The organism is Streptomyces sp. CG 926 (assembly GCF_003148825.1).
Taxonomy (GTDB): Bacteria; Actinomycetota; Actinomycetes; order Streptomycetales; family Streptomycetaceae; genus Streptomyces.
On sequence record NZ_QGGZ01000026.1, the window covers coordinates 1 to 44981 of the forward strand.

Annotated in this window: 31 protein-coding genes and 2 pseudogenes; 27 read left to right on the forward strand and 6 right to left on the reverse strand. The window is 70.2% G+C overall.

Annotated features, from left to right (window positions below):
• The 4 genes from BCL76_RS37990 to BCL76_RS38005 form a co-directional block, all read left to right on the forward strand.
• Nucleotides 1-7935 (forward strand): non-ribosomal peptide synthetase (locus tag BCL76_RS37990; RefSeq protein WP_146228518.1); only part of this gene is annotated, 7935 nt, incomplete at its 5' end.
• Between the two features lie 172 nt (nt 7936-8107).
• A complete protein-coding gene (locus tag BCL76_RS37995) occupies nt 8108-8455 on the forward strand; it encodes a hypothetical protein (RefSeq protein ID WP_146228519.1) in 348 nt (115 codons plus the stop codon).
• A gap of 510 nt (nt 8456-8965) precedes the next feature.
• Nucleotides 8966-10807: an ABC transporter ATP-binding protein gene (locus tag BCL76_RS38000; protein ID WP_258310155.1), complete on the forward strand. Its 1842-nt coding sequence runs from the start codon at nt 8966-8968 to the stop codon at nt 10805-10807.
• Between the two features lie 323 nt (nt 10808-11130).
• Nucleotides 11131-11343, forward strand: coding sequence for an MbtH family protein (locus BCL76_RS38005; protein ID WP_109784066.1), 213 nt, complete (start codon nt 11131-11133; stop codon nt 11341-11343).
• A 95-nt stretch (nt 11344-11438) separates the two neighbouring features.
• On the opposite strand, the gene BCL76_RS38010 is transcribed toward BCL76_RS38005, so the two are convergent.
• Both BCL76_RS38010 and BCL76_RS38015 read right to left on the reverse strand, forming a co-directional pair.
• Nucleotides 11439-12500 carry a threonine ammonia-lyase gene (locus BCL76_RS38010; protein WP_181382899.1) on the reverse strand — a complete coding sequence of 354 codons (1062 nt, stop codon included), beginning with the start codon at nt 12498-12500 and terminating at the stop codon, nt 11439-11441.
• Between the two features lie 220 nt (nt 12501-12720).
• Nucleotides 12721-13722, reverse strand: coding sequence for a helix-turn-helix transcriptional regulator (locus BCL76_RS38015; protein WP_309136888.1), 1002 nt, complete (start codon nt 13720-13722; stop codon nt 12721-12723).
• Between the two features lie 312 nt (nt 13723-14034).
• On the opposite strand from BCL76_RS38015, the gene BCL76_RS38020 reads away from it, so the two are divergent.
• The 8 genes from BCL76_RS38020 (at nt 14035) to BCL76_RS38055 (ending at nt 20766) form a co-directional block, all read left to right on the forward strand.
• On the forward strand, nt 14035-14283 hold the full coding sequence (locus BCL76_RS38020) for a hypothetical protein (protein ID WP_109784068.1): 249 nt from the start codon (nt 14035-14037) through the stop codon (nt 14281-14283).
• Between the two features lie 170 nt (nt 14284-14453).
• Complete coding sequence (locus BCL76_RS38025) at nt 14454-14765, forward strand: hypothetical protein (RefSeq protein WP_109784069.1); 312 nt, start codon at nt 14454-14456, stop codon at nt 14763-14765.
• A 400-nt stretch (nt 14766-15165) separates the two neighbouring features.
• Entirely contained in the window at nt 15166-16221 is a 1056-nt protein-coding gene (locus BCL76_RS38030; RefSeq protein ID WP_109784070.1) for a ParB/RepB/Spo0J family partition protein, read from the forward strand.
• A 50-nt stretch (nt 16222-16271) separates the two neighbouring features.
• Nucleotides 16272-17360 carry a prephenate dehydrogenase gene (locus BCL76_RS38035; RefSeq protein WP_309136889.1) on the forward strand — a complete coding sequence of 363 codons (1089 nt, stop codon included), beginning with the start codon at nt 16272-16274 and terminating at the stop codon, nt 17358-17360.
• Between the two features lie 59 nt (nt 17361-17419).
• The gene (locus tag BCL76_RS38040) at nt 17420-18169 is read left to right on the forward strand and encodes a siderophore-interacting protein (protein ID WP_181382900.1); all 750 of its coding nucleotides are present in this window, start codon (nt 17420-17422) and stop codon (nt 18167-18169) included.
• A gap of 16 nt (nt 18170-18185) precedes the next feature.
• Entirely contained in the window at nt 18186-18461 is a 276-nt protein-coding gene (locus BCL76_RS38045) for an acyltransferase (RefSeq protein ID WP_109784071.1), read from the forward strand.
• Nucleotides 18458-19963, forward strand: coding sequence for a helix-turn-helix domain-containing protein (locus tag BCL76_RS38050; RefSeq protein ID WP_109784072.1), 1506 nt, complete (start codon nt 18458-18460; stop codon nt 19961-19963). Before BCL76_RS38045 ends, BCL76_RS38050 begins: the two co-directional genes overlap by 4 nt.
• A 233-nt stretch (nt 19964-20196) precedes the next feature.
• The gene (locus BCL76_RS38055; protein WP_109784073.1) at nt 20197-20766 is read left to right on the forward strand and encodes a transcriptional regulator; all 570 of its coding nucleotides are present in this window, start codon (nt 20197-20199) and stop codon (nt 20764-20766) included.
• A 797-nt stretch (nt 20767-21563) separates the two neighbouring features.
• Here the strand turns inward: BCL76_RS38055 and BCL76_RS38060 are convergent.
• On the reverse strand, nt 21564-22676 hold the full coding sequence (locus BCL76_RS38060) for a PucR family transcriptional regulator (protein ID WP_109784074.1): 1113 nt from the start codon (nt 22674-22676) through the stop codon (nt 21564-21566).
• 212 nt (nt 22677-22888) lie between these two features.
• Here BCL76_RS38060 and BCL76_RS40240 point away from each other — a divergent pair.
• From BCL76_RS40240 to BCL76_RS38090, 6 genes and pseudogenes are all read left to right on the forward strand, one after another.
• Nucleotides 22889-23363: pseudogene (locus BCL76_RS40240) on the forward strand (HNH endonuclease); the annotation flags it as partial.
• Nucleotides 23364-23466: 103 nt separating this feature from the next.
• Entirely contained in the window at nt 23467-24942 is a 1476-nt protein-coding gene (locus tag BCL76_RS38070) for an MFS transporter (RefSeq protein WP_109784075.1), read from the forward strand.
• 203 nt (nt 24943-25145) lie between these two features.
• Nucleotides 25146-26621: an APC family permease gene (locus BCL76_RS38075; protein ID WP_109784076.1), complete on the forward strand. Its 1476-nt coding sequence runs from the start codon at nt 25146-25148 to the stop codon at nt 26619-26621.
• Entirely contained in the window at nt 26618-27067 is a 450-nt protein-coding gene (locus BCL76_RS38080; RefSeq protein WP_109784077.1) for a hypothetical protein, read from the forward strand. The genes BCL76_RS38075 and BCL76_RS38080 overlap by 4 nt, the downstream gene beginning before the upstream one ends.
• On the forward strand, nt 27060-28433 hold the full coding sequence (locus tag BCL76_RS38085; RefSeq protein ID WP_258310157.1) for a dipeptidase: 1374 nt from the start codon (nt 27060-27062) through the stop codon (nt 28431-28433). The genes BCL76_RS38080 and BCL76_RS38085 overlap by 8 nt, the downstream gene beginning before the upstream one ends.
• Nucleotides 28434-29028: 595 nt before the next feature.
• A pseudogene (locus BCL76_RS38090) lies at nt 29029-30071 on the forward strand (PP2C family protein-serine/threonine phosphatase); the annotation flags it as partial.
• 90 nt (nt 30072-30161) lie between these two features.
• Here the strand turns inward: BCL76_RS38090 and BCL76_RS38095 are convergent.
• Nucleotides 30162-30338, reverse strand: coding sequence for a CsbD family protein (locus BCL76_RS38095; protein WP_109784093.1), 177 nt, complete (start codon nt 30336-30338; stop codon nt 30162-30164).
• A gap of 431 nt (nt 30339-30769) precedes the next feature.
• Between BCL76_RS38095 and BCL76_RS38100 the strand changes: the two genes are divergently transcribed.
• Nucleotides 30770-31075, forward strand: a complete 306-nt coding sequence (locus tag BCL76_RS38100; RefSeq protein WP_109784079.1) for a DUF6342 family protein — start codon at nt 30770-30772, stop codon at nt 31073-31075.
• Nucleotides 31076-31626: 551 nt separating this feature from the next.
• Complete coding sequence (locus BCL76_RS38105) at nt 31627-32175, forward strand: putative immunity protein (protein WP_109784080.1); 549 nt, start codon at nt 31627-31629, stop codon at nt 32173-32175.
• A 592-nt stretch (nt 32176-32767) separates the two neighbouring features.
• Here the strand turns inward: BCL76_RS38105 and BCL76_RS38115 are convergent.
• Entirely contained in the window at nt 32768-34132 is a 1365-nt protein-coding gene (locus BCL76_RS38115) for a glutamate decarboxylase (RefSeq protein ID WP_109784082.1), read from the reverse strand.
• A gap of 527 nt (nt 34133-34659) precedes the next feature.
• Between BCL76_RS38115 and BCL76_RS40440 the strand changes: the two genes are divergently transcribed.
• The 6 genes from BCL76_RS40440 to BCL76_RS38145 all read left to right on the forward strand — a co-directional run bounded on the left by BCL76_RS40440 (nt 34660) and on the right by BCL76_RS38145 (nt 42206).
• Nucleotides 34660-35925, forward strand: a complete 1266-nt coding sequence (locus BCL76_RS40440; protein WP_146228521.1) for an ATP-binding protein — start codon at nt 34660-34662, stop codon at nt 35923-35925.
• 135 nt (nt 35926-36060) lie between these two features.
• Entirely contained in the window at nt 36061-37674 is a 1614-nt protein-coding gene (locus BCL76_RS38125) for a Mu transposase C-terminal domain-containing protein (RefSeq protein WP_375138014.1), read from the forward strand.
• Nucleotides 37671-38435, forward strand: a complete 765-nt coding sequence (locus BCL76_RS38130) for an ATP-binding protein (protein ID WP_109784084.1) — start codon at nt 37671-37673, stop codon at nt 38433-38435. The genes BCL76_RS38125 and BCL76_RS38130 overlap by 4 nt, the downstream gene beginning before the upstream one ends.
• A 124-nt stretch (nt 38436-38559) precedes the next feature.
• Nucleotides 38560-39693 carry an ATP-binding protein gene (locus BCL76_RS38135; RefSeq protein WP_109784085.1) on the forward strand — a complete coding sequence of 378 codons (1134 nt, stop codon included), beginning with the start codon at nt 38560-38562 and terminating at the stop codon, nt 39691-39693.
• A 162-nt stretch (nt 39694-39855) separates the two neighbouring features.
• On the forward strand, nt 39856-41610 hold the full coding sequence (locus BCL76_RS38140; RefSeq protein ID WP_109784086.1) for a helix-turn-helix domain-containing protein: 1755 nt from the start codon (nt 39856-39858) through the stop codon (nt 41608-41610).
• Nucleotides 41610-42206 carry a hypothetical protein gene (locus BCL76_RS38145; protein WP_109784087.1) on the forward strand — a complete coding sequence of 199 codons (597 nt, stop codon included), beginning with the start codon at nt 41610-41612 and terminating at the stop codon, nt 42204-42206. The genes BCL76_RS38140 and BCL76_RS38145 overlap by 1 nt, the downstream gene beginning before the upstream one ends.
• Before the next feature lie 436 nt (nt 42207-42642).
• On the opposite strand, the gene BCL76_RS38150 is transcribed toward BCL76_RS38145, so the two are convergent.
• The gene (locus BCL76_RS38150) at nt 42643-42933 is read right to left on the reverse strand and encodes a hypothetical protein (RefSeq protein ID WP_109784088.1); all 291 of its coding nucleotides are present in this window, start codon (nt 42931-42933) and stop codon (nt 42643-42645) included.
• 210 nt (nt 42934-43143) lie between these two features.
• Between BCL76_RS38150 and BCL76_RS38725 the strand changes: the two genes are divergently transcribed.
• Nucleotides 43144-44352: a hypothetical protein gene (locus BCL76_RS38725; RefSeq protein WP_146228522.1), complete on the forward strand. Its 1209-nt coding sequence runs from the start codon at nt 43144-43146 to the stop codon at nt 44350-44352.
• Nucleotides 44353-44981 lie beyond the last annotated feature (629 nt).

Consider the following 44981-nt stretch of genomic DNA (forward strand, 5'->3'; position numbering starts at 1 on the left):
GTGGCCGACCCGTTCTCGTCGGAAGGCGGTCGTCTCTACCGCACGGGTGACGTGGTCCGCTGGAACGCCGACGGTCAGATCGAGTACCTCGGTCGCGCCGACGAGCAGGTCAAGATCCGGGGCTTCCGCATCGAACTCGGAGAGGTCCAGGCCGTCCTGGCCGGTCACCCGCTGGTCGCCCAGGCCGTGGTCGTGGCCCGCGAGGACGTGCCGGGGGACAAGCGCCTGGTCGCCTACGTGGTGCCGGCCGAGGACGGGGTGGCCGATGAACTGCCGCGGATCCTGACCGCTCTGGCCGGCAATCGCCTCCCCTCGTACATGGTCCCGTCGGCGATCGTGGTCCTCGACGCGCTGCCGCTGAACGTCAACGGCAAGCTCGACCGCAAGGCCCTCCCGGCTCCCGCGTTCGCGACGGGGACCGCCGGCCGTGGCCCGGCCACGCTCCGCGAGGAGCTCCTGTGCGGAGTGTTCGCCCAGGTCCTCGGACTGCCCGAGGTCGGTGTGGACGACGACTTCTTCGCCCTCGGCGGCCACTCCCTCCTCGCCGTCCGCCTGATCAGCCGGGTCCGTACCGTCCTCGGCGTCGAGGTTCCGCTCCGCGCCCTGTTCGACACCCCGACGGTGGCCGGCCTCGCGGCCGGCCTGACGGACGCCGGACAGGCCAGGCTCGCCCTGACCGCCGGCAACCGCCCGGAGCGGGTGCCGCTCTCCTTCGCCCAGCAGCGCCTGTGGTTCATCAGCCAGCTGGAGGGCCCCAGCGCCACCTACAACAGCCCGATCGCCCTGCGCCTGTCGGGCGATGCCGACCACCAGGTGCTGAACGCGGCCCTGCGGGACGTGATCGGCCGCCACGAGGTCCTGCGGACCGTCTTCGGCGTCGCGGACGGTCAGCCGTACCAGCGGGTCCTCGCGCTCGACGAGCTCGACTGGGAGCTGGACGTCGTCGAGGTCGGCCGGGCCGATCTGGAGGACGCGGTCACCGGAGCCGCACGGTACGCCTTCGACCTCTCCGTCGAGGTGCCGATCCGCGCCACCCTCTTCGAGGCCGGTGCGGGCGAGCGCGTCCTCGTCGTCCTCGTGCACCACATCGCCAGTGACGGCTGGTCGCGGGCGCCGCTGGCCCGGGACTTCTCCGCCGCCTACGCGGCACGAAGCGCCGGTCAGGCGCCGGAGTGGACGCCGCTGCCGGTGCAGTACGCGGACTATGCGCTGTGGCAGCGCGAACTGCTCGGCGACGAGAACGACCCGGACAGCGTCATCGCCCGGCAGCTCGCGTACTGGCGCGAGACGCTGGCCGGCTCCCCCGAGGAGCTGGAGCTGCCCTTCGACCGCTCCCGCCCGGCTCTCGCCTCCCACCTGGGCCACAGCGTCCCCCTCGACGTTCCCGCCGAGGTGCACGTACGCCTGGCGGAGCTCGCCCGATCCGAGGGCGTGACCGTGTTCATGGTGCTGCAGGCGGCCCTGGCCATCCTGCTCTCCAAGCTGGGCGCGGGCACGGACATCCCGATCGGCTCGGCCCACGCCGGCCGTGGCGACGAGGCCCTGGACGACCTGATCGGCTGCTTCGTCAACACCCAGGTGCTGCGCGCGGACCTGTCGGGCGACCCCGCCTTCACCGAACTGCTGGCCCGGGTGCGGGAGACGGGCCTGTCCGGCTTCGCCCACCAGGACGTGCCGTTCGAGCGGCTGGTGGAGGAGCTGGCCCCGGCCCGTTCCATGGCCCGCCACCCCCTCTTCCAGGTCGTCCTGACCAAGCAGAACACCGTCAGCGCCGGCCTGGACTCCTCGGCCACGCCCGTCGTCTGGACCGGCGGCATGTCGACCGGTACCAGGGCGGCGAAGTTCGACCTGGACGTGATGGTCGGCGAGACGTACGACGCCGAGGGCGCCCCGGCCGGGCTGCGCGGCTCGGTCACCGTCGCCGCCGACCTGTTCGACCCGGAGTGGGCCGACCGGATCGCCGGTGCCTGGGTGCGCGTACTCGACCTCCTCGGCGACAGCCCGCAGACCCGCCTCAGCGGCGTCCCGGTGCTCGACGAGGTGTCCCGGCACCGGGTCCTGACCGTCTGGAACGACACGGCGATCGAGGGCCGACCGGCCCTGGTCCACGAGCGGTTCGAGCGGTCGGTGGACCGCATGCCCGACGCGAAGGCGATCGTCTCCGGCGGTACGTCGATCTCGTACACGGAGCTGGACGCGAGGGCCGACCGCATCGCGCACTACCTCATCGGCCAGGGCATCGACGCCGAAGCGGTCGTGGGCCTGTGTCTGCCGCGGGGCGCCGACATGATCGCCGCGATCCTCGGTGTCTGGAAGGCCGGGGCGGCCTATCTGCCGATCGATCCGGCGCAGCCGACGGACCGGATCGCGTACATGCTCCGCGACAGTCGCGCGGCGCTGGCGCTGACGACGGAGGAGATCCTCGACGAACTGCCCGCGGGCCGTTCGCGTCTCGTGGCCCTCGACGACACGTTCGTCGAGATGCAGCTCGCCGCCGCCCCGACCGGCCGCCCTGGACGTTCTGTCGACCCGCGGTCGCTGGCGTACGTGATCTACACCTCGGGTTCGACCGGTCGTCCCAAGGGCGTCGCCGTCACGCACGGCGGCCTGGCGAACTACACCGCCTCCGTCCCCGACCGCCTCGGCTTCGCAGGCGAGGGCGCACGCTACGCACTGCTCCAGGCGCAGGCCACCGACCTCGGTAACACCGTCGTCTTCGCCAGCCTCACCACCGGCGGCGAACTCCACATCCTGGAGGAGAGTGCGGTCACCGACCCGGGACTGGTCGCTGCCTACCTCGCCGAGCACGACATCGACCACTTCAAGATCGTCCCCTCACACCTGGCCGCTCTGACGGCCTCCGGCATCGAGCCCGTACTGCCGAGGCGCTCCCTCGTCCTCGGCGGCGAGTCCACCCCGCCCGCCCTGGCCACCGCACTCCTCACCGCCGCAGCGGGCGAACGGGCGGCGATCCACAACCACTACGGCCCCACCGAGACCACCATCGGCATCGCGACCACACGGCTCACCGCCGAGGCGATCACCGACGGAACCGTCCCGGTCGGCACTCCCATCGCCAACACCCGCTTCTACGTCCTCGACGCGAACCTCCGCCCGGTCGTCCCCGGTGTCGCCGGTGAGCTGTACGTCTCCGGCGCCGGCCTCGCCCGCGGATACGTCGGCCGGGAGGCTCTCACCGCCGAGCGGTTCGTCGCCAACCCGTACGAGCAGGGCGAGCGGATGTACCGCACGGGTGACCGTGCGAAGTGGACGGCGGACGGCCAGATCGTCTTCCTCGGCCGGGCCGACGACCAGGTCAAGATCCGCGGCTACCGCATCGAACCCGGCGAGGTCCAGGGCGTCCTGACCGGCCACCCCCTGGTCGACCAGGCGGCCGTCGTCGCCCGCGAGGACAACGCCGGTGACCGCAGGCTCGTCGCCTACGTCGTCGCCGACGACCTGGAGCCGCAGGAGAAGATCCAACTCGCCACTGCGCTGAAGGAGTTCGCGGCGCAGCGGCTGCCGGAGCACATGGTCCCGTCGGCGGTCGTCGTCCTGGACGCGCTGCCTCTGACCGGCAACGGCAAGCTCGACCGCAAGGCCCTGCCCGCACCCGACTACTCCTCGTCGCTCGCCTCGGGCGGTCGACGGGCGGCAACGCTTCAGGAGGAGATCCTCTGCCTGGCCTTCGCGGAAGTCCTCGGACTTCCCGAAGTCGGCGTCGACGACGACTTCTTCGAGCTCGGCGGCCACTCCCTCCTCGCCGTCCGCCTCGTCAGCCGCATCCGTTCCGTCCTCGGCGTCGAGGTCGAGATCCGGGCGCTGTTCGAGGCCCCGACCGTCGCGGGTCTCGCCGAGCGCCTGACCGGCGCCCGTACCGCACGCGTCGCACTGACCGCGAGGGAGCGCCCCGAGCGGCTTCCGCTCTCGTACGGGCAGCGCCGCCTGTGGATCATCAACCAGATGGACGGGCCGAGCCCGACGTACAACATCCCGGTGGCCACCCGGCTCGCCGGGGCGGTGGACGCCGGGGCGATGGGCGCGGCCTTCCGGGACGTGCTCGCGCGTCACGAGGTGCTGCGCACGGTCTTCGAGGTCGCGGACGGTGAGCCGTACCAGCGGATCGTCGCCGTCGACGACCTCGACTGGGAACTGACCGTCGCCGACGTCACCCCGGAGGACCTGCCCGGCGCCGTCGCCGGCGCGAAGGCGCACACCTTCGACCTGTCGTCCGAGGTTCCGGTCCGTGCCTGGCTGTTCAGGGCCGGCCCCGAGGAGCACGTCCTCGTCGTCGTGGTCCACCACATCGCGGGTGACGGCTGGTCATGGGCGCCTCTGGCCCGCGACGTGGCGACGGCGTACGAGGCGCGCCGCAGCGGGCGCGCCCCGCAGTGGCAGCCGTTGCCGGTCCAGTACGCCGACTTCGCGCTGTGGCAGCGCGAGGTCCTCGGCGACAGCCAGGACCCGCAGAGCCTGATCTCGCAGCAGGTCGCCTACTGGCGGAAGACGCTGGCGGGGGTGCCGGAGGAGCTGGAGCTGCCGTTCGACCGGACGCGGCCGCCGGTCGCCTCGCACCGGGGCCACCGGGTGCCGCTGGAGATCCCGGCGGACGTCCACGCCGGTCTCGCCGCGCTCGCGCGGGCCGAGGGCGTCACGATGTTCATGGTGCTGCACGGTGCTCTGTCCGTGCTGCTGTCCCGGATCGGCGCGGGCACGGACGTCCCGATCGGTTCGGCGATCGCCGGCCGTACGGACGAGGCCCTGGACGACCTGGTCGGCTACTTCGTGAACACGTTCGTACTGCGCACCGACCTGTCGGGGGACCCGACGTTCCGTGAGGTGCTGGGACGGGTGCGGGAGTCCGGTCTGGGCGCGTTCGCGCACCCGGACGTGCCGTTCGAGCGGCTGGTGGAGGAGCTGGCCCCGGCCCGTTCCATGGCCCGCCACCCGCTGTTCCAGGTGATGCTGCTCCTGCAGAACAACGAGCGCGCGATTCTCGACCTGGAGGGCGTCGACGCCCGCCGCGGGGCCCCCGCCCCCTCCCCGACCCCCACGACCCCCACCGCGGACGGCTCCATCGACGGCGGTGCGACCGCCGACGCGGTCGTGAAGTTCGACCTCGACGTGAGCGTCGCCGAGCTCCACGACGCCGATGGCGCGCCGGCCGGTATGCGCGGCTCGCTCGTCGCCGCCGCCGATCTGTTCGACCCGGAGTCGGTCCTGCGGATCACGGAGCGACTGGGCAGGGTCCTGGCGGCGCTGGCGGCCGATCCCGGGATCCGTCTCGGCGAGGTGGACGTCCTGGACGAGGCCGAGCGGACGCGGATGCTCGTCGACTGGAACGCGACCGGCGCCGAGGTGCCGGACGCGACCGTCGTCGAACTGTTCGAGGCGCAGGTGGCCCGTACCCCGGACGCGATCGCCCTGGTCCACGGCGACGAGGAGCTGACGTACGCGGAGCTCGACGCCCGCGCCAACCGGCTCGCGCGTCTTCTGGCGGGCCGGGGCACCGGCCCGGAGACGGTCGTGGCGGCGGTCTTCGAACGCACCGTCGACCTGGTGGTGGCTCTGCTGGGCGTGATCAAGGCGGGAGCGGCGTACCTGCCGATCGACCCGGCCTACCCGGCCGACCGCATCGCGTACGTCATCGACGACTCCCGCGCCGTGTGCGTGCTGACCTCCGAGGACCTGGACGCCCGTCCGGCCGCCCCGGAACACCGGCCGCGCGTCCCCGTGATCGTGCTGGACGGCCCCGAGGTCGCCGGCCGGCTCGCGGGCCTGGCGGACGGGCCGCTCGCCGACGACGACCGTACGGCGGCACTGCACCCCGCACACCCGATGTGGGTCATCTACACCTCAGGTTCGACGGGCCGTCCGAAGGGCGTTCTGGTCGAGCACCGGGCGATCGTGAACTTCCTCGGCGCGATGCAGGACCGGTTCGCGCTCGCCGCGGACGACCGGCTCCTCGCGGTCAGTACGCACGGCTGCGACATGGCGGGCTTCGAGTTCTACCTGCCGCTCCTCAACGGCGCGCGGATGGTGCTGGCCTCGCAGGAGCAGGTCCTCGACCCGTGGGCGCTGCGTTCCCTGATCCGTACGACCGGCGCGACCGTCGTGCACGCGACGCCGAGTCTGTGGCGCGGGCTGATCGCGGACGCGGACGACCCGGTCGACTGGACCGGCGTGCGGGCCATGATCGGCGCGGAGGCGCTCCCGGCGGACCTGGCACGCACGATCCTGGACAGGACACCGACCCTGACCAACCTCTACGGCCCGACCGAGACGACCGTCTGGTCGACCGCGAAGGAGCTGTCCGGGCGGGACGCCGACGCCACCTCGATCGGCGGCCCGATCGGCAACACCCAGGTGTACGTGCTCGACGCGGGGCTCGTCCCCGTGCCGCCGGGTGTGGCGGGCGAGCTGTACATCGGCGGTCACAGCGTCGCCCGGGGCTACCTGGGCCGTCCGGGCCTGACCGCGGGCCGGTTCGTCGCGAGCCCGTTCGGCGGGGCCGGCGAGCGGCTGTACCGCACGGGTGACGTGGTGCGCTGGACCCCCGAAGGGGACCTGCGGTACGTGGGCCGGGCCGACGACCAGGTGAAGATCCGCGGGTTCCGCGTCGAACTCGGGGAGATCGAGGCGCTGCTGGCCTCGCACCCGGCCGTGGGCCAGGCCGTCGCCCTGGTCCGTGAGGACACCCCGGGGGACCAGCGCCTGGTGGCGTACGTGGTCCCGAACGCCGCCGCCGCGCCGGACGGCGAGGAGGACGGCGAGGCGGCCGAGAGGCTGGGCCGCGAGGTCCGGGCGCTCGCGCAGGACCGGCTGCCCGGCTACATGGTGCCGTCCGCGGTGGTGGCCATCGGCCGGCTGCCGCTCATGCCGAACGGCAAGCTGGACCGCAAGGCCCTGCCGGTGCCCGAGGCGACGGCGGGGGAGGAGACCGCGAACTGGGCGGTGACCTCCTTCGAGGACGGCATGTGCGAGGCGTTCGCCGAGGTCCTCGGGCTTCCCGAGGTCGGTGTCGACGACGACTTCTTCGCCCTCGGCGGCCACTCGCTGCTCGCGGTGCGGCTGGTCGAGGCGCTGCGCGAACGCGGTGTGTCGATCGCCGTGCGTGACCTGTTCGCCGCGCCGAGCGTGGCGGGGCTGATGAAGGGGATGAGCCTGTCCTCGATCCGCGACGCGCTCGGTGTGCTGCTGCCGATCAGGGAACAGGGCGAGCAGCCCCCGTTCTTCCTCGTCCACCCCGCCGGCGGCCTGAGCTGGTGCTACATGCCGATGGCGCGCCACGTCGAGGCCGACATCCCGCTGTACGGGCTGCAGGCACGCGGTCTGGACGGCACGAGCGAGCCGGCGCGGTCCATCACGGAGATGGCGGCGGACTACGTCGAGCAGATCCGCTCGGTGCGGCCGAGCGGGCCCTACCGGCTGCTCGGCTGGTCCTACGGCGGCGCGGTCGCCCACGAGATGGCCGTGCAGCTGCGGGCGGCGGGCCAGGAGATCTCGGCCCTGGTGATCCTCGACCAGTACCCGTGGAGCCGCGGCGAGGACGGCGAGGCCGTCGACGCCGTGGAGGAGACCGAGGTCGACCTCGAAGCGAAGGTCGACCGGCTCATCGAGGTCGTCCGCAGGGAGGCCGGCGGCGCTCTGGGCGCGGCGACGGAGGAGGAGTACCGGACCTTCGCCCGCATCCTGCAGAACCACCGCACGATCCGGACCGGGCACGAACACGGCCGGTTCGACGGGGACGCCCTGCTGATCGTGGCCGAACAGAGCATGCCGCCCGGCGAGATGCCCGCCGAGCGCTGGAGGCCCTACATCACGGGCGAGATCACGCAGGGCCAGGTCGCCTGCACGCACTACGAGATGGCCAGGCCCGAGACGCTGGCGGAGATCTGGAAGACGGTCTCGGCCTGGCTGGCCTCCCGCCCGTGACGTGTCAGGGCCCCCACCGGGGGCCCTGACCCAGGGGCCCTGACCCAGGGGCCCTGACCAGGGCCCCCGGGTCAGGCGTATCCACGACCGGGCGAAATAACCCGCAAAGAGTCGCAATGACCAGCAATGCCCTGCATTAGCCGGACATCCCACCAGAAAGAGATCCGAATCCATGTCTATCGTGAATCCCGCCTCGGCCGTGTCCGCTCCCGAGCCCATGGGCGGTTCCCGGACCCGGACGGCCCCCGACGGCACCGGCACACCGCAGGCGTCCGCCCCCGCCGTGCCCACCGCCCCCGTGCACCCGGCCGCCCGCGCTCTTCCCCTGGACAACCCGGGGGTCGACGTCATCGCGGTCGCCGAGCTGCGGCGCCAGGCGATGCTCGACGCCCTCGACCCGGGCCCGCGCCCGGCGTCCGCGGCCCGTGCGGGCCGGCGCGGTTTCCTCTCGCGCCTGAAGGGCTTCTACGCCCAGGAACTGATCCACGACACCGCGCGCGACGCGCGCGAGACCGGCTGACGGTCGGCCGTGCCCGAGGCCGCCCGAACCCGGGCGGCCGACCTCGACAAGGGCGAAACGCAGGGCCCTTGGCGGCAGAAAGTGATGACCCCGACATGCCGATCACGACGGCCACAGGAATTCTCCTGGCCTTCGAGCCGGACTACGAGCAGATCTCCGACATCAGGGGCGGCCCCGAACAGCCGAAACGCACCCCCGCCCGGCAGGCGGCGGCCGGCGGCGCGGAGGGTCCCCACCGCCTCTCCCCGCGGCCGGCGTGGCCTCAACGCCTCGTGGCGGGCCGGTGCCGGTGGAGAACGTCGCACCACCACCTCACGTGGCCCGCCCCGGCCACCTCCGCCGCGTTCTGCGGCGCGCACCCACCCGACCGAACGACCACCGGACTGAAAGGTCTCTTTCACCCACAGGCAAGGAGTGTCCTCTATGGCTCTCATAGGTGGCCCGAATCTCAATTCCGGAAACGCTTTTGGCGGGAAGGAAAAGACCCGCCAGAAGATAGACCCGGGTACGTTGCGGCGTATCCTCCCGTACCTGGTCCGCTACCGCGGCCAGCTCGCGGTACTGATTCTCGCGAGTGTGACGTGCGGCGCGATCACCGCCGCGAGTCCGCTCATGCTCAAGCTGATGATCGACGACGGGATCCTTCCCAAGCGGTTCGGAGTCGTCCTGATGCTGGCGTTCGGCATCGTGCTGCTCGCCCTGCTGGAGTCGTTCGTCCTGTACGTCGAGGCGCGCTGCTCGGGCAAGATCGGCGAGGGCCTGGTCTACGACCTGCGGACGGAAGTCTTCGAGCACGTGCAGCGTCAGCCGCTCGCGTTCTTCTCGCGGGTGCAGACGGGCGCGTTGGTCAGCCGGCTGAACACCGACATCGTGGGCACACGGCAGGCGATCACGTCGCTGCTGACGCAGGCGGTGTCGGGACTGCTGACGCTGGTCATCGTCATCAGCACGATGATCTACCTGTCGTGGGAGATCACACTGGTCGCGCTGGCGATGGTGCCGGCGTTCCTCTTCCCGGCCCGCATCATCGGGCGGAAACTGCAGAAGATCACGCGGGAGAGGATGACGCTCGACGGCGAGATGGGCTCGATGATGAACGAGCGCTTCAACGTATCGGGCGCGGAACTCGCGAAGCTGTACGGGCGGCCGGAGTCCGAGGCGGCGCTCTTCGAGGCGAAGGCCGGGCGGGTGCGCGACATCACCGCGCTCAACGTGGTCCACGGCCGGATGTTCTTCATCGTGGTCACGGTGCTGACCTCGCTCACGACAGCGATCGTGTACGGGTTCGGCGGCAACCTCGTGATCAGCGGCGCGCTGCAGATCGGCACCCTGGTGGCGATGGTGACGCTGCTGTTCCGGATGTACGGACCGATCAACCAGCTGTCGAACCTCCAGATCCAGGTCCTCACGGTGCTCGTCAGCTTCGACCGCATCTTCGAGGTCCTGGACCTGAAGCCGCTGGTCGACCAGAAGCCGGACGCGCACGTCCTGCCCGGCAGCGGGGTGTCGGCCGACGCCCGGCACATCGGCGCGGAGATCGTGTTCGATCACGTGTCGTTCCGCTACCCGAGCGCCGAGGAGGTCTCCCTCGCCTCCCTGGAGCCGATCGCGCTCCAGGACCAGGACCGGGGGGACAGTGCGTGGATCCTCAAGGAGCTCAGCTTCACCGCCCCGGCGGGGAAGCTGACGGCCCTGGTCGGCCCGTCCGGTGCCGGTAAGACCACGATCACCCAGCTCGTCCCCCGGCTGTACGAGGCGACGACGGGAACGGTCCGGGTGGGGGGTCACGACGTCCGCGACGTCACGCTGCAGTCGCTGAGCGAGACGGTCGGCGTGGTGAGCCAGGAGACCCACATGTTCCACGACACGATCCGCGCGAACCTCCTCTACGCCCGCCCCGAAGCCACCGAGGAGGAACTGGTCGAGGCGTGCGAAGCCGCCCTGATCTGGGACTCCGTCGCACGGCTGCCGGCCGGCCTGGACACGGTGGTCGGCGACCGCGGATACCGCCTCTCCGGCGGTGAACGGCAGCGGATCGCACTGGCCCGCCTGCTGCTGAAGTCGCCCCCGATCGTGGTCCTCGACGAGGCGACCGCGCATCTCGACTCCGAGTCGGAGGCGGCGATCCAAAGGGCCCTGAAGACGGCGCTGGCCGGCCGGACCTCCCTGGTGATCGCGCACCGGTTGTCCACGATCCGTGAGGCGGACCAGATCCTGGTCGTCGACGCCGGCCGGATCCGTGAACGCGGCACGCACGAGGAGCTGTTGGCCAAGGGCGGGGCCTACGCGACGTTGTACCAGACGCAGTTCGCGGAGGGGGTGACCGATATGAACGGCAAGCGCTCCGCGTGACGGGAGGGCTCGGATGACCAGAGCTCTCCTGTCTACCCGCAATCCGCCATTCGCTCAAGGAGCACAGGGGCGCGTCCAACCGCCGCACGGAAGCGGTTGGACGCCCCCCGGCGCGCGGCGGAACACCCTTTCCGGTGTATCACCGCGCACAACTCGACCGCTGTTGTTGCCGCGCCTTCCGCCAGGCCATAGTGGATCGCCGCGGACCGCACTGATCTGCGACAGGGGAATACTCGATCACGCATGCTCGGAAATTCTCTTATTGATTCCCCGGATCGGTGGCCGGCGTGATCAGAATTGCTCGCCCGAGAGAGGAAAATGTGGTGACGAACCCGTTCGAAGACCCCGATGCCCAGTATCAGGTGCTGGTGAACGAGGAGGGGCAGCACTCCCTTTGGCCCGTCTTCGTCGACGTACCGGACGGCTGGACCTCGGTCTACGGCGTGGCCGGCCGCGAGGACTGCCTCGCCTACATAGAGAAGTCCTGGACCGACATGCGTCCCAAGAGCCTGATCGAGGCCATGGCGGGCAAGTAACCCCGCACCACGCTCCACCCCCTCGGCCCGGAACGCGACCATCGCGCTCCGGGCCGAGGCACGCCCGCACCCACCGCACGGGCAGGCCCGCCGTGTCAGGCGGAAAGAGCTCCGGCGTCCGTGCCCCCGGCAGGGCGCCGCCCGGCGGGAGCCGCGTGCGCGAGAAGCCGCGCGACGAGGGCGGGCTCCACGTTCCCGCCGGTGAGGAGCACCCCGATGTCGGTCCCGGCGCCGGCTTCGCGGGCGTGGACGAGAGCGGCCGCCAGAGCGGTCGCGGCGGCGGGTTCGACGAGGAGCCGGGCCAGCCACAGCGCGGTCTGCAAGGCGTCGGTGATGGCGCTCTCACCGACGGTCAGGACGCGGGTGACGTCCGGCCGCGCCAAGGCGTAGGGAAGGTCGCCGATGCGGTCGGGGCGCAGTCCGTCGGCGACCGTGTGCCGGGCGGGCACGGTCACGGGGCCGCCGGCGCGCTGCGCCGCGGTGAACGCCGGGACGTTCTCGGGTTCCGCACCCATGACCCGCGTGCCGCATCCGGCGGCGGCGAGGCAGGCCCCCGCGAGTGCGCTGCCCCCTCCCACGGGGACCACGACGCTGTCCAGCCGCACCCCTTGCGCGGCGGTCTGCGACAGCAGCTCGGCGGTCGCGGTTCCCTGACCTGCGACCACCCGCGGGTCGTTGTAGGGGTCGACGACGTCGTACCCGTGCCGCTCCCGCAGCTCCGCGACGACAGCGATCCGTTCGGCCAGTGCCGTCCCGGCGAAGGTGACGTGGCCACCGGCTTCCCGGATACGGCGGACCTTGGTGCCAGGAGCGTCGTCGGGCAGGACGATGAGGGCGGGCAACGCATGGGCCCGCGCGGCCAGGGCGACGGCGATGGCGTGGTTGCCGGTGCTCTGCGCGACGACACCCCGACTGCCCGCCGCGGCCAGGTGCTCGACGGCCAACAGCGCGCCGCGCACCTTGAACGAGCCGCCGTGCTGAAGATTCTCGGCTTTGAGCCACAGCCGCGCACCGCACGCGGCGTCGAGCTGCTCGGAACGGACGACCGGAGTGCGCAGGACCTTTCCGGCCAGCCGGACCAGGGCGTCGTCCACGTCGGCCCGCCCGAGCTCCGCCACGGCGGTGCCGGCCGAAGTGCCTTTCCCGTACTCAGGCATGGGTGTCCCTCCAAGGAAAGTCAGGGGAATGCGACGCATCCGCGCAGGGCGGCACACACCTGGCCGGCGGCCGGTACCGCGGCGAAAAGGGGAGGGGGCTGCTCGTGTGCGGGGTGCGTCGCGACGTCAGGGCGTCAACGTACTGCGGGCACCGGGAAACACGCACGTGTCCGCGTCCACGCGCGATGACGCGCCACCGCCGCTCGTCACGCCGCGCCGGTCACTGGGACTGCGGGGGGAGATATCCGTCCTGGACGGCATGGACACCGGCCTGGAAGCGGCTGCGGGCGTTGAGGTGCGTGAGGAGGCCGGTGGCCAGGCGGCGGGCGGTGCGGGGCGAGACACCGAGCTTCTTGGCGATGGATTCGTCGGTGGCGCCCTTGGCCAGCAGCTGCAGCGCGGTGATCTGCTGGGGCGTGAGTTCGCCGGGCTGCTGTCTGGTGGGTTCGCCGAACGGCTGGGCGTTGCGCCATTCGTTCTCGAAGAGCGCGCACAGGGAGGAGACCAGCCCCGGCAGGGTGATGGCGATGGCCCCGATGCCGGTGTCGTCGCTGTCGTTGGCGATGATCGCGACGCGACGGTCACAGATGATCATCCGGTTCGGCAGCGACGGCGCGGTACGCACGTACGCGCCGTGCTTTGTCAGCCATTCTGCGTGTTCAACGCTGCCCTGGTCGCGCCGAATGCTGTCCAGGTATACCGTGCGCATGTTGATTCCGCGTTCCAGCAGCCGCTTGTTGAGCGGTCGCGATGCCCGCATGTTGGCTTCTGTCTGGGCGCCGCCGGGGGCGAAAGTGAGAAATTCCTCTTCGACCTGATTATTCAGGGCGGCGAGATAGTCTCGAATGGAATCGACACCCCGGAGGTACTGCACCGATTCATCCGGATGGGAGGACTGCCCGTGCGTGAACTCGGCGATGAGACGAGCGGCGGCGGAGCGGGAAGCTTCGACCCGTTGCTGCAGGGCGGCCAGTTCGGCCTGCTGACGGGCGAGGAGGATTTCCATGCCGAGCTGCGGGCTCACGGCGTAGACCTGGCACGGGCTGCTCGAGGAGGCCCTCACCAGGGCGAGCTCGCTGAGCTTGTCCAGAGCGTGCTGGATCTCCCCCTCCGGCAAGTTGAGTCGTTCGCCGAGTTCGGCCAGAGAGGCGTCCGGGTGCGTGAGCATGCCCCGGTAGACCACCTCGGCGGCGGCTTCGAGCCCGAGATCCGTCAACAGCACGCGAGCGTCCCCTCTCCGTCGCGGTCCCGAGCGGTGCGAGCCCCGACCGCCGACTTCCCGGTCGAGGACAGGCGTTCGAGACGGTTTCTCGCAAGACTATCCCGGCGGGGGAGCGTCCGGCGGACGGAATTTCCGCGCCCGGAGCGCCGGCCGACTTCCGCCGGAACAGGGACCGCCGACCATCTGGACCCCGCCTTACGTGGACGGCTTGTCGCCCACGCCGTCTGCTGAGGCTGAGCTGTGTTTCTTGTGCATGTCCGGCTTCGGACCCACCCTTCGGGTGACCTCCTTCCTGAAAGCGTCGCCGCCCTCATGGCTGCCGCCGATCCCACCGCGACCGCGGGCTACGGGGGCGTCGGCCGTGTCGAACACGTCAGCCTCCACCCCAGGGCCGAGTCCGGCCCGGTGATCGGCGTCTACGTCCACGCACGGGACCCGGCAGCGGCGGAATGGGTCGCCGTGGACGCCTGGCACCGCGCCGTTGCACGCGAACCCGCCTTGAACGCATGGGAGCTGACGTCGGCAGAACTGCCTCTGATGCGCCCTGACCACGAGGTGTGACCCGGCCGCTCACCGCCCGGGAGGAAAGGGAACAAGGGCTTCCTCCTGCACGGACTTTGGACTGAATGCGCCAAGGCCGGTTTGCCCACCCCTATTGCTCTTCTGCTCCTGCGGGGCGCGGACAAGACTCGTTCCTGTCGCCGCCAGTCCTGAGCAGAACAGGAAAACCGATGATCCGTCAGCTCCTCCTCACCGCCGCCGCCGCCGGAACCCTCGCCCTGGGCGTCCAGAGCGCCTGGGCCTCCGACACCACGCCGACCAGCCTGGTGGCGCAGGTGATCCCGGCCGCCGCCGCCGAGGACGACTCCGGCTGGCAGGGCCCGACCCCCGCGCCCACCGCCCACCTCGGCACGACGGGCACCGACGACTCCGGCTGGCAGACGCCCCCCCCCCCCCCCGCCGGCGCCGACGACTCCGGCTGGCAGAACCCCACCCCCAACCCGAGCGTCACGACCAACGGCGACGACTCGGGCTGGCAGTAGACAGCAAAAACACCCCCGCACCGCCCCGCCCCACCCCGGCGCCACCACACCGCCGGCCCTCACCGCCCCGACCGATCACCGCGCCCCACCGCACCGATCGATCCCCGCGCCCCCACCGCGCCGCCCGAGTCCGGCCCCGCCACCACGCCCACGGCGCGCACCTCACCCCAAGGCCCCGCGACCGAGCTCACGGACCCCACCCGGCCCGCCCGAGCCCGCCCCGCCACCGTACCGACGGTGCTGCACCCGCGGCCGCGCCTGCGGACCCCGGCAGCCACGCCGCTGACGCCGACGCCGACGCCGACGCCGACGCCGCGCCCGTCGACCGCGCCCCCACGGCGCCCGCCACACCCCACCGCCGCCCCGCCATGCCCAGTTCACCTCCTCAGGAGTCGTCGCAGTGACTGCCGAACCGATCGAAAGGCCGCCGACGCACAGCGGTTCCGACTACTTGCTCGCACTGCGTGACAAAGGCCTGAACGAAGCCCCCGTCGAACTCGTCCGCATCCAGGAGCTGTACGTCTCCTCGTCGCCGCGGGCCGACGGCGTCGACCAGGAGTACGCCCGCACACTCGCCGACACGGAGTCCGAGCTCCCCCCGATCCTCGTGCACCGCCCCACGATGCGCGTCGTCGACGGCCTGCACCGCCTCGCGGCAGCCCGCTCCCGCGGACAGGACCTCATCCACGTCCGCTACTTCGACGGCGACTCCACCGACGCGGACCTCCTCGCGATCGCCCTCAACGTCTCCCACGGACGCCCCCTGTGCCTCGAGGACCGCGTCGGAGCCGCGGAGAGGATCTTCGCCTCCCACCCCGAGTGGTCCGACCGCGCGGTGGCGGCCGTCGCGGGCCTGTCCGCCCGGAAGATCGCCGAAATCCGCCGCAACTCCTCCGGGACCTTCCTCAACGGCGCCCGCCGGATCGGACTCGACGGACGCGCCCGCCCGGTCGACTCCACCTACGGCAGGGAACTCGCCAGCCGCCTCATCAAGGAGAACCCCACCGCCTCCTTGCGCACGATCGCCCGACAAGCAGGCATCTCACCCGCGACCGTCGCCGACGTACGCGGCAGGGTCATGCGCGGCGAGGACCCGGTCCCGGCCCGCCAACGCGGCCACCTCAAGGCCGCCCCGACGGCCCACCCGGCCGCACACCGCCCTCCCACGACCCCACCCCCCGCCAAGACCCGCTCGGCAGCCGAACTGGGCACCCTGTTCGACACCCTGCGCCGCGACCCGTCCCTGCGGTTCAACGAGGTGGGCCGGCACACGCTCCGGATGCTCGAGGCAGCCGCCCTGGTGGCCCGCGACCGGCAGCGCATCGTCGAGAGCGTCCCGGCCCACTGCAAGGTCCAGATGTCGGAGCTGGTCCAAGGCTACGCAGAGATCTGGGAACTCTTCGCGCACGACCTGAAGACCCGTTCCGAGACCCAGACCGGCACCGAGAGCGCCTGACCACGGCCCGCTCCGGCGTTCCACCGAGCAGATGAGGATGAGGCACCAGGATGCTGCGCACCGTCGCTGTGATCGGCGCGGGACTGATCGGCACGTCGATCGCCCGGTCCCTGTCGGCCGGAGGCGCCACGGTCTATCTCACCGACCGGGAACCGATGGCGGCCCTGACCGCCGCGGCCCTCGGCGCCGGGCTCGCCACCCCGCCCCCCGGCCCGGTCGACCTCGCCGTCCTGGCCGTGCCGCCCGCCGACATCGCCCCCACCCTGAAGGACGCCCAACTACGAGGCCTGGCCAGGGCGTACACCGATGTCGGCAGCGTGAAGGCACAAGCTTTCCGAGCGATCGAACGCCTGGGCTGCGACACCCGGACCTACCTCGGCGGCCACCCCATGGCGGGCGGCGAACGCTCCGGCCCGCTCGCGGCACGCCCGGACCTCTTCGAAGGCAGGGTGTGGGCCCTGGTGCCCACCACCGACACCTCCCAGAACACCTGGGACACCGTACGCGCCCTGGTGGACCTGTGCGGCGGAGTACCGCTCGTCATGGACCCGGACGGGCACGACCGGGCCGTCGCCCTCGTCTCCCACGCCCCACACCTGGTCGCCAGCCTGATGGCGGCCCGCCTGGAGCACGCCGCCGACCGCGAAGTGAGCATGGCAGGCCAGGGACTGCGTGACGTGACACGCATCGCCGCCGGCGACCCCGCGCTGTGGCTCGACATCCTGTCCGCCAACGCAGGCACGGTCGCCGACATCCTGGACGACCTGGCCGACGACCTCGACCGCACGATCCTCGCGCTCCGAGGCCTCACCGACAGCGACAAGCCCGCCGACGCGGAAGCCGCCGAGGCCCTCACCGCCCTCCTCACCCGCGGCTGCGCCGGCCACAGCCGCATCCCGCACAAACGCGACGCCCCCCAGGGAAGCTACGTCACCGTCTCCGTCCTCGTCGGAGACCAGCCGGGCGAGCTGGCCCGCGTCTTCACCGACGTCGGAGCAGCGGGCGTCAACATCGAGGACGTCTTCATCGACCATGCCCCCGGCCAGGTCACGGGCCTGGTCGAACTGCTGGTGACCGCCGACGCCGCGCCACGCCTCACCCGGGCACTGCGCATGCCGAGCACGATCCTGACCCGCTGACACCGGAGAACCCCGTGCCTTCCCCACCCCCACGATCCGCGTCACCACCGCTCGCGCCGGTGCGGTCCGCCCGCGTGGCCCAGGTGCGGCAGCTGACCCCCCGCAGGCGACGCGTGGTCCTGCGCACCGACACCCCTGAGGACGTCCGCACCGGCCCGTACGCCGACACCGACGCGTACGTCCGCCTGCTCCTCGCCCCGGGGAGCGTCACCTATCCCGAGCCTTTCGACCTCGACCACGTCAAAGCGACACTGCCCGGCGAGTCCTGGCCCCGCATGCGTTCCTACACGATCCGCCACAAGAACCCGCGCACCGCCGAGATCACTCTCGACTTCGCCCTGCACGACCGGGGCGGCCCGGCCACCGGCTGGGTCCGCCGGGTCCGGCCCGGCGACACGGTCTTCTACCTCCAGCCCCGCGGAACCTACCGCCCCGTCGCCGGCGCGGCCCACCATCTCCTCGTGGGAGACGACACCTCCCTGTCCGCCGTCGCCGCCGCCGCGGAACACCTGCCGCAAGGCGTGGGAGCCACAGTCCTGCTCGAAGTGGACAGCGCCCACGAGGAGCAGCTGATCGACGCCCCCGAGAGAGCCGACATCATCTGGCTCCACCGAGGCGCCCACCGCGCGGGCACACTCCTCACCGACGCCGTCCGCCACCTCCACCTGCCCACAGCGGGCCTGCACGCCTTCGTCCACGGCGAGGCCCACGCGGTACGGGAGATACGCGGCCATCTCCTGCACGACCGCGGTGTTCCCCGCGACCGGATCTCCGCCTCCGGCTACTGGCGCCACACCCCCCACCCTTGATGCATAGGGTGACGACATGGAGACCGGACCGGAAGAGTCACTGCGGCAGACGGTTGCCGCACCCCTGCGCGCGACGGGCGAACCGCAACGCGTCCTCGCCTCCGTTCTCGGACCGACCCAGGCCCAGGTCTCCCGCCGCCGGAGCGCCGCGACCTCTCGGAGCCTGCACGACGCCGACATCCTGGCCGACCGCCACGGCCTGCCGGCACCGGAGCTCCTCGCCGGCCCCACCCGCGCCTGCGAAGCACTCTCCCGCACCCGAAACGCCGGCGAACCGGGAGCGCACCGGTGAGCGACTTCGAGGCGATCGACTCCCTCCTGGCGGCAGTCCGCCCCCAAGCCCCCCTTCCGACACCGGACCGGCGCCGAGAACTGCGCGAGCTGGCGCACCTGTCGAAGGCGCACATGGCGCGCGCCCTGGGAGTCAGCGCCGGCACGCTGGCCGCATGGGAGAACGGCCGCGAACCCACGGGGGAGACAAGGGAGAAATACGCCTACCTCCTGAAGGGCCTGGCAGCCAAACTCCCCCCCGCCGACCCCACCCCCGCCGAACCGACGCCCCCCACCCCCACCATCTCCGCCGACGCCGACGCCGACGCCGACGCCGACGCCGACGCCGACGCCGACGCCGACGCCGACGCCGACGACGTCGAACACCTCACCACCCCCGAACCGTGCGTTCTGTGCGGACACGCGGCCCCCACCCGGGTGGCGGGCTACGCACAACATCTGGACCCCACCCACTGCCACCCCACCACGCCGGCCCCCCAACTCCCCACCCCGGCCCACAGACCGGCCCACAAGCCAACCCGCCGAGCCCCCCAACACCCCACCGGCGCCCCCACCGACCTGATCCACCAAGCGGTCCACGCCGCCCTCACCGAACACCAGGGCGACACACACGCGGCCTCCGCCGCACTCCTCAAGCGCGCGATCCCCGACGCCATGCGGCTCTTGGACGAAACACGCAAGGGAGCCCGCTACGACGTGATCGCCCACCCCTGGATCCCGGACATCCTCAAGAAGCAGACCTCCCGCGGCTCGGACCAGATCTGGGAAGCACGCCCGAAGTGGACCCGCCCCGAGCTCCCGGCCGGCCTGCACCACGTCACCGCGCTCGACATCAACGGCGCATACCTCTCCGCCCTCAAAACCCACCTCCCGCTCGGCCGGCTCGAACACTCCACCGACCCCACCCACGACCGCCACCGCGCGGGCGTCCACCTCATCACCCCGCCCACCTGGGAACACGGGACGGTCCTCCCCAACCCCCTGGGCCAACGAGACGAACCCGGCCCCCTCTGGGTCACGGAACCCACCCTCCGCCTCCTGCTCCGCCTCTCCGGCCCCCGCTACGGCCTGTGCGAGCCCCCCCGGATCCACGAGTCCTACACCTCGGGCGCCACGGAAAACCTCCTGGAAAAGTTCCGCATCGCCCTCAAGGACGCCCGCGACACCGCGATCGCCCGAGGCGACGACATCACCCTGGAGTACGTGAAAGCGATGTACTCGAAGTTCGTGTCGACGATGGGGGAGTCGAACTACAACAGGGAGCTGTACCGACCGGACTGGATGCACATCATCCGCTCCCAGGCCTTCTCCAACCTCTGGCTCAAAGCCCTCAAAGCCCGGAACGAGGGCCTCACCCCGATCCGCGTGATGGGCACCGACGAACTCCACGTCATCGGCGACTGGCGACGCGTCTTCCCCGAAGGCCGAGGCGTCACGGAAGTCAAGACCAAAGACACCTACACCACCGGAACCGACACCACCGCCCCGGAACAGGACGACTGACGAGGAAAGCCCCCGCCGAAACAGAACTGCCGAAACAGACCCGCCCTACCCCTGCCAGGGAAACCCTGACAACAGACAGACTCCGCTCGAACGCCTCCGTCCCGACCGAAATGTCGACCGAAGAACACGCTTGACATCACCCCAGCTGAACTCCCCAAGCAACGCTAAAATCAACAGAGTTGCGCTACCCTGAGGTCAGGAAATGAAACCGGCAAACGGAAGGCCCGCATGAAATGCCGGAAAAGACACACGATTTCGGCCGCTACGGGGCTCAAGGCATCAAAGGCAGCGCAGCAGTTGCACGGCAACTCGACAACCTCGCCGATCACATTTCCACCCCCGTCACCGCACGCCGCGGTCTCCTGGCGCGCCTCAACTACCTGACCAGGTCGAACCGCGCCCGCCAGGCCGCCCGCGCAGCAGGCCTCACCGTCACCGACCGCACCGTCAAGGCATGGCTCACCGGCAAACGCCGCCCCTCCCGCGCCGGCCTGGAACAGATCGAGACCGCCTACCGCACGGTACGCCGCCAGAACGTGGCCCGTTACCTGCTGCGCCGGCTGAACGACGGGGGAGGGACCCGGGTGGAGATTCACCCGTTCGACCAGTCCCGAGTCGACGGGCGCTTCCAGCGGGTACTGGAGTACCGCAGCCTCAACATCCGTCAATGGGACACCATCATCCGGGCCTGGTCCGCAAAGGACACGGGCGCCCTGGACAACGCATGGGCGGACGCCATCGTGGACCTCGGATCGCAATGGGGACAGTACGAATACGTATCCGCCGTAGGGTTTGCCGCATAAGAAGTGACGGGCAATCACATGCGGTGCCCAATTCCAGATTCAGCACCGCTCAAGCGCCGCCTTCACCGCAGCCGTTGACTTCCACCGGGTCGCGCCCCGTCGCCCTCAGCGACAAGCAGCCGTCCCTGGGCTCCTGAACGCGGTTCACGGCAAGGCCGCACGGCAGCCCTGCGCGGCGACCACACCACCGTCCGCCGGCTCCTCGCCGGAGGCCGCCGCGTCCTCGACCACGCCGGTTCGCACGAGCAGACCTCCGACCACGCCGTCCCCTTCTGGCGCGTCAAACGTCTTCACCTCCCTGCTCGCCGCAGCCGCGGAGCCCCCCCCCGCGACCTTGCCGCGGTTCGCGACGCACCTGGAGATGCGCCGCGGCCTGAGGTCGGCCGGCTCCGGCGGCACGGTGGCCGGCGTCGCCCAAATGGGGCCACAGGCCATGCAGGTTGCGACCGCCGGGGCTGCCGGGCATCGAAGCCGCGCCCCGGAGCAGCCCGCCCGGCGAGCAAGGCCGAGACCCCTACTGCTGAACTCGCCGCGGCGGCGACGTCCGCTCGGCCCGGAGTCCGGGGAGGAGCCGGTCGCGGCCCCGGCACACCTGCGGTGTGCGGGGGCCGCGCCGTGCCTACCCAGCTGGGCATCGGTGTTGTCGGGCAGGTGCTCCGTGCTCCGCACTACTCATCCGGCGAGGCGGGTCCCCTCTTGCCGGTACCTGCCGCACTTGGATTGCGTAGGGCCCGGGTCGGTGCATCGGGAACCGGTACACCCCATCTTGTGCCGGATCGGGCGTTTGCCGTCCGGGCTCATAGGCCGTTGACCCGGGCCATCCGCGCGGCGTCCTGGGGCTGCTGGATCTCAGCTGCGACCGCGCGGGTCCTGCGGGGTACCCGGGATTGCTGCTGCCGGACCTGCGCCATGAGGCGCCTGGTGCGCAGGGCCATCTCCAGCTCGAAGCGGGTGCAGGGGTCGCGCAGATCGGGACCGAAGAGCTTTTCCAGCTGCCGCATGCGGTATCGGACGGTCTGGGGATGCACGCTGAGGGCCTTGGCGGCCTCGGGTGCGCCGCCGCCCTCCAGCCAGGCGAGCAAGGTCTCTTCGAGTCGCTCGCTCTGGCGGGGTGTGAGGTCGGCGAGTGGACGCAGTCGGCGTGCGGCCAGTGCGTGGGCCAGGTGTTCGTCCTGGAGCAGCATCAGCGCGGAAAGGTGGTCGTCGACGAACACGGCGCGCGCGTCCGGGGCGGACGGGGCGGGGATGAGGTTGAGCAGACGCACGGCCCAGCGCTGGGAGGAAGCGGTGTCGCGGGGTGGGACCGGGTGCCCGACGGCGGCGGACCGGCCACGGAGGGCTTTCGCCAGTTCGGTGCGGGCTTCCGGATCGGGGGTGGGTAGCAGCAGGCAGGGCTGCCCGCAGACCATGCCGGCCAGGGCGCCGTCCATGCGGGCCGCCAGCTGCTGGGCCTCGCCCGGTGAGGTCAGGGCGACGGCCCGGACGAAGTCCGGTAGCGGCCAGCTGGCTGCTCCGGCCAGTTCTGCCAAGGCTTGCCCGGACAGGTGGCTGTCGGACGTGAGTGCGGTGAAGAGCTCTCGGCGAGCTCGTTCGGGCCTCGCCTCGGACCTCTGGGAGGGGATCGCGCCGAGGGACGGCAACGGCCCGGCGTGCGCGTCCCGTCCTCGGGGGCTTCCCTCGCCCTGCCCGGCAGCCGGGGGTTCATGGTTGCCCAGGGCGGTGAGGAGGGCTGGTTCCACGTGCTGGTTGACGACTTCGTCGTCGATGTCCGCGACGTGAGCGGAGATACCGGGGATGCTGTCGCGTAGTTCCTTCGCGATCCCCGCAGCCAGCGCGGGTAGTTCTCTTCGCAGGAGCTGGGGCCATTCGCCGCGCGGTCGGGTCCGGATGTGGTTCAGAAGTTCAGACATAGTTACCTCGCTCCCATGGTGCGTGCCCTGTCCCGGCATGGGGAGTTGAGCGCTTCGTACTCCCTTCAGGAGAACGTCCGTTAACCACGGACCCGCGACATTGCCTGACCTTTACCTTCAGGGAGGTGTGGCGCGGGCAAGGCGTGCAACTGTGTGCCGCCCTGAAGGGCCCTGGCCGACCTCCGATACCTGGGCGCCGGGGCCGACCCCGCGACGGGAACGACGCTGCGGTGACGCGCCAGGAGGTGCTCCTGGCCGAGGCGGTCGTGCATCCGGAGAGCGGGCCGGGCTGCACCCTGACCGGCGGGACCTGGTGGTCGTACTACGACGAGCGGGAGGTCGCGCCGGCCCGTGCGCTGGACATCGACTACATGGTGCCCCTGGCCCGAGGCCTGGGACTCGGGGGCGTCGGCGTGGACGGCGGCGCGGTGGGAGGCGCACGCGAACGACAGGGCCGGCCCGCCTCGCTGGTGGCGGTGACGGCGCGTTCGAACCGGTCCAAGGCGGACCAGGACCCGGCGGAGTGGCTTCCCCCCGGCGCCGGACGCGCTGCGCCGGTACGGCGCCGAATGGACCGCGACGAAACTCCGCTGGGGTCTCGCGGTCGACGAGGCGGAGCAGGACCGGCTGTGGGACATCGCAGCCGGCTGCGGCGACACCGACGTCGAGTTCACCCCCGTTCCGTAGATCTGGCGTAGAGGCAGGGCCGACACCACGTCGAGCTGTCCGGGCTGCGGGGTGACGTGGCGCGTGTGAACCTGCCTGTGTGGATCTTCGGCAAGGTGGTGCGGTGCCCGGTGACGCGGGCCGGCCGGCGTCGGCCGCTGTACTGATCGCGACCTGCGTCTCGGCGCTTGTGGTCAACGCGAACACGTCGGCGGTGAGCATTCTGCTTCCGGCGATCAGCGCGGATACCGGCATGTCGTTGGACGCTCTGCAGTGGGCCATCACCGGCTACTCGCTGGTGGGTGCGGCGGTGATCGTCACGTCGGGGGCTCTGGGAGATGTGTTCGGACGGCGGCTGGTCTTCCTGGGCGGCCTGGCGCTGTTCGTCGCCTCGTGCGCGCTGATCGCACTGTCCGGCGGCGGCGCGGGGGTCATCGCGGGCCGGGCGATCCAGGGCGCGGCCGGAGCGACGATCCTGGCGTGCGGGATGAGCCTGCTGTCCGTGTCGACCTCGGGGGCAGGACAGGTACGGGCCGTGACCCTGTGGGGTGGCGCGTCGGCGGTGGGAGCCGCGGCCGGGCCGCTGGTCGGCGGCGTGCTGGTGGACGGCACAGGATGGCAGGGCCTGTTCTGGATCGACGCGGCGATCGCGCTCGCCTGCGTGCCGGTCACCCTGAGGGGCGTCACCGAGTCCCGCGACCCCGATCGCAGCCGTTCGATCGACTTCGCCGGGACCGTGCTGATCGCCACCGTGCTCGCCCCGGCGCTCCTCGCGCTCAGCGAGGGCGCGGAATGGGGCTGGACGTCGGCCGCGGTACTGGGATGCTTCGCGCTGGCACTCGTGGCGGGCGTGGCGTTCGTCGCGGTGGAGCGCCGGGTGGAAGCACCGCTCGTGGATCTGCGGCTGCTGAAGGACCGTGTGCTGATCGGCGCGACCGTCGCGATTCTGCTGAGCGCCGGCGTGATCAACGGTCTGATGTACCTGGTCAGCCTCTACTTCCAGAACCCCGCCACGCTCGGGCTCACCCCGTTGGAGGCGGGCCTGGCCACGCTGCCCGCGACGGTGGGCCTGATCATGGTCACCCCGCTCGTGCCCCGGACCGTCCAGCGGCTGGGCATCGGACCGGTGATCGCCCTCGGCTTCGCCGCGGCGACGGGCGGCTGCGTCCTGCTGGTGTTCGTGCAGGGCGACTGGCGATACGCGGCGTTCGTCCTGCCCCTCGTGCTCCTGGCCGTGGGCCTTGGACTCGTCAACGGTCCGGCGAGCTCGGCGTCCACCTCTTCGGTGTCCGCAGACGACGTCGGGGCGGCGTCCGGCATCTCGAACATGGCGCGATACATCGGGGCGGCAGCCTTCACCGCGGCGGTGGCGACGGTCAACGCGACGGTCGGGCAATCGCGGAGCTCTGCCGGGGACACGGCCGCGGACGCGCTGGCCGCGGGCCTGTCCGGCGCGTGCCTGCTGCTCGCGATCGCCTCCGGGGCGGGCATGTTGCTGTCCGTCCTGGCCGTGCGCGCCCGCCGTCGCCGGGCCGGCCCCGCAGCCTACGGCGCGGCCGCGGCCTCGCACGCCCTCACCGTCCCCGCCGACAGCCGGTGACCGGCTGCCGCCGTCGGAGGTGCTCCCGCCCGGCCCGGGCGGGGGACAGGAACCGATGCGCGCCCCGGCACGCACGCACGCACGCTCCTCCCCGGACAGCCAGCACGCACGCACGCTCCTCCCCGGACAGCCGCACCCGGGTCGCCCTCCGCGCGGAGGCGGGCGAGTCTGACGGGATCGGCCCTGTCGACCCGGAGGCCCCCTTGAGCGCTGCGGATACTCCCGTTCCGGACGATCTCCCGAGCCGAGCGACGACGACGGCGGCGGCCGCCAGATCCGGCACCCCCACCCTCACGTGGGTGACCCTCGCGATGATGACGACCGCCTCCGTCGCCAGCCTCCGCGCCGCCCCCACCATGGCCGTGTACGGCCTGGCCTGCGTGTTCCTCTACATCGTGCCCGCGATCGTGTTCCTCCTGCCGACGTCGCTGGTCTCGGCGGAACTCGCGTCGGGCTGGTCGGGCGGCGTCTACCGCTGGGTGAGCGAGGGACTGTCGAAGCCTCTCGGATTCCTCGCCGTGTGGTGCCAGTTCGCGATGACGATCTTCTACTACCCCAGCCTGCTGGCGTTCGTCGCGAGCACGCTCGCGTACGTCATCGACCCGGCCCTGGCCTCCAACGGCGTCTACACGGCCATCGTGATCGTCGTCCTCTACTGGACGGGCGTCTGGGTGTCCTCCCAGGGCACCAAAGCCCTGTCCGGGCTCGCCTCCTGGGGCCTGATCATCGGCACCCTGATCCCCGGCACGCTGCTGGTGATCCTCGGCATCGTCTTCCTCGGCCAGGGCAACCCGTCCGCCGCGCCCATGAGCACCTCGAACATCTTCCCCGTCTGGACCGGCCTGGCCAGCCTGGTGCTCATCGTCAACAACTTCCTGAGCTACTCGGGCATGGAGATGAACGCCGTCCACGTCTCGTCGCTGAAGGACCCGCCACGCGAATTCCCCAAGACGATGTTCCTCGCGATGGGAATGGTGCTGCTGATCTTCATCCTGCCCGCCCTCGCCATCAGCTGGGTGGTCCCGGCCGACCAGCTGTCGCTGACCGCAGGCGTCATGCAGGCCTTCGACGCGTTCTTCTCCTACTTCCACATCGGCTGGCTGACCCCCGTCGCCGCCGTCGCCCTCGTCGCCGCCGCCCTGGGCGGGATGCTCACCTGGCTGGCCGGCCCCTCCAAGGGCCTGCTGCTCATCTCGCGCCAGGAGGGCTACCTCCCGCCCTTCCTCCAGCAGCTCAACAGCCACGGCGTCCAGCAGAACATCCTCGTCACCCAAGGCATCGTCACCACGGCGATCGCGCTGATGTACGCGCTGATCCCCAACGTCTCGAGCGTCTACTGGATCTTCTCGGTGATCACCACCCAGGTGTACCTGATCATGTACCTGCTGATGTTCCTGGCGGCCATGCGGCTACGCAGGACCAAGCCCGACCACCCGCGCGGCTACCGCGCCCCGGCCCTGAACCTGATCTGCGTCGTCGGCTTCCTCGCCTCCGCCGCCGCCATGATCATCGGGTTCGTACCGTCCTCACAGTTCGGCGGCGGCAGCGTCTGGACCTACGTCGCCATCGTCGGCGGTGGCCTGCTGCTCCTCGGGGTGGTCATCCCCTGGCTGTGCCTGCGCCTGCGCAAGCCCAGCTGGCGCAATCCGGCCGCGGAGTCGACGGGAGACGTCGCATGAGCCCCACCGCCTTCGCCTCCCGGCACAAGTGGATCTACATCGGCGCGATCGTCCTGCTCGTCGGCTTCGTCGTGGTCGGACTGATCCAGTACAAGGCCGTACGGTCCACCAACCGGTCCCTGGACAAGGCCGACCAGCTCGCGGACGAGCTCGTCGCCGCAGGATTCACCCGACCCGATCCCAGCACCCTGGCCCGCGCGCTCGGCCAGGACGGGGGCATCGTCTGCGAGGACCCCGCCTCCGCCCTCAAGACGGCCCTGTGGAAGATCAACATGTCCAACGGGGCCACCGGCCCCGGCCAGCGCCCGGTCATCGCCGACCGACAGGCCGTTCAGGCCGAAGCCCTCGTGCTGAAGGTCTACTGCCCCGACACCCTGCACCGCATCCAGGACGAACTCGAGGACCTGAAGACCGACCGGACGGTGAGGCGAGGCGACGATGACTGAGCCCGCCCGCGACATGCCGGACGCCGACGCCCTCGCCGCGCGCATCGACGCGCTGATGCCCCGCGCCAAAGCCGACCTCGCCGAACTGGTCGCCATCCGCTCGGTGGCCGACCCCCGACAGTTCCCTCCCGAGGAATGCGCACGGGCCGCCCGCTGGGTGGCCGACGCCTTCACCGAGGCCGGACTGCTCGACGTACGCCTCGCGGAGACCCCCGACGGAAGCCACGCCGTCCTCGGCCACCGACCCGGGCCGCAAGGCTCACCCACGGTGCTGCTGTACTGCCACTACGACGTACAACCCCCACTCGACCAAGCCGCATGGAACTCCCCGCCGTTCACGCTCACCGAACGCGACGGACGCTGGTACGGACGCGGCACCGCCGACTGCAAGGGCAACATCGTCATGCACCTCACCGCGCTGCGGGCCCTCGGCGACGCGCTGCCCGTGGGGCTGAAGTTCGTCGCCGAGGGGTCCGAGGAACAGGGCACCGGCGGGCTGGAGGAGTACGTCACCGCGCACCCCGGTGACATCTGCGCCGACACGCTCCTCATCTGCGACACCGGCAACGCCGCAGTCGGCCGGCCCACCGCCACCACCGCACTGCGCGGCCTCGCCAACGTCGTCGTCACCGTCACCACCCTCCGCGGCGACCTGCACTCAGGCATGTTCGGCGGTCCCGCCCCCGACGCCCTGGCCGCCCTCATCCAGATCCTGTCCACCCTGCGCGACCCGGACGGCGGCACCCGCATCGACGGCCTGGACTGCACCGGCACCTGGACCGGAGCGCCGTACGAGGAGGAGCAGTTCCGTGCCGACGCCTCCGTCCTGGACGGGGTCCGCCTCACCGGCTCGGGCACGGTGGCGGACCGGCTCTGGGCACGCCCGGCCGTGACCGTGCTCGGCATCGACTGCCCGCCCGTGGTCGGTTCTGCCGCCGCCGTGCCCGCTTCGGCCCGGGCCCGGGTCAGCCTGCGGGTTCCGCCGGAGACGGATTCCGGCGCCGCACTGGCGGCCCTCACCGCACACCTCACGGCCGCCACGCCCTGGGGCGCCCGAGTCTCGGTCGAGAAAGAAGGCACCGGGTCGCCGTTCCGTGCGGCCACCGACGGACCGGCGTACCGGGCCATGGGGCGAGCCATGGAGCAGGCCTACGGCCGCCCGATGGAGTTCCTGGGCCAGGGCGGGTCCATCCCCCTGTGCAACGTACTCGCCGCAACCTGCCCGGACGCGGAGATCATCCTCATGGGCGTCGAGGAGCCCCGCTGCCTCATCCACGCCCCCGACGAGAGCGTCGACCCGACCGAGATCCGCAACATGGCCCTCACCGAGGCACTCTTCCTCCTCGGCTACGCCGCAAAACGCTGACCCGGGACGGACCCGAACCACAACGAGCCCCACCACGCACGTCGTCGGGATTCCACGGACAGGCACCACGGCGTCCTCGGGGAGGCCGCCCGGAAGACCGCCGCCGACGCGGACCGGCCGCGGACCTTCACCGACCACCTGGAACGCGGAGGTGCCACCCTCACGGAACTGCAGGACCTCACGGACGCCTGGATCCTCTACGCCACGGACCCGAACCCCCTGACGCAGTGGCCGCGCCGCGCGGACGAGCGGTCCGCCATGTCGGACACGAGGGAGCGGAATTCCCGGGACGGCGTCCGGGAGACCGGGGGACTCGGTACGCCTGCTCCGGCCGGCCGGCTGGTTGCGGGGCGTCCGACCCGGACGGCGAGCAACGCCCCGGAAGCCACCTGGTCCGAGGCAGGACGCCGCGACCGCGGAGCTCCCCGCAGGGCTGCCGCGCAGCCGGAGATACAGGGGCGGCTGCTGGTGGGCGATGCTGTCGTGAGGACGGGTGCCCTCGGCATGTCGATCGCCGAGGCAGACCTGGGCTGCCGTGGTTCTGATTGTGTCGGCAGGGCGGGAAGGAGCGTCCGTAACCCTTCGGGAGGCTGGTGTGGCAGGCGAGCGGATCGGACTGGCGCAGGTGCCGGCGGCTGCGGAGGCCGCGGCGCCCGTGGCCGGTTCGAGGCCCGCTACGTGTCGTTCCTGTTCGTCGATGTCGTCGGCCGGCGCCTGCTGCGCGTCCACGACACGGCCGACCGGCAGCAGGAGGACCGCGCGGAGCGGATCCCCTTGGCCGGCAGCGGCATCTACGACGACGTCCTGCGCCACCAGCGCCTGGTACTGGCGCCGGACGGCGGCCAGGGGCAGAGGGTGCCGGCGCCCGTCACCAACCGCGGCGACACCATCGGTGTCCTCCGAGGAGGTGCTGGCGCAGGTGCAGGAAGCGGCGCATGCGCTGGCGTACGTCATCGTCACCGACCGGCGCTTCACCGACCTCTACCACTGGGCCAACCGCACCACCGGGGTGAGCCTGTCCGCGGAGATCCAGCGCCGGCTCCTGCCCGCGGCCTCCGCCTGCGAAGCACCCCAGTTCACCATCGCCGGCGCCCTGGTCCCTGCCTCCGACATCGCTCGCGACACCTACGACTTCAGCCTCGACCAGGACACACTCCACCTGTCGATCACCGACGCGATGGGCCACGACGTCAGCGCCTCGCCGATGGCCACCCTCCTGGCCAACGCCTCCCGGGGCGCCCGCCGTGCCGGAGAAGACCTCGCCGAACAGGCCCGCCAACTCCACCAGGCCCTCCTCGACCACGGCCGGCACAGCCTCGCCACCGGCCAGCTCCTGCGCATCGCCCTCGACGGCACCGGGGCTCAGCTCGTCAACGCCGGCCACCCCTGGCCGCTGCGGCTGCGCGACGGCGCCGTGAGCGAACTGAGCCTGGAGGTGGACCTACCCTTCGGCGTCGCCCAGCAGTGCGCCTTCGACTCGGTGACCGGATCCTGCTCCACACGGACGGGATGCAGGAACGCGACGCCGAAACCGTCGACCTGCCAGGCCTCCTGCGCAAGACCGCCGAGGAACACCCCCGCAAGGTGGTACGCGCCCTGGTCGGCGCCGTCACCGACGCCTACGAGTGTCGCCCGCCAGCTTCGGGCACAGGGCCGGGCCCCGACCCGGGGGAGAGGGTCGGGGCCCGGCGGGCGCCGCAGCTCAAGAGGCTGTGCGCGGGGTGCGGTTCAGTGGCGGCGGAGGGTGTCCTTGGCGTCTTCCTTGGCCTGGCGGGCGTTGCCCTTGGCCTGGTCGGCGTGCCCGTCGGCGGTCATCCGCTGGTTGCCGGCCATGCGGCCCATGGCCTCCTTGGCCTTGCCCTTGGCCTGTTCGACCTGTGCCTTGGTCTTCTCGGTGCCCGACATGGGGACCTCCTCGTGTAGTACCGGGTTGGTCGTGACCACTCGCCTGCTCACGATCCCGAGACCCAAACCCCGCATCGGCCCGCCGATGTCGGATCCCACCCGTCGGCTTCGGCAGGCGGCTCATCGGCGCCCTTCGGGGTGCGCCGGATCCGGCGCGGCGAAGTCACGCCACAGGAGCCGACTTGATGCAGGTCGTGAGCCGGTTCTGCCGCTGCTCGGCGTTCGGGTGGGGCCGGGCTTATCGCCTCGGCGAGCGGCTCTCCGAGCCGGCCTCACTCTCCTGAAGGAATCCGGCCACTGGAACGGGAAGCAGCGACGATTTCCAAAACGTCCCTTTCCGTACACCTTCCCTCCCTGCGCTCCTCTATCGGACCGGGACATCCCGGCATGTCACCGACCGCGGGCACGCCCCGCCGGACCCAGGGGGAACCATGCCTGAACTCGATCTCGGACTCGCGACGGATTGGAAAGAGGGGGAGCCGAACGGCAAGGTCAAGCTGACGCAGACCCAGACCTACCCGACCAGCGGGCACAAGAACGTCGCGGTCATCTCCCCGAACAGCGTGGAGATCGTGATGAACTCCAACTTCTCCAGCACCCAGGAGATGGACAAGGTCTACTTCGTCACCCACCACGGCAGCACGAAGAAGATCGTCGGCATCCTCGACTCCAACGGCGACCTTCGGATCGCAGGCAGGGTGATCACCGACCAGAAGAACCTCACCTGGGACTCGTGAGCCCCCTCGGGGAGCTCGTAGCCAGGCGGCGAGGCCGCGTCGCCGCTTGAGCCTCCCACCCCCACAGCACGAGGGCCCGTACGACCTGACCGGTCGGGCGGGCCCTCGTCGTTGCTGACGGCATGGTGCTTCCAGTCCCCGCAGACCGCATCGGTACGGCAACGAGCAAGCCGCACGGTGTTCGACTCGGTGGTGTGCATGTGGGCCGGGTGATGCCTCCGTCATGCCCTCCTCCTCCCACATGGCGCGAGCCGCCCTGATGCGGACGGCGTAGACGTACGCGGCCGAGCAAGGCTGAGCGGGAGTCGGCTCAGGTTCTCGGGGTGCTCACGCCGGTTGTGGGAAGCAGCCTGCGGAGCAGATCATCTGGCGGAGCGGTCGATTCGCCGGTCCTGTTCGCTGTGGCCGGATGGCCTTCCAGCATCCGATGCATGCTGGACCCGCGCTGGTTCAGCAGTTCGGCGATCCGGTCTGCTCGGTGTCCAGTCGGCCGGCGCCCAGGAGCAGCCCTTGCGGCCTACCTGTCCAGCGCAATCGCGGAAGATGGGACCATGACGGGGGACACGAGCGAGATCGTTCTGAGTAAGCAGGACCTTCGTGAGGTCGCTGCGTTCGCTGCGGCGTGTGCGGAGGTGGTGCTTGAGATATTCGAGGCCGATCAGCCGGACGACCCGCGTCCTCGAGAAGCCATCGGTGCCGCGTGGGAGTTCGCTCGGGGTGGCGAACGCGGGAAATCTCTGCGCGACACAGCGTCAGCGGCCCTCAAAGCGGCGAAGAGTGCAGACACCGCGGCTGCCCGAGAGGCAGCGTGGGCAGCGATGTCTGCGGCAGGCTCCGCCTACCTGCATCCGCTGGCCAAGGCCACCCAGGTCAAGCACATTCTCGGAGCCGGCGCTTATGCAGCCAGAGCAGCCGAACTCGTCGCCGGCGACGATCGGAGCGTCGGTGTCAAATACCTTGAGCAGGCGGTGCTGAGCGCGACACCAGTCGTCGTTGACGTGCTCAAACGCTTTCCGACGGCGCCAAGTGGCGGCGGACGGGTTGGCGAGTTGATCCGCATGCTGGACTTCGACCTTCGTTCCCTCACCATCGCCGAGTGACCTTCAGCGTCCGGACGGCGCGGCCTCACACCCGCCAGTCCTTGAGGTGGGCGAAGCCGTGCTCGTCAGGACGAGCAGGACGAGCAGGGCGCGCAGGACGAGCAGGAGGCGCTTCCCCCGGAGTACCGCATGGCGATCGAAGACAAGAAGACCTTGCTCACCGGCGGCGCCGATTTCGAGGCCGACCCCTACCCCATGGACGGCCGTACCGAGGAGCCCCTGCCACGTCCGACGAGGTCATCGCCGACCGCGCCACGTGGACGCCGGCGTACGGCTCCGAGCCGCTCCCCGCGGCCCCGGTGTGGACGTCGCCGCCCGACGGCGGCGGTGTCCCGTCCAAGCCCTTCCAACTGTGCTGGACCAGCGACGTGGGCGCGGCCGCCGGCTCGGCCTTCACGGGTACCGGATCCGCGGCTCTGGACGGGTTCGGCATCACCGGGTACCCGCTCCACATCACCGAACGGGACACGCCCACGGCGGAGCCGTCACTGACGCGGGGCCCGCTGCTGAACGCGATGAACCCGATCATTGACGGCTTCAATGCCCCCTCAGGCGAAGCCCCGGCCCCCGCCTGGACTTCCGGCACAGTGCATCAGTAGCCGGTGCCGCGCTTGATCTGGGTCCGCTCGATGCTGTGGGCCGCTCCCTTGTCGTCCAGCGTGCGACATGCGTCGGCGATGTCCTGGGTCAGGCGGTCGACCTGTTCGCGGCTCAGGTTCTCCTTGACCAGGGCGCGCAGGATCTTCACCCGTTCCGCGTTGGGCGGGAGGGTGTATGCCGGCACCATCCAGCCCCGCTCGGCCGAGAGCTGCCAGGCGATGTCGGACTCGTCGTAGGCGTGCTTGCCGGCGAGACGGAAAGCGACCAGCGGCAACTGTTCAAGGTCGCTCCCGATCACTTCGAAGCGGCCGCTGCTGCGCAGATTGTCCGCCAGTGCGCGGGCGTTCTCCTGCATCGTCTTCATGACGTAGGTGTAGCCCTGGCGGCCGAGCCGCACGAAGTTGTAGTACTGCGCGAGCACCATCGACGCACCGGTGGAGAAGTTCAGCGTGAACGTCGCGTCGGTCTTGCCGAGGTAGTTCTCGTAGAAGACGAGGTCCTTGGCGAGGTCGGCCTCTTCGCGGAAGACCAGCCATCCGATGCCGGGGTAGACCAGTCCGTATTTGTGTCCCGAGACGTTGATCGAACGGACCTGCTCGAGCCGGAAGTCCCATTTCGAGTCCGGGTAGAGGAAGGGCCAGACGAATGCGCCGCTGGCGCCATCGACATGGATCGGAATGTCGAGGTCCCGCTTTTTACGAACGTCCTGCAGGAGCTTGTCGATCCCGACGACATCGTCCTTGTGGCCGGTGAATGTGGTGCCGAGGACGGCGACGACGCCGATCGTGTTCTCGTCGAGGTGGGGCTCCACATCCTCCGGGCCGATCGTGTACTTGTCCTCGGCAAGCGGCACGATCCGTGGCTCGACGTCGAAGTAGCGGCAGAACTTCTCCCATACGACGTGGACGTCACCGCCGAAAACCAGGTTGGGCCGGTCGGTCGAAAGGCCGGCTGCCTGGCGGCGCTCCCGCCACTTCCACTTCAACGACAGCGCGCCGAGCATGATCGCCTCGGATGACCCCTGAGTCCGGCATCCGGTCGTCCTGCCGGGTGCGTGGAAGAGGTCCGCGAGCATGCGCACGCAGCGCTGCTCGATCTCGGCGGAAATGGGGTACTCCGCATGGTCGATGAAATTGCGGTGAAGGTTCTCGGCGATCAGTCGTTGGGCCTCGGGCTCCATCCACGTGGTGACGAACGTGGCGAGGTTGCGTTGCGGGTCGCCCTCCATGGCGAGATCCACATCCACGAGCCTCATCGCGTCCGTCGCGGTCATCCCTTCCTCCGGGAAGGTTTCCGAGGGAGCGGGCACCGTCAGGAAACGGTTGCCGAACAGAGCCGAGTCGTCGCGCTTGGTCATGCCTTGATTCAACAGCGCCGGAGCGTGGCGCGGCCGAGGGACACACCGCGCCGTCGGCACGGCCGGCGACACCGCGCGGTTCCGGTCGGCGGGCTGCGGATCGAGTCAGGGCCCGGGTAGCCCGTGCCGATAGGGCGTGTGCGGGTGAGAGTGAGGCCCGGAGCGCTCTAGGGGGCAGCAGTCCCCCGGGCCGCTCTGTGAGTGGTCGGTGTGGTGGCAGCCGGCAGGTGTCAGTGGGCGTGGTCGTGTCTAGCGGTCTTGCTGGCTGTCTGGTTCGGAGAGGAGTTCGATCAGGGACAGGGCTTCATCGGCTGGCTGTTGAGCCAGCATGCCTGCTTCCAGCAGCGAGAACCGTTGGAACGAACGTATGGATCAGCATTGCCTGGTCCGCGCAGCTGCTTGGTGATCTTGGCTGTCATGTGGTGACCAGGCTGCTGCCGCGGGCTGCATAGCAGCAGGACGGCTGGCTGTCATGGTGTTGCCCATTCCTGTGTGTGCGACGTCAGCTGTCGGGTGTGCTGGCGGGTATGGGTAAGGAGTTGCGGCTGGCGCGGGGTGTGGTGGTCCGTCGTCTGTTGGCGGTGGACCAGGGACCGGGGTCGGTGTCGTCGCTGCACGTGCGGGTGATGGCGGAGGCCGCGGGTGTGACGGTGCGGACGGTGTGGCGGTGGTTGTCCGAGGCGCGTGAGGGCCGGCTGGAGCCGGTGCCGAGGCAGGACAGGTTCACGCTGGATGACGGGTTGTGGGCGGTCCTGGCGGAGGCGGGCGGGAATGTCGCGGCGTTGCACCGGCGGATGACGGCCGAGGGTGCGTCCGCGGCCGTGGGTGTGCCGTCGTTGGGCACGTTGCACCGGGCGGTGCAGCGGGATCTACGGGCAGGGCGGGTACTGGGGGTGGCGAGGCCATCCCGGAACCGGGTGGAGGTAAGCCGGTATGACCGGGTCCTGGCTGACCTGAAACTGCAGCGGGCGGGTGAGGGCCTGCCGGTGGTCGACACGGATCCGATGGCCCTGCCAGGGGATGGGGACGGTGCGCAGAAGGCGGTGCCTCCGCGGGGTGGGGTGCGGTTGTTCGTGCCGGGGGCGCGGGTGGTGTCGACGGCCGTGGTGGCTGCGGTGGTGGAGTCGGTCGGGCACACGGTTGCGGCGCGGGGGATCGGTTGCTGGTTCGGGGATCCGGGGGTGGGTAAGACGGTGGCGGTGCAGCAGGCGCTGCATCTGCTGCCCTCGAGGGTGCCGGTGTGGCGGGCGGTGGTCGCGGTGAAGCCGGGCCTGCCGCAGATGCGCGCGTCGTTGCTGGAAGCCCTGGGCCTGCCGGCGGTTTCTCTCTCGCACCGGGCGCAGCCGGCGGACCGCGCCCTCGGGGAGGCGCTGTGCCGTCCCGGGGTGTTGCTCCTCGATGATGCGCAGCGTCTGTCTCCCGCTCTGCTGGACTACCTGCGGTTGCTGTGGGACGAGCCGAGGACGGCGGCGTCGCTGGTGCTGTGCGGGGCGGGAGCGGAACGGATGATCGCGCGGGCCCCGGCCATGCGCTCCAGGGTCCTGACCTGGCACCAGGTTCCCGGAATGGAACCGGAACAGCTCACGAAGACGCTGGCCATGTTCCATGCCGTGTGGGAGGACACGGATCCGGCAGATGTGGGGTGGGCGGATGCCACAGTCGCGCGAGGCAACTTCCGTACCTGGGCGAAGATCACCTCTCACCTCTACGCCCTGTCCAAGCGTGAGAACGCCACACGAGTAGACCGCCTCCTGATCGAGCAGGCCTGTGCCCGGCTGGGCCCCTACCCGTGACATCGCCCGGCACCCGAGGAGAAGGAAGCCCGAGGCAGAGCGACAGGCGGGACACCCATGAGTACTTCACACGCACCGCAAGACCCGACTCCGCCACTCACCGCCCCGGTACTGGCAGGCCCTGGACTTGCCGCGTTGCGTGGGCCGGCGGTCGAGCAGCTGCTCCGGCTGCGGGCCCAGCGGCGGCTCTCGCGCGGGCATGTGCGTCTGGCGGGGGAGTGCCTGGGGGTGTCGGAGAGGACGGTATGGCGGTGGCTCGCACAGGCCGAAGCAGGTCCCGCAACGGCACCCACCGAGGGCACCAGGCCGGGGGACCGGTTCGAGGTCACCGCCGACATACGGGTTCTGCTCGCGTACTGGCGCGGGAACGCCTCCGCAGTGCACCGCCAGCTCGCGGCCCGCGCCCGGCAGACGACCGGTCAACCCTCCACCCACCTCCCGGGAGGGGCACCAGCCGACGCGGTACCGGTCCTCGACCCGCTGCCGTCGCTGTCGACGTTCCTGCGCGCGGTACGCCGCGACCTGACCGCCGGTGAACGCGCGGCCCTCGCACGCGGCCCGGAAGCAGCCCGCGCGCACGACGTGTTCGTACGCCGGCCCCGCCTGTGGCGGAACCACACCTGGGAGACCGACCACGTCCAGGCCCCCCTCCTCGTCGACGCGGACGGAGACCTGGTGCGCCCTTGGGTGACCTGGTTCATCGACACCGCCACCACAACGATCACCGGCACCGCTGTCACACCCGGCTACCCCTCCCGGGCCTCGATCCTGGCCGCCCTGCGCGCCGCGGTCCTGCGCACCGCCCCCTACGGCCCGGCAGGCGGGGTACCGGAACACGTCCGTGTCGACCGCGGCAAGGACTTCCTGTCCAAGACAGTCCTCGGCGCGCTCGGAGCCCTGGGCACCCGCGTCGAGGACCTGCCCGCCTACAGCCCTCACCTCAAGGGCACCGTGGAAAACCTCAACCGCTGCGCCGACCGCATGCTCTTCGCCGCCCTGCCCGGCTACACCCTCACCCCCACGCCCCGACGCACCAGGAAGAAGGCCGACCAGGACGCACCACCCCTGCACCTGGCCTTCGAGGAATTCACCACCGAGGTCCTGGACTGGGCGCGCTGGTGGAACACCGAGCACCGCCCCGCCTCCCTGGCAGGCCGGACACCCATCGAGGCTTGGAACGCTGACCCCACACCACTCTCCGAGGTCGCCGAGAGCGCCCTGTGGGGGCTGATGCTCGAGGACGACGGCCGGGTGCGGAAGCTGACCAGCCACGGCGTGCGCTGGCGCGGCCGGAACTACATCGCGGCATGGATGGCCGGCCAAGCCGGCCGAAGCATCCGCATCCGCCACATGCCCCACCACAACCACGAGATCGAGGTCTGCGACCCCGCCGGACGACACCTCGGCACCGCCCACCTCTCCGACGCCGCCACACCCGAACAACTCGACGCACTGCGCCGCACCCGCACCACGCGCGCCCGCCGCCTGCGCGACGACGCAAAGAAGGCCGAAGCCCTGCGCCGCCAGCGCTACGCCCCCGCCACCAGCCCCACGGCACCGCAGCGTCTGGGCGCCGTGACAGCAGCCGAGGCCGACCAGGAACTCGACGCAGCCGCCCACAGCGACATGGCCACCCTGGCCCTCCCGGACCTCATCCCGCCCGCACCGCCACCCGCGGACTGGAACACCCCGGCCTCCCTGCGCCCCTCCATCGCCCAACACCCCCGTAACGGAGAGACGAAGCGATGACCAGCCAGCTCCCGCCCCGGGAGACCGACCACTACACCCAGCTCCCCGACGCCACGATCGTCACAACACGGGCACTGCTGACCGCACGCGAGAACATCACCGACACCATCGACGCCCGGGCGATGATGTGCCTCCACGGCCCGGCCGGCGTCGGCAAGACCCTCGCTGCCAACGTCTGCCTGCGCGACCTCGAACGCACCCGCGGCGAGGAAGTCTGCCGGATCACCTTCCGCGCCCGCCCCACCGCCCGCTCCGTACGCCACGAACTCTTCGGCACACTCGGCCTGCCAGGAGAGCCCCCACGCCACCCGTCCGAGTTCGACCGCCTGCTTCTGGACTCACTCGCAGCCCAACCACGCACGCTGGTCGTGGACGAGGCCCAGTGGCTCAACCGAGAAACGTTCGAATACTTCCGGTTCCTCTGGGACCACCCCTATACCCAGATCGCGATCATCTTCGCCGGCGGAGAGGGCGCTCACAGCGTGCTGCGCAAGGAGCCGATGCTGTCCTCCCGAATCTTCATCTGGCAGCACGTCACCAAGCTGACCGTGCAAGAAGTCCAGCAGGTTATTCCGCTCTACCACCCCGTCTGGGCCCACACCGCGCCCCTCGACATCGCCTACGCAGACCGCCACGCAGCGCATGGCAACTTCCGTAACTGGGCACGGCTCACCGCCCACGCCATCACCGCACTCGAACGCACGGGCCGCGACCACCCCGACCAGGAAGTGCTCCGCTGGGCCTTCAGCCGCCTCGGGTGACCGCTGACATGACGAAAAACGTCCCACGGCTCCATCGTCCACCGCGGGCTGGCGTGCTCCGTTCGAAAGTTCCCGCCCCGGCCGCTTCCGGCGGCCGGCTTCGTCACGCAGTGAGGAATGACGGATGGCGCAGGTGATCCGGGACGGCATGCTGTCCCATGCGGTGCTGGTCGAGCGCCTCCTCGCGATTGACGAGGCGGGCCGGCTGCTGGGGCCGCACCGGTACGCCGCGGCGCGCCTTGCCCGGGTGCCGGTGAGCACGGTGACGCGCTGGCTGTGGCAGGCCCGCGACGAACCCCCGTCCCGGACCGCTCCAGCCCGCGCGGGATGGTTGTTGAAGGCCCCCGCCTGGGACGAGACGACGTGGGCCCGGATGGATGCCCTGCTGGCAGCCGAACACGACCTGACCCGCGGCCGGAAGCCGGGTCCCCGCCCGACCGCCGACCTGTCCACACCCCTGTACCGGGCCCGCCGTTGCCCCTGCGAGGGCGACCACCCCTTCCGAGCCGGCCCCGACTGTGCCGCAGCGGGCGTGGACACGCTGATCCCTGAAGCGGACGTGGCGGTCACCGAAGCCCTAAAAGAGACCGCCTCGGCCCTGCGGCACGTCGTGGCCGCCAGCGGCGTGATGAACATCGACGGCGCCCCGGGGGCCGGCAAGACCGTCGCCCTGCAGTACGCCCTCTCCCTCCTGCCACCCGGCCCGAACGTGTGCCGGGTCCCGATCCCCGTGGGCGCCTCGGTCTCCCAGCTGCGCCACGCGATCGCCGAAGCACTCACACTCAATGTCCGACTCGACAACCGCTACAACACCACCGACCAGGCCCTGGCCACCGCGCTGCGCAGCCCGCACGTGCTGGTGTGCGACGACGTTCAGCGGCTGTCGCCGCCCGCCCTGGAGTACCTGTGCCGCCTGGCAGCCGACCCTGGCGCGCCCACCACCCTCGTCCTGGCCGGAACGGGAAGCACCCGAGCCCTCCAGCGGATACCGGAGCTCGCCTCCCGCATCCTGACCCGCCAGCACATCCCGCCGCTCACCCCCGCCCAGGCCCAGGCCGTTCTTCCCGTCTTCCACCCGCTCTGGCGCAAGGTGCCGCCACAGAACATCGCCCGGGCCGACGAACGCTGCACACGGGGCAACTTCCGCGCCTTCGCCCAGATCACCGCCCACGTCATCGACGCCGTCCTCACCGATCCCCTCGCACACTCCGGCAGCGCCCTGGTCGAGGCGGCATGCCGCCGACTCGGGGGCATCTGAGCCGCCTGGAACGCCACGGAGCTCCGCGGCCCGCGCCCGCAGTGCGGAAGCAGCGTTCCCCTCGGTGCCGGGGCGGAGCGACCATGATCATCACCGCCCGAGCCAGCGAACCAATACGCATCCACAATGCGTTTTCCGCATCAGCTGGTCTAGGGTTGCATCATGGTGATGGGTACGGAAGAACTCTTGAGGCTCACGGTCGCCGCGCTGATGACGCGTACCGGTGAGCGTCAGAATGTCGTCGCCGAGGCCCTCGGCCTCTCCCAGGCGCAGGTCTCGCGTAAACAGGCCGGCCGCCAGCACTGGTCGCTCGAAGACGTCGACGGCCTGGCCGCCCACTTCGGCCTGCACGTCCTGGACCTCCTCGCCGGTCCCACCCACGCGGTCGGTGTCCTGCACGGCTCGATCCCCGCCCTGCGTCCCTTCGACGTCGCCGCCCCGCCCCTGGCCGCGCAACTGCCGCTCCCCGCCGTCCAGCTCCCCGCCCAGCCCCCGCACACGGCCACCCCGCAGTCGCCCGCGCCGGAAGCGGCCGTGCCCGCGGTGGCGTGCGTGCTGTGCGGGCAGCCGACCAGCGACGAACTCGAAGGGTTCCCGCAGCACCTGTCCGCCGAGGAGTGCGCGGCCGCCGTCGCCGCCGCGACCCCGACACCACTCGCGCCGGCTTCTGTGCCGCAGCAGCTCCCCGCCGAAGCCTCAACTCTCGCGCCCGCGCCGGAAGCAGCGAAGGAGCGGCCGGAGGGCCAGCCCGGAGCTGTTCCCGACGATCCGGCCCCGGCCGCGCCGCTCCCGGCCGCGCCGCTCCCGGCCGCGCCGCTCCCGGCGGAGCCGGCCGTGCAGCAGGTCCAGCCCGAGCCGTCTCCCGCTGCGCCGGCAGGCCCGGCCCCGGAGCCCCAAGCCGAGCCCTCAGCGGCCCCCGTCGAGCCGGCGGTCACGTCCGCCGGGCCGCGAGCACCGCGGGCGTACGCGTCCGGGTCGCTGGTGGACCAGATCACCGGCCGGGTGCACGAAGCGCTGCAGGAGTGCGACGGGGACCTGGAGGCCGCTCAGGCCGCGCTGTTGAAGTCCGCGATCCCGGACGTCATGACGTTTTTCAAAGCGTCGCGGGTCGGCGGCCGGTACGAGCATTCGGAGTTCCCGCCGACCGCCGATGTCCTGCGCAAGCGCTCCCAGAAAGGCGCGGACGAGATCTGGGAGGGCCGTCCGAAGTGGCGGAATGCCAGCGTCTTCAAGGCCGCCAAGGCGGGCGCCGAGTTCGAGGTGACCGCCCTCGACATGAACGCCGCCTACTTGAGTGCGTTCAAGGCGTGGTTGCCGATCGGTCAGCTCCGCGAGGACACCAGCGGTGTCCACGACCGGAAGAAGGCCGGCGTCCACCTCATCACCCCCGCCGAGTGGGAGCACACCGACCTGCCCAACCCGCTGGGCAACCGGATGGAGCCGGGCGAGTTGTGGGTGTCCGAATCCACCCTCCGTCTCCTCCTCGACTGCGCGCGCGAGAACCTCGCCGACGCACCCACAATCCACCGATCACTCGTCTCCGGCGGCACCGAAGTCCTCTTGGAAAAACTCCGCCGGGCCTTGGCCGAGGTCCGAAAGACTGCTCTTGCCGAGGGTGACGAACTGACCGTCAACTACGTGAAATCCATGTACTCCAAGCTGGTTTCCACCCTGGGTGAGTCCACCGCTAATCGCGACATGCGACGCCCGGACTGGATGCACATCATGCGCGCGAAAGCCTTCGCGAACCTCTGGATGAAGGCCAACAAAATCCACAAGGCCGGACTGCAGGTCGTTGAAATCTCCGGCACGGACGAACTCCACGTCATCGGGGACTGGCGGCAGGTGTTCGCCGAGGGCCGGGACCTGAACCAGGTCAAGGAGAAGAACATCTACACGCTCGGGGGTAGGCGCTGATGGCCGGTTCCGAGGACCTGTGGTCCCGCTGGGGCGAATGGCAGCGCCACGACGCCCGGGGCATGAAGGGCGGCCAGGCGCTGATCCTGGAACTCAACCGGATCGTGCACGCCTCCGGCATCGTCTCGCCCGTCACCACCCACCGCGGCCTGGCCGCCCGCCTGCGCTACCTCGACAGCCCCGCCGGCCGCCAAGCTCTCGCCGAACAGGGCGTCACCGCCCGCACGGTGCGCTCCTGGATGCGCGGGAAGGCCACGCCGTCCCCGGCGTCCAGGGAGCGGATCGACGCGGCGTACTGGTGGCGGCGGCGGGAGAACCTGATCCGGTCCGGCTGGCTGGTGCGTCACCTCGACAACGACGGCCGCGGCCGTCGTATGGAGATCTACCCCGTCGACCAGAGCCACGTCGACGCCAAGTACAGCCGCCCCCTGAGCGATCGGTCCATCACCGTTCGGTACATCTGGTCGGACCTGGTGGACGCCTGGGCGGCCCGTAACGAGGCGATGGTGGACGAGATCTGGGACGACGTCATCACCGACCTCGACTCCGACTACGCGGCTTACGCGTACGTCTCTGCCGTAGGTATCGGCGCCTGACCCCCCGCCCGAACATGGCTGTGTCCCCGGCCGGCAGGCCGCGGACACAGCCATGTTCAGGCACCCTTCGGCCACCTCGGGGCCGCCACAGAAGACACCTGGCCAAGAAGGGAAATCCTTATGGGTGAACGTGATGAATTCACAGCTGCGGTGCAGAGATGGGTGGATCGTGACGAGGCCAACGACCCATGGATCGACCCGCTGGAGACCGACAAGCTGATGAAGAGGGCGCTAGCCTCCTACAAGCCCGAGCCCCCACCGCCTTCTCCGAGCTCGGAAGGCCCGACTCCACAGCAGCAATGGAAGTGGCTCCAAGATTTCCTTGCCAAGACCTCCAGAAGAGGGAAGAGAGACGATGACCTATAGACGGGAAGGGACGCCGACGAACCGCTGCGCGGCGCCCACTCCCATAGGGCATCTATATGGAGACTGCGCGTCAGCTTTGTTTCGAGTCCCCTGAATCATCGTCGGTGACTTCGTTGACCTCGGTAAGCTCCCCCGCCGGCCCGGGGACAGCCGGAGAGGTCTGGTTCAACGCGTTGGGCCGGCTGCCCTCGCGCTGCGATGCACTGAACTTCTCGAACAGCACGCTTACACCGAGAGCAACGGTGATGACGGCCGAGGGGCTGACGCCCAGGACGACAAGGACGATGCCGGTCGCCAGAGCAGCCAGGTAGGCGATCAGAGCCTCTCGGCAGCGACCAGGAGAGCCCTTAAGGTGGTTCATGGTGCCTCCTCGCGGGGTGCTGAGGGCCTGCCGGATGGTTGCGATGCCGAGCCCGGCAGGCCCTCCTGAGTCAGCCCCTTCAGGTGAAAGGGCTGCTGATACGACCCTGCTGTGCTGGAATGACCTGCAGCAAACGGCATCCGGACAACTCCGGAGAACGGCTCCGCGGCGCCTCGTAGGTGTCCGAGGCAGCGGGTGGGGGCGGGGCGCGTGGATGAAGCCCGGAAGACCGGCAGGCGGTGGGGGCCGACTCGAGGTGCCTCGGCCGAGCTCAACGATTTGGCGATCTTGCTCCGGGGTTGGCTCGATGTCTCTGGTGTCAGGATCAGCGGCTTGCGGCGCCGGCTGACTCCCGAACACTTTCACGACCTCGAGAAAGTGCCGTCTTCGTCAACCATCTCCGAATGGCTCAGTGGCGTAGCTCTGAGATGGGACTTCGTAGAAGCCGTTATCGACGTCTGCTCCGAAAGTGCCGAAATCGCCGTATCCAGACGAGACGAGGCACGCGTCATCTGGAACGCCTCTGAGAAGAGTAGGCGAGATCGTCAAAAGACCAGCCCGAGGCCGGAAGTCGTCCGACCTCTTTCCCAGGACCAGTTGCTCAGCTGGCTTGCGAAAGTCCCGGCTGTCCAGCCTGCGGAACAGGCCTCCGAAGTCTCGACCCGATCGTCTGTTCAGCGAATCTCGGAGCTTGTATCAGAGGAAACCGTCCCGGGTCTTGTCGAAGGATTGCTGGATAACCTGCATCCTCGAACATGGGAAATTCTCGTAAAGGAGCTGCGGAAACAAGGGAAAGATTTGCATGCAGCGCAGCTGATGCAGGATTTGGGTAGCCGTGGTGACCCACACAAAATTATCCCGGTCGTAGAGTCTCTTCGCACCGATGGTCATTTCGGTGACGACCGCATTGTCCTCGATTCGATTGCCAAGAACCGCACCGCGCGAGAATTGCTGATTATTATTGAGGCTTTTCGTAGAGACAGGCAAGATCTGTCGGCATACGTTGTCACCGAGAGAATTGGGGTGGTCCGGAACTCGTTATCGGCGGTTGAAATTATCCTTGACTTCAAGGAGAGGAAAGAGACGGAGACGCTGGCAGGAATTCTTAGAGGCGCGGGCAAGTGGCGTGATGGGGATGGACTTGCTGAGCTGATCAACCGGCTCAGAGCTACAGGCGTCGGCGAATGTGCAGACCTGATACTGATGGCGGCAGGGTCGGAGAGGGGAGCGTCAAGTCTCCCGTCGCTGGTTAGAGCCCTTAAGGACACATGCGAGCCAGGAGACATCGTCAAGCTTGCCCATGCGATTGGATCAATGCGGTCCCGGCCGCGGCTGAAGCCACTGGAAGACACTCTCTGGAAAACGAATCAAGACGAGGTCCTTCGCCTGATTCGAATATTTGGCAGAAACCGCACGTGACAGCTAAGGCTTGATCGGACGGCCGGTTACGAAGCAGATATTTTGTGACTGGGTCAGGCTTGGACAGAGTGGCGCTGGTTCAGAAACGCCCCTTTGCAGAATTCGCCTGCGGTGGTTGTATTTGGCATTCGATCGAGGGCGATTCGGTATTTGCTGTGAGTGCCTTACGGGGGTCCGGTAATGAAGGCTTCCTTTCTTGGCGATCTATATGGTATAGACCATTGAGTGTGGCGGTTGAGGGTGACTGTTACTTTGCGTAGCGGGATGGACATGGTGGGGCCGGCGACCATGCTACTACCGAGAGGGAGCGCGCAGCGCGACCGGCAGAACCTCGGCCCCGCAGGGGCCACACCCCGATATTCGCTCCTGACACACAGTCACAGCAGACCTGACACACCTTTAAAACTCTTCTGAGCAGCTAGAATTAAGCCGACGGAAACCCTGCGGCAGCCCCGTCCATTGCCAGCCGGCCACCGCGGACCGGTAGTCCCCGAACGGACCGGGACCACCCCACCGTCACCGCAGGTGACGGCCCATCGGGCCCACTCAGCCCGGCGTCGCGCAGCGACGCAGCCACCTTGGGAGTGACGCAGTCACTCCGCGTCGTGTCTCCGCAGGAGACCGCGCGC

What these genes read in the sequence shown, in the direction of transcription:
- BCL76_RS38135 (WP_109784085.1), top strand. Translation starts at nt 38,560, where the DNA reads ATGGCGCAGGTGATCCGGGACGGCATGCTGTCCCATGCGGTGCTGGTC.
- BCL76_RS40440 (WP_146228521.1), top strand. Translation starts at nt 34,660, where the DNA reads ATGGGTAAGGAGTTGCGGCTGGCGCGGGGTGTGGTGGTCCGTCGTCTG.
- BCL76_RS38130 (WP_109784084.1), top strand. Translation starts at nt 37,671, where the DNA reads ATGACCAGCCAGCTCCCGCCCCGGGAGACCGACCACTACACCCAGCTC.
- BCL76_RS38150 (WP_109784088.1), bottom strand. Translation starts at nt 42,933, where the DNA reads ATGAACCACCTTAAGGGCTCTCCTGGTCGCTGCCGAGAGGCTCTGATC.
- BCL76_RS38115 (WP_109784082.1), bottom strand. Translation starts at nt 34,132, where the DNA reads ATGACCAAGCGCGACGACTCGGCTCTGTTCGGCAACCGTTTCCTGACG.
- BCL76_RS38035 (WP_309136889.1), top strand. Translation starts at nt 16,272, where the DNA reads ATGCTGCGCACCGTCGCTGTGATCGGCGCGGGACTGATCGGCACGTCG.
- BCL76_RS38020 (WP_109784068.1), top strand. Translation starts at nt 14,035, where the DNA reads ATGGCTGCCGCCGATCCCACCGCGACCGCGGGCTACGGGGGCGTCGGC.
- BCL76_RS38080 (WP_109784077.1), top strand. Translation starts at nt 26,618, where the DNA reads ATGAGCCCCACCGCCTTCGCCTCCCGGCACAAGTGGATCTACATCGGC.
- BCL76_RS37995 (WP_146228519.1), top strand. Translation starts at nt 8,108, where the DNA reads ATGTCTATCGTGAATCCCGCCTCGGCCGTGTCCGCTCCCGAGCCCATG.
- BCL76_RS38025 (WP_109784069.1), top strand. Translation starts at nt 14,454, where the DNA reads ATGATCCGTCAGCTCCTCCTCACCGCCGCCGCCGCCGGAACCCTCGCC.
- BCL76_RS38055 (WP_109784073.1), top strand. Translation starts at nt 20,197, where the DNA reads ATGCCGGAAAAGACACACGATTTCGGCCGCTACGGGGCTCAAGGCATC.
- BCL76_RS38100 (WP_109784079.1), top strand. Translation starts at nt 30,770, where the DNA reads ATGCCTGAACTCGATCTCGGACTCGCGACGGATTGGAAAGAGGGGGAG.
- BCL76_RS38145 (WP_109784087.1), top strand. Translation starts at nt 41,610, where the DNA reads ATGGCCGGTTCCGAGGACCTGTGGTCCCGCTGGGGCGAATGGCAGCGC.
- BCL76_RS38140 (WP_109784086.1), top strand. Translation starts at nt 39,856, where the DNA reads ATGGTGATGGGTACGGAAGAACTCTTGAGGCTCACGGTCGCCGCGCTG.
- BCL76_RS38045 (WP_109784071.1), top strand. Translation starts at nt 18,186, where the DNA reads ATGGAGACCGGACCGGAAGAGTCACTGCGGCAGACGGTTGCCGCACCC.
- BCL76_RS38060 (WP_109784074.1), bottom strand. Translation starts at nt 22,676, where the DNA reads ATGTCTGAACTTCTGAACCACATCCGGACCCGACCGCGCGGCGAATGG.
- BCL76_RS38085 (WP_258310157.1), top strand. Translation starts at nt 27,060, where the DNA reads ATGACTGAGCCCGCCCGCGACATGCCGGACGCCGACGCCCTCGCCGCG.
- BCL76_RS38095 (WP_109784093.1), bottom strand. Translation starts at nt 30,338, where the DNA reads ATGTCGGGCACCGAGAAGACCAAGGCACAGGTCGAACAGGCCAAGGGC.
- BCL76_RS38105 (WP_109784080.1), top strand. Translation starts at nt 31,627, where the DNA reads ATGACGGGGGACACGAGCGAGATCGTTCTGAGTAAGCAGGACCTTCGT.
- BCL76_RS38010 (WP_181382899.1), bottom strand. Translation starts at nt 12,500, where the DNA reads ATGCCTGAGTACGGGAAAGGCACTTCGGCCGGCACCGCCGTGGCGGAG.